The organism is Acrocarpospora catenulata (genome assembly GCF_018476525.1).
Taxonomy (GTDB): Bacteria; Actinomycetota; Actinomycetes; order Streptosporangiales; family Streptosporangiaceae; genus Acrocarpospora; species Acrocarpospora catenulata.
The window spans coordinates 1-54,274 of the sequence record NZ_JAHCST010000062.1; the positions used below are offsets into that span (position 1 = coordinate 1).

General features: G+C 70.8%; 49 protein-coding genes and 1 pseudogene. 33 read left to right on the forward strand and 17 right to left on the reverse strand.

What is annotated here, in order from left to right:
• Window positions 1-252 precede the first annotated feature (252 nt).
• Window positions 253-684: a pyridoxamine 5'-phosphate oxidase family protein gene (locus tag KIP79_RS37950; RefSeq protein WP_214109840.1), complete on the reverse strand. Its 432-nt coding sequence runs from the start codon at window positions 682-684 to the stop codon at window positions 253-255.
• A 157-nt stretch (window positions 685-841) separates the two neighbouring features.
• On the opposite strand from KIP79_RS37950, the gene KIP79_RS37955 reads away from it, so the two are divergent.
• Window positions 842-1,510 (forward strand): BON domain-containing protein, encoded by a 669-nt coding sequence (locus KIP79_RS37955; protein ID WP_214109841.1) that lies wholly within the window; start codon window positions 842-844, stop codon window positions 1,508-1,510.
• Window positions 1,511-1,618: 108 nt separating this feature from the next.
• Here KIP79_RS37955 and KIP79_RS37960 read toward each other — a convergent pair whose 3' ends face one another.
• Window positions 1,619-2,317: a CBS domain-containing protein gene (locus tag KIP79_RS37960; protein ID WP_214109842.1), complete on the reverse strand. Its 699-nt coding sequence runs from the start codon at window positions 2,315-2,317 to the stop codon at window positions 1,619-1,621.
• Window positions 2,318-2,391: 74 nt separating this feature from the next.
• On the reverse strand, window positions 2,392-4,749 hold the full coding sequence (locus tag KIP79_RS37965; protein WP_214109843.1) for a bifunctional acetate--CoA ligase family protein/GNAT family N-acetyltransferase: 2,358 nt from the start codon (window positions 4,747-4,749) through the stop codon (window positions 2,392-2,394).
• Window positions 4,750-4,903: 154 nt separating this feature from the next.
• Between KIP79_RS37965 and KIP79_RS37970 the strand changes: the two genes are divergently transcribed.
• Window positions 4,904-6,040: a helix-turn-helix transcriptional regulator gene (locus KIP79_RS37970; RefSeq protein ID WP_214109844.1), complete on the forward strand. Its 1,137-nt coding sequence runs from the start codon at window positions 4,904-4,906 to the stop codon at window positions 6,038-6,040.
• Here the strand turns inward: KIP79_RS37970 and KIP79_RS37975 are convergent.
• Window positions 6,015-8,714, reverse strand: a complete 2,700-nt coding sequence (locus tag KIP79_RS37975; RefSeq protein ID WP_214109845.1) for an AAA family ATPase — start codon at window positions 8,712-8,714, stop codon at window positions 6,015-6,017. The two genes, KIP79_RS37970 and KIP79_RS37975, sit on opposite strands and share 26 nt — an antisense overlap.
• 200 nt (window positions 8,715-8,914) lie before the next feature.
• Here KIP79_RS37975 and KIP79_RS37980 point away from each other — a divergent pair, with 200 nt between their 5' ends.
• Window positions 8,915-9,769, forward strand: coding sequence for a DMT family transporter (locus tag KIP79_RS37980; RefSeq protein WP_308170097.1), 855 nt, complete (start codon window positions 8,915-8,917; stop codon window positions 9,767-9,769).
• Here KIP79_RS37980 and KIP79_RS37985 read toward each other — a convergent pair.
• On the reverse strand, window positions 9,696-10,820 hold the full coding sequence (locus tag KIP79_RS37985) for an MGDG synthase family glycosyltransferase (RefSeq protein WP_308170091.1): 1,125 nt from the start codon (window positions 10,818-10,820) through the stop codon (window positions 9,696-9,698). The genes KIP79_RS37980 and KIP79_RS37985 overlap by 74 nt on opposite strands.
• A gap of 230 nt (window positions 10,821-11,050) precedes the next feature.
• Here KIP79_RS37985 and KIP79_RS37990 point away from each other — a divergent pair, with 230 nt between their 5' ends.
• The 8 genes from KIP79_RS37990 to hpnH all read left to right on the forward strand — a co-directional run bounded on the left by KIP79_RS37990 (window position 11,051) and on the right by hpnH (window position 19,637).
• Window positions 11,051-11,833 carry a polysaccharide deacetylase family protein gene (locus tag KIP79_RS37990; protein ID WP_250214503.1) on the forward strand — a complete coding sequence of 261 codons (783 nt, stop codon included), beginning with the start codon at window positions 11,051-11,053 and terminating at the stop codon, window positions 11,831-11,833.
• A 242-nt stretch (window positions 11,834-12,075) separates the two neighbouring features.
• The gene (gene hpnC / locus KIP79_RS37995; protein ID WP_214109847.1) at window positions 12,076-12,948 is read left to right on the forward strand and encodes a squalene synthase HpnC; all 873 of its coding nucleotides are present in this window, start codon (window positions 12,076-12,078) and stop codon (window positions 12,946-12,948) included.
• A complete protein-coding gene (gene hpnD / locus KIP79_RS38000) occupies window positions 12,945-13,802 on the forward strand; it encodes a presqualene diphosphate synthase HpnD (RefSeq protein WP_214109848.1) in 858 nt (285 codons plus the stop codon). Before hpnC ends, hpnD begins: the two co-directional genes overlap by 4 nt.
• Window positions 13,799-15,142 (forward strand): hydroxysqualene dehydroxylase HpnE, encoded by a 1,344-nt coding sequence (gene hpnE, locus KIP79_RS38005; protein WP_214109849.1) that lies wholly within the window; start codon window positions 13,799-13,801, stop codon window positions 15,140-15,142. Before hpnD ends, hpnE begins: the two co-directional genes overlap by 4 nt.
• A complete protein-coding gene (locus tag KIP79_RS38010; RefSeq protein WP_214109850.1) occupies window positions 15,139-16,137 on the forward strand; it encodes a polyprenyl synthetase family protein in 999 nt (332 codons plus the stop codon). Before hpnE ends, KIP79_RS38010 begins: the two co-directional genes overlap by 4 nt.
• 1 nt (window position 16,138) lies before the next feature.
• Window positions 16,139-18,022 carry a squalene--hopene cyclase gene (gene shc, locus KIP79_RS38015; RefSeq protein WP_214109851.1) on the forward strand — a complete coding sequence of 628 codons (1,884 nt, stop codon included), beginning with the start codon at window positions 16,139-16,141 and terminating at the stop codon, window positions 18,020-18,022.
• Complete coding sequence (locus KIP79_RS38020) at window positions 18,019-18,636, forward strand: phosphorylase family protein (RefSeq protein ID WP_214109852.1); 618 nt, start codon at window positions 18,019-18,021, stop codon at window positions 18,634-18,636. Before shc ends, KIP79_RS38020 begins: the two co-directional genes overlap by 4 nt.
• Entirely contained in the window at window positions 18,633-19,637 is a 1,005-nt protein-coding gene (gene hpnH / locus KIP79_RS38025) for an adenosyl-hopene transferase HpnH (RefSeq protein WP_214109853.1), read from the forward strand. Before KIP79_RS38020 ends, hpnH begins: the two co-directional genes overlap by 4 nt.
• Window positions 19,638-19,670: 33 nt before the next feature.
• Here hpnH and KIP79_RS38030 read toward each other — a convergent pair whose 3' ends face one another.
• From KIP79_RS38030 to KIP79_RS38040, 3 genes are all read right to left on the reverse strand, one after another.
• Window positions 19,671-20,408, reverse strand: a complete 738-nt coding sequence (locus KIP79_RS38030; protein WP_214109854.1) for an SDR family NAD(P)-dependent oxidoreductase — start codon at window positions 20,406-20,408, stop codon at window positions 19,671-19,673.
• Between the two features lie 122 nt (window positions 20,409-20,530).
• Window positions 20,531-21,436, reverse strand: coding sequence for a GlxA family transcriptional regulator (locus KIP79_RS38035; protein WP_214109855.1), 906 nt, complete (start codon window positions 21,434-21,436; stop codon window positions 20,531-20,533).
• The gene (locus KIP79_RS38040) at window positions 21,433-21,960 is read right to left on the reverse strand and encodes a cysteine hydrolase family protein (protein WP_214109856.1); all 528 of its coding nucleotides are present in this window, start codon (window positions 21,958-21,960) and stop codon (window positions 21,433-21,435) included. Before KIP79_RS38040 ends, KIP79_RS38035 begins: the two co-directional genes overlap by 4 nt.
• Window positions 21,961-22,131: 171 nt before the next feature.
• On the opposite strand from KIP79_RS38040, the gene KIP79_RS38045 reads away from it, so the two are divergent.
• From KIP79_RS38045 to KIP79_RS38075, 8 genes and pseudogenes are all read left to right on the forward strand, one after another.
• A complete protein-coding gene (locus KIP79_RS38045; protein ID WP_250214504.1) occupies window positions 22,132-24,015 on the forward strand; it encodes a multicopper oxidase family protein in 1,884 nt (627 codons plus the stop codon).
• 82 nt (window positions 24,016-24,097) lie between these two features.
• Window positions 24,098-24,640, forward strand: coding sequence for an RNA polymerase sigma factor (locus KIP79_RS38050; RefSeq protein ID WP_308170092.1), 543 nt, complete (start codon window positions 24,098-24,100; stop codon window positions 24,638-24,640).
• Window positions 24,637-25,518 carry a hypothetical protein gene (locus KIP79_RS38055; protein ID WP_214109858.1) on the forward strand — a complete coding sequence of 294 codons (882 nt, stop codon included), beginning with the start codon at window positions 24,637-24,639 and terminating at the stop codon, window positions 25,516-25,518. Before KIP79_RS38050 ends, KIP79_RS38055 begins: the two co-directional genes overlap by 4 nt.
• Before the next feature lie 24 nt (window positions 25,519-25,542).
• Entirely contained in the window at window positions 25,543-26,874 is a 1,332-nt protein-coding gene (locus KIP79_RS38060) for a hypothetical protein (RefSeq protein ID WP_214109859.1), read from the forward strand.
• A gap of 216 nt (window positions 26,875-27,090) precedes the next feature.
• Window positions 27,091-27,303 (forward strand): annotated as a pseudogene (locus KIP79_RS50405) (LacI family DNA-binding transcriptional regulator); the annotation flags it as partial.
• An 8-nt stretch (window positions 27,304-27,311) separates the two neighbouring features.
• Window positions 27,312-27,617, forward strand: coding sequence for a substrate-binding domain-containing protein (locus KIP79_RS49835; protein WP_308170093.1), 306 nt, complete (start codon window positions 27,312-27,314; stop codon window positions 27,615-27,617).
• 206 nt (window positions 27,618-27,823) lie between these two features.
• Window positions 27,824-28,336, forward strand: coding sequence for a glycosyl hydrolase 2 galactose-binding domain-containing protein (locus tag KIP79_RS38070; RefSeq protein WP_250214505.1), 513 nt, complete (start codon window positions 27,824-27,826; stop codon window positions 28,334-28,336).
• Between the two features lie 292 nt (window positions 28,337-28,628).
• Window positions 28,629-28,985, forward strand: coding sequence for a ricin-type beta-trefoil lectin domain protein (locus tag KIP79_RS38075; RefSeq protein WP_214109860.1), 357 nt, complete (start codon window positions 28,629-28,631; stop codon window positions 28,983-28,985).
• Between the two features lie 51 nt (window positions 28,986-29,036).
• Here the strand turns inward: KIP79_RS38075 and KIP79_RS38080 are convergent, their stop codons facing one another.
• Genes KIP79_RS38080 through KIP79_RS38090 form a run of 3 tightly spaced genes read right to left on the reverse strand, consistent with a single transcriptional unit; the run spans window position 29,037 to window position 32,200 of the window.
• Window positions 29,037-29,891, reverse strand: a complete 855-nt coding sequence (locus KIP79_RS38080; RefSeq protein ID WP_214109861.1) for a sugar ABC transporter permease — start codon at window positions 29,889-29,891, stop codon at window positions 29,037-29,039.
• Window positions 29,888-30,901, reverse strand: coding sequence for a carbohydrate ABC transporter permease (locus KIP79_RS38085; protein ID WP_308170094.1), 1,014 nt, complete (start codon window positions 30,899-30,901; stop codon window positions 29,888-29,890). The genes KIP79_RS38080 and KIP79_RS38085 overlap by 4 nt, the downstream gene beginning before the upstream one ends.
• Window positions 30,902-30,907: 6 nt before the next feature.
• Complete coding sequence (locus KIP79_RS38090) at window positions 30,908-32,200, reverse strand: extracellular solute-binding protein (protein ID WP_214109862.1); 1,293 nt, start codon at window positions 32,198-32,200, stop codon at window positions 30,908-30,910.
• Between the two features lie 564 nt (window positions 32,201-32,764).
• Here KIP79_RS38090 and KIP79_RS38095 point away from each other — a divergent pair.
• Complete coding sequence (locus KIP79_RS38095) at window positions 32,765-33,793, forward strand: LacI family DNA-binding transcriptional regulator (protein WP_214109863.1); 1,029 nt, start codon at window positions 32,765-32,767, stop codon at window positions 33,791-33,793.
• Window positions 33,794-33,797: 4 nt separating this feature from the next.
• Here KIP79_RS38095 and KIP79_RS38100 read toward each other — a convergent pair whose 3' ends face one another.
• The 3 genes from KIP79_RS38100 to exaC form a co-directional block, all read right to left on the reverse strand.
• Window positions 33,798-35,891: a propionyl-CoA synthetase gene (locus KIP79_RS38100; protein ID WP_443611871.1), complete on the reverse strand. Its 2,094-nt coding sequence runs from the start codon at window positions 35,889-35,891 to the stop codon at window positions 33,798-33,800.
• Window positions 35,875-36,267: a DUF779 domain-containing protein gene (locus tag KIP79_RS38105; protein WP_214109864.1), complete on the reverse strand. Its 393-nt coding sequence runs from the start codon at window positions 36,265-36,267 to the stop codon at window positions 35,875-35,877. Before KIP79_RS38105 ends, KIP79_RS38100 begins: the two co-directional genes overlap by 17 nt.
• Window positions 36,268-36,335: 68 nt before the next feature.
• On the reverse strand, window positions 36,336-37,859 hold the full coding sequence (gene exaC, locus KIP79_RS38110) for an acetaldehyde dehydrogenase ExaC (RefSeq protein ID WP_214109865.1): 1,524 nt from the start codon (window positions 37,857-37,859) through the stop codon (window positions 36,336-36,338).
• 209 nt (window positions 37,860-38,068) lie between these two features.
• Here exaC and KIP79_RS38115 point away from each other — a divergent pair, with 209 nt between their 5' ends.
• Window positions 38,069-39,634: a GAF domain-containing protein gene (locus KIP79_RS38115; RefSeq protein WP_214109866.1), complete on the forward strand. Its 1,566-nt coding sequence runs from the start codon at window positions 38,069-38,071 to the stop codon at window positions 39,632-39,634.
• Here the strand turns inward: KIP79_RS38115 and KIP79_RS38120 are convergent.
• Complete coding sequence (locus KIP79_RS38120) at window positions 39,591-40,493, reverse strand: MIP/aquaporin family protein (protein WP_308170095.1); 903 nt, start codon at window positions 40,491-40,493, stop codon at window positions 39,591-39,593. The genes KIP79_RS38115 and KIP79_RS38120 overlap by 44 nt on opposite strands.
• A 166-nt stretch (window positions 40,494-40,659) precedes the next feature.
• On the opposite strand from KIP79_RS38120, the gene KIP79_RS38125 reads away from it, so the two are divergent.
• The 7 genes from KIP79_RS38125 to KIP79_RS38155 all read left to right on the forward strand — a co-directional run bounded on the left by KIP79_RS38125 (window position 40,660) and on the right by KIP79_RS38155 (window position 47,132).
• A complete protein-coding gene (locus KIP79_RS38125; protein ID WP_214109867.1) occupies window positions 40,660-41,091 on the forward strand; it encodes a diol dehydratase small subunit in 432 nt (143 codons plus the stop codon).
• Between the two features lie 8 nt (window positions 41,092-41,099).
• Complete coding sequence (locus tag KIP79_RS38130; protein ID WP_214109868.1) at window positions 41,100-42,821, forward strand: propanediol/glycerol family dehydratase large subunit; 1,722 nt, start codon at window positions 41,100-41,102, stop codon at window positions 42,819-42,821.
• A gap of 24 nt (window positions 42,822-42,845) precedes the next feature.
• On the forward strand, window positions 42,846-43,427 hold the full coding sequence (locus KIP79_RS38135; protein WP_256447622.1) for a propanediol/glycerol family dehydratase medium subunit: 582 nt from the start codon (window positions 42,846-42,848) through the stop codon (window positions 43,425-43,427).
• A 17-nt stretch (window positions 43,428-43,444) separates the two neighbouring features.
• A complete protein-coding gene (locus tag KIP79_RS38140) occupies window positions 43,445-45,295 on the forward strand; it encodes a diol dehydratase reactivase subunit alpha (protein ID WP_214109870.1) in 1,851 nt (616 codons plus the stop codon).
• Window positions 45,282-45,665 carry a glycerol dehydratase reactivase beta/small subunit family protein gene (locus tag KIP79_RS38145; RefSeq protein WP_214109871.1) on the forward strand — a complete coding sequence of 128 codons (384 nt, stop codon included), beginning with the start codon at window positions 45,282-45,284 and terminating at the stop codon, window positions 45,663-45,665. The genes KIP79_RS38140 and KIP79_RS38145 overlap by 14 nt, the downstream gene beginning before the upstream one ends.
• A 13-nt stretch (window positions 45,666-45,678) precedes the next feature.
• Window positions 45,679-46,089: a GlcG/HbpS family heme-binding protein gene (locus KIP79_RS38150; RefSeq protein ID WP_214109872.1), complete on the forward strand. Its 411-nt coding sequence runs from the start codon at window positions 45,679-45,681 to the stop codon at window positions 46,087-46,089.
• A 137-nt stretch (window positions 46,090-46,226) separates the two neighbouring features.
• Entirely contained in the window at window positions 46,227-47,132 is a 906-nt protein-coding gene (locus KIP79_RS38155; protein ID WP_214109873.1) for a Sco1979 family transcriptional regulator, read from the forward strand.
• 3 nt (window positions 47,133-47,135) lie between these two features.
• On the opposite strand, the gene KIP79_RS38160 is transcribed toward KIP79_RS38155, so the two are convergent.
• Window positions 47,136-47,954, reverse strand: coding sequence for an SAM-dependent methyltransferase (locus tag KIP79_RS38160; protein WP_308170096.1), 819 nt, complete (start codon window positions 47,952-47,954; stop codon window positions 47,136-47,138).
• 167 nt (window positions 47,955-48,121) lie between these two features.
• Window positions 48,122-48,550: a cupin domain-containing protein gene (locus KIP79_RS38165; RefSeq protein ID WP_214109874.1), complete on the reverse strand. Its 429-nt coding sequence runs from the start codon at window positions 48,548-48,550 to the stop codon at window positions 48,122-48,124.
• Window positions 48,551-48,858: 308 nt separating this feature from the next.
• Here KIP79_RS38165 and KIP79_RS38170 point away from each other — a divergent pair, with 308 nt between their 5' ends.
• The 5 genes from KIP79_RS38170 to KIP79_RS38190 all read left to right on the forward strand — a co-directional run.
• Window positions 48,859-49,389, forward strand: coding sequence for an EF-hand domain-containing protein (locus KIP79_RS38170; protein ID WP_214109875.1), 531 nt, complete (start codon window positions 48,859-48,861; stop codon window positions 49,387-49,389).
• Between the two features lie 26 nt (window positions 49,390-49,415).
• Window positions 49,416-50,486, forward strand: a complete 1,071-nt coding sequence (locus KIP79_RS38175) for an isocitrate/isopropylmalate family dehydrogenase (protein ID WP_214109876.1) — start codon at window positions 49,416-49,418, stop codon at window positions 50,484-50,486.
• Window positions 50,483-51,208, forward strand: a complete 726-nt coding sequence (locus KIP79_RS38180) for a cysteine hydrolase family protein (RefSeq protein WP_214109877.1) — start codon at window positions 50,483-50,485, stop codon at window positions 51,206-51,208. The genes KIP79_RS38175 and KIP79_RS38180 overlap by 4 nt, the downstream gene beginning before the upstream one ends.
• Entirely contained in the window at window positions 51,094-52,077 is a 984-nt protein-coding gene (locus KIP79_RS38185) for a class I SAM-dependent methyltransferase (RefSeq protein WP_214109878.1), read from the forward strand. Before KIP79_RS38180 ends, KIP79_RS38185 begins: the two co-directional genes overlap by 115 nt.
• A gap of 481 nt (window positions 52,078-52,558) precedes the next feature.
• On the forward strand, window positions 52,559-54,274 hold a 1,716-nt coding region (locus KIP79_RS38190; RefSeq protein WP_214109879.1), incomplete at its 3' end, for an endo-1,4-beta-xylanase.

Below are 54,274 nucleotides of genomic sequence, written 5' to 3' on the forward strand. Positions count from 1 at the left end.
GGCGGGTGGGTGGGAGAACCGCGGCAACCAGAATCCCCCGGGTGCCGGCTCCACACATAGGAAGTTGGTTGCCGTGGAACTCCCACCCACCCATTTGACCCTCCGGGTCCGGGCCCGGCTCCGCCGGGAGGGACGGTTACCCCCTGCCGGGCATCCTCGGCCGGGCATCCTCGGCCGGGCATCCTCGGCCGGGCATCCCCGCACATGTGACAAGGGCGCCCCCGCCGACCGGGGACACCCTCGCGCGGGCCTTCACAGGGACTGGATGCGGCGTCCGGTGATCCGGTGGGGGGTGATGCGGACGTACTGGTCGCGGGGGCCGCCGGCCCAGGGCTCGACCTGGGGGTCGGTCAGCTGGGGGAGTTCGGCCTCGGTGATGTGGTGGATGGGCCCCTGCACCACCACGCTCCAGCCCTCGTGACGGGTGAGGTCGATCTCGTCCACCTCGAAGGCGATTTTGATTTCCAGGTTCTCGATGCCGGTGCGCAGGTCCTCGTCCATGGTGCCGCCCACGCGGGTGCGGAACACGATCGCGCCGTCGGAGACCCGGTAGTTCACCGGCAGGATGGTCGGCCCGTACGCGCCGGTGAAGGCCACCCGGCCGACACCGCCGGGCGAGATCAGGCGCAGGCACTCCTCCTCGCTGAGTTCGTGCAGCGGGGCGCCGGTCCCGTCCGTGGTCATCGCTTCGTCCTCTCTGCTGGACTCGGGTTCCTGAGTTGATTCTCCCTGATGCCCCATTTTGGACGGCAGCGTCCATGGGCCCTGGCCGCACGGGACCTTCGGCCCTGGGGAAAACGCCCCGCGACGCAGTGCCATGGAGGGGACGAAGGAGGAAACCATGCCCATGGAAGTCAGGGACGTCATGGGGCACGTCGCGATCGCCGTCGCCCAGGACGCGGGATTCAACGAGATCGTCGCCGCCATGCGCCGGTTCAAGGTCGGCGCCGTCACCGTCATCGACCTCGACCGCCGGCCGGTGGGCGTGGTCTCGGAGGACGATCTGCTGCTGAAGGCGACCGAGCCGCCCCGGCACACGCTGGGCGCGCTCACCCCGTCCCGGCGCGCGGCCCAGCGCAAGGCCGCCGGGGTCACCGCCCACCATCTGATGACCGCCCCGGCGATCGTCGTCACCCCCGGCACGCCGGTGCGCGAGGCGGCCCGCCTGATGCACCGCAACCGCGTCAAGCAGCTCCCGGTCATCGACCCGGTCAGCGGTCGCGTCTGCGGCACCCTGCACCAGTCCGACCTGCTGCGCGTCTTCGCCCGCCCGGCCGAGGAACTGTACGCCGACGTCACCGCGGCCATCCGCGAGCAGGCGGGGCTGGATCCGACCCGGCTGACCATCGACGTCGGCGACGGCGTGGTGACCGTCATGGGCCACGCGAACGCCGCCGAGGCCAGGCGGATCGAGGAGGCGGTACGCCAGGTCGACGGCGTCGTGGACGTGGCCTGGGAGATCGAGGCGCGGCCGGAGGCCAACGGCAGGATGGTCCCACCTACGTACTGAGGAAACCGGGTCGCCGTCCGCACCACGTCCCTGGAGGCCAGGCTTCCACCCACGAACCGAGGAAACCGGCCTGACGATCGTCGTCAGGCCGGTTCCGTATGTTCGGCCTCAGGCGCCGGCCCATCCGGCGCCGCCGTCGTCCTCCTGCCACCGGATCTCGCTGACCACGTCCACCACCCCGTTGACCCGGGCCGACATGCGGGCGATGAGCTCGGCTTCACTCCGCAGGGCCATGGCGCCGGTGAGGGTGACGACACCCTGGTCCGCGCGTACCTGGACCTGATCGGTGTTCATCCAGCGGGAGCGGAGCACCTCCATGCGGATGTCGTCGGCGATGTCGGCGTCGGGCCGGACGAAGACCCGGATCAGGTCGCGGCGGCTGATGATGCCCACCAGGTGGTCCCGCTCGTCGACGACGGGCAGCCGTTTGATCCCGTGCTTCTCCATGAGCCGGGCGGCGGTGACGGTCGACATCCGCGGCCGTACGGTGACGGCGGGGCTGGTCATCAGCTCGGCGGCGGTGTCCCCCCGGGCCTTGGCCCTGGGGTCCCCCTCCAGGTTCAGCCGGTGGCGCAGCCGCGTCCGCAGCGGCGGCTGGTAGCCCTCGCGGTAGTAGAGCTCACGGAACTCCTCCTTGCGGAGCAGGTCGGCCTCGGACACCACGCCGATCACCCGGCCCTCCCCGTCCACGACGGGTACGGCGCTGACGCCGCGTTCGATCAGGACCTCGGCGATCTCCTTGAACGGCGTCTCGGCGCGGACCATGGCCACCGACCTGGTCATGACGGCTGCTACCTGGGTACGCATGGCATCTCCTTCCCGCTGCTGACTGCTACGTCTTCATCACATGCCCGGCGGGCTCCCCGCTGTAGGGCCGTTGGTCATCGCAGTCGGCGGGTGTAGGGGGACGGCGGCGGGTCGGCGGGGGCCAGGCGGATGCGGGCGTGTACGGCGACGGCCGCGCGCGGGGTCACGACCACCGGGTTGAGGTCGAGTTCGGCCACCTCCGGGAGGGCGTCCAGGAGGTGGCCGACGCCCACCACCTGGCGGACCAGGGCGGCGACGTCGGCGCGGGGGCTGTCGCGGTAGCCGTACAGGAGGGGGGAGCAGCGCAGTTCGCCGATCATCTCGGTGGCGGCGGCCGGGGTGAGCGGCGGAACCCGGAAGGCGCGGTCGGCGATCAGATCGGCGGCCACGCCGCCCATGCCGACCATGACCAGCGGCCCGAAGGCCGGGTAGTTCACCCCGCCGACGATGATCTCGATCCCGTCGGCCGGGGCCGTCCCGGCGGTGGTCACCCCGAAGCAGCGCAGCAGCCGGTCGGTGGCATCCGGCTCCAGCCAACCGCCGTCCGGCCGGCGGGCGAGCTCGGCGGCGACCAGTTCGCGCGCGGTCTGCTCGTCGGCCGGCGGTTGCTCGGCCACGGGCTCGGCGGCGCGCCGCCACTCCGCGTAGGAGACCGCCCGGGCCAGCGCCTGTACGGCCTGCTCAGGGAAGGCGTAACTCGGCACGCGGTCCTCGATCATGCCGTCCTCGCCCATCACGCACGCCACCACGGTCTTGCCCGCCGTCCGGGTCGCCTCGGCGATCGCCTTCCTGGTGGCGTCCGCTCCCGAGCCGAACGGCGGGGTGTAGACCACCAGCACCGCGTCCACGTCCGGTTCGCGCAGCGCGGTCTCGACAGCGAGTCCGATCTGCTCGGCCGTGGCGTCGGCGGTCAGGTCGATCGGGTTGGCCGGTCCCGCCACGGGGGCCAGTTCAGGGACGACCAGGCCGCTACGTTCGCAGGCGTCGGCGGCCATCGCCTCGGGCCCGCCGGAGTTGCCGACGATGGCGACGCGGCGGCCGGCGGGCAGCGGCTGGGCGGCCAGCAGGCGGGCGGTGTCGATCAGATCCCGGATGGTGTCCACGCGGATCACGCCGGAGGCGCGGACCAGCGCGTCCACCGCGATGTCGGGAGTGGCGGCGGACGCGGTGCCCGACCGCGTCACCCGGCCGCCCGAGCCGGAACGGCCGCTCTTGACCAGCAGCACCGGCTTGCGGCGGCCCACCCGGGCGGCGATCCTGGCGAACTTGCGGGGGTTGCCGAACGACTCCAGGTAGAGCGCGATCACCTCGGTTGCCTCGTCGTCCTCCCAGTACTCCAGCAGGTCGTTGCCGCTCACGTCGGCCTTGTCGCCCACCGATACCAGTGAGGAGACGGCCAGCCGTGCCAGTAGTGCCGCGCCGACCGCGCCCGACTGGGACATCAGCGCGATGGTCCCCGGGGTGGGTGGGCCGGGCAGGAAGCCGGCGTTCAGCCGTACCGAGGTGTTCACGATGCCGAGGGAGTCCGGGCCGATCAGGCGCATGCCCGCCGACCGGCAGATCCTCAGCAGTTCGGGATCCTGCCCCGCCGACAGCACCACCAGCCCTTTGACCCCGGCCGCCGCGCAGTCCACGGCGACATCCGGCACCGCCTGCGCGGGCACCGCGACCACCGCCAGGTCGACCGGTCCCGGCACCGCCGCCAGGCCGGGGTAGGCCCGGACCCCCGCCACCTCCGTGGCGTGCGGGTTCACCGGGTACACCCGCCCGGCGAAGCCGCCGTCCAGCAGGTTGCGCAGCACCTTGTGCCCGATGTCCGATGGATCGCGGCCGGCGCCGACCACGGCCACCGAACCGGGAGCCAGGATCCGGGCCAGCGAGGCCCGCTCGGCCTCGTGCTCGCGGGCCTGGATGCCGGCCAGCAGCCGGGGTGTGGGCTCCAGCTGGATCTTCACCTCCACCGTCGAGCCGTCGTAGCGGAGGTCCACCGCCAGGCCGAGGTCGCGCAGCACGCGCAGCATCGCGGAGTTCACGGCCAGCACCTCGGCGACCAGTTCCCGTACGCCCTGCCGCGCGGCGTGGTCGGCGAGGTGCTCCAGCAGGATCGTGCCCAGGCCCTGCCCCTGGACGACGTCGTCGAGCAGGATCGCCATGTCGGCGACCGCGCCGTCCGAGATCGGGATGTACTCGCCGATCGCCGTCACCCGGCCGCCCATGATCGCGATCAGCGCGTGCCCCCGGTACGCGGGCTGGGTCAGCCGGTCCATGTACGTGTGCGCGCTGGCCCGGCCACCGGTGAAGAACCGCAGGTAGGCCGAGCGCTCCGAGGTGCGGTCGACGAGGTCGTGCAGCTGCGCGAGATCACCGGGCACCAGCGGCCGCACGTGGGCGATGCCGCCGGTACGCAGCAGGACGTCGCATCCCTCGGACATGCCGACCTCCAGCAGCTCATCACGGTTCTGCTGCCGACCCTCCCGCCACTCGGCCGGGTGCGGCAGAGCAGGAGGACCTGTCTGGGAAGGACTTTGGTCGTACCCCTCAATTGAGGGGGTTCGCCGGGAAGGCCGAAGAATTTACGATGCTCGCATGACCGGGACTGCTACCGCGCAACGCCTTGGGGCGGCGATCAAACACGCCGACGCGCACTGCGCCACCGCGGACGAGTTCCTGGCCGCGATCTATGAGCAGGTGCGGAAGGTCGTCCCGTTCGACGGCGGCCTGTGGTTCGGGGTCGATCCCTCGACGCTCCTCGCGGCCCCGCCAGGGCGGCTGGAACACCTTGAGGCGTCGTTGTGCCAGAGGTTCTGGGACATCGAGTTCCGCAGCAACGACGTGACGCCCTTCCGCGATCTGGCACGGCGGCCCGGACCGGTCGCGTCACTGCGGGTGGCCACCGAAGACAAGCCGATTCGCAGCCCGCGTTACCGGGACATCATGCGCCCGCTCGGCTACGAGGAGGAGGCGCGGATCGCCTTCCGCACCGGCACCACGACCTGGGCGGTCGCCGCCCTCTACCGGGATCGGGGACGCCCGGCCTTCGACCAGGACGAGCTGAGGCTCCTGGCGTCCATCTCCCAGACCGTCGGGGTCGCCATGCGCGCGCGAAGCGTGTCCCCTGGGTCCAGGGCCGCCGAGGCGCTCCTCGCGCCCGGCGTACTGCTCCTGGACGCCAACGGCATGCTCATGTCGGCCAACGTGCACGCCAAAGCCTGGCTCCGTCAGCTCTTCGGTCTGGACCTCGGCGAGCAGCCCTGGTCGTCGGGATCGGGAGGCCCCGCGTTGTTGCAGGCGTGGACGTTCCTGCACGCGCTGGCGTCCCAGGCGCGGGCGGTGATGCTGGGCTACGAGGACGGTCCCGCGCGGCTGCGCTGCCGGGACCGTGACGGCCGCTGGGTCATGCTCCACGCCTCCTGCATGGACGACGGGAACCCGGACAGCCCGATCGCCATCGTGATCGAGCCGGCGCAGAGCGGCGAGATCGCCCCGATCATGCTGGATGCCTACGGGCTGACCGCCCGGGAACGCGAGGTGCTGGGTGGCATCGCCCGCGGCCTCTCGACGCCGGAGATCGCCGCCGAGCTCTTCCTGTCCAGCCACACCGTGCGGGACTACATCAAGTCCGTCTTCGAGAAGGTCGGCGTGAGCAGCCGCGGCGAACTGACCGCCAAGCTCTTCGCCGAACACTACTTCGACGCGTTCAAATCCCGTCTCGTCCAGGCCTAGCCCGCCCGCTGACCGGCGCCTTCCCTCTGGGGCGGTCGGCGGTTCCCTCACCGCCGGTCGCCGGCTCGCCCCCGAAGATCGCCGTCAGCTCGGCCCGTCCGCCGACGCCGAGCTTGGCGTAGGCGCGGGCGAGCGTGTTGTTGACGGTGTTGATCGACAGGCCGAGGCGCTCGGCGATCTCCCGGCTGGGCAGCGAACCGGCCAGCCGGGCGATCTCGCGCTCGCGCGGGGTGAGCAGCGCGCTGAAGTCGTTGAGCTCCAGCAGGGGGGTACGGGCCTGCGGGCACATCTCGGCCAGCACGGCGGCCCGCTCACGTGCCGCGCGCACCTGCGAACTCCCCCCGTTCCGGGCCCTGGCCGCCAGCCGGGCGGCCTCGGCCGCCGCGAGCAGGTACCCGTGGTCGGCGAAGGCGTCCACACTCCGGTCCAGGGCGTCCGGCGCGCCGGTGGCCAGCGCCGCCGCCGCGTCGGCGAGGACGGGCGCGAAGCTCCGCGGGGCCGCGGCGGCGATCTCCGCCAGGCGGTCGCGTACCGCGCGCGCGGCCCCCAGGCGGGCGGCGTCGTACAGGCACCACGCCTCGATCGCGGGCTGCTCGGTGTCGCGGGCCAGCTTGGCCGCCTCGGCCGCCAGATCCGCCGCCGCCGACCGCATGCCCGTGGCGGCCAGGGCCCACGCCCGGTCCAGCTGGATCCAGGCGTCGAACATCCGGTTGTGGTCGCCCTCCTGCTCGTCGGCCCGGGCCAGTAGTTCCTCGGCCCCGGCCGCGTCGCCGGTCATGGCGACCGCCCCGGCCAGTTCGGCTAGGTACACCCTGGTCAGCCCGTAGGCGTCTTCCTCCTCCAGCAGGGCCACGGCCTCCCGTAGCGCCGCCTGCGCCGTGCCCAGGTCGCCGCGCGCCTTGGCCACGACCCCGCGGAACCCGGCCCAGACGGCCGTCATCATCGCGGAACCGGCGGCGACCGCGCTCCGGTGGCCGTGTTCGGCCACTTTCGCGGCCTCGCCCAGGCGTCCCGAGGCGTACAGGGCCAGGCAGTGGCCGTACTCGACCTGTGCCTGACCCCACGGGAAACGGCCGGCGTCGGCGACCCGCCGTCCGCGTTCGGCGACGGCCGCGGCCCGGTCGGGCAGGCCCAGCAGCCCGGCGGCCATGGCGCCGCTCATCGCGGCCCAGATCACGGCCTGCTCCTCGGCGTCGGGCCGGGCGAGCACGTCCTCGGCGGACCGCAGCGCCGCCCGGGTCCTGCCGCCGAACAGCATGATCCACGAGCGGGTCGCCTCGGTCAGGTGCCGGTCGGACTCGGCGGCGGCCGGTGCCAGGTCCAGCGCCTGTTCGGCCTCGCCGGTCCGGCCGAGACCCCAGTGCAGGACCAGCGCCCGGGTGACCGCCCGCATCGCCTCCGGCTCCCCGCCCGGCCCGGGCGCCGCGGGCAGCACCGCCACCGCCTCCCGGCCGCGGCCCTGGTAGGACAGGATCTGGGCGAGTACCCAGTCGGCGTCCGCCGCGGTGCCGGCGCGGCGTGCCGCGCGGGCCAGCCGTTCCGCCAGGTTCAGCTCGAACCGGCCGATGGCCTGCCTGGCCGCGTCGAGCACCTGCTCAGGGCGGCTGACCGTGCCCGACTGGAGCTGCCACACCCCGGCCAGCAGGGTGTCGTCGCGCCGCCGCATCGGCTCGGCGTGCAGCGCCTCGGCCAGCCGTCCCCAGATCGCCCGGGCCCGGGTCACCGGCAGTCCCGCCCGCAGCGCCTCCCCGTACAGGGGGTGGGCCAGGCGCAGCGTCACCCGGGCGCCGGACTGCTCGGCGACCGCCATCCCGCTGCGTTCCGCCGCCTCGATGGCCTCCTGGTCGGCCAGGCGCTGGAGCAGGGCCAGCGCGAGCGGCTCGCCGCAGGCGATCAGCTCAAGCACGCCACGGGCGGCCGGGTCCAGCGTGCGCAGCCGCGAGGTGACCAGGTCCGCCACCCGCGCCCTGGCCGGCACGCCGCCGCGCCAGCGCCACAGCCCGTCCCGGCGCGCCAGCGCGCCGGTCTCCACCGCGTCGGCCAGCAGCTCCCGCAGCAGCAGCGGGTTGCCGTCGGCGAGCCGGTGCAGCCGTCGCCTGCTGAGCGGGTCGAGCCGCCCGTCCAGGGTCAGACCGAGCAGGCGGTCCACCGCAGCCGGCGTCAGCGGGCCCACCTGGAGCCGGACCGCCGCCTCCTTCCACAGGGCCGCGACGGCGTCGTCGGCGGGCTCCCGGCAGCGTACGGTGACCAGCGGGATCACCAGCCGCTGGGCCGCGAGCTGGCGGAGCAGCGCGGCCGAGGACTCGTCCAGCAGGTGGGCGTCGTCCACCACGAACAGGGTCGGGCGCCCTGCGGTGCGCGCGGCCATCCGGTCCGTCACCCTGGCCAGCAGCACCACCCGGCTCTCCGCCGACCAGAGGCGGCCGGGCAGCAGGTGGGAGAGCGCGCCGAACGGGATCGAGGCGGCCGCGCGGGTCGCCGCCACCCACTCGGCCGCGCCACCGGCGGCCGTCCACCGGGCCAGCGCCTCCCTGGCCAGCCGGGTCTTCCCCACCCCGGGATCGCCGATCAGGGCGAGCCCGTCGGTTTCCCCGGCCGCGAGCACCGTCTCGATCGCGGCCAGCTCCGCCCCGCGTCCCGCCAGTGGCCACTGGTGCACGTGCGTAGTTCCCACAGCCCCTCCGATAGCCGGTATCCGCTATACGTCCGGAGCTCGCGATCGGATGCGCCCCGCGGCCCCGGATCGGGGGAATTCTTTACCGGCGTGCCCGGCAGCCGTGGCGGCCGATCGTCGTGATCCGCCCGGGCATCGGGAACGCTAACCAGAAGGTGCGGGTCCAGCCAGACGGCCGGGGGGAAGAGTCATTGGTTTCCGTGATCCTGGCGTTGTTCGCCGCGCTCTGCAACGCGGTCTCCTCGGTGCTGCAGCGCCGCGCGGCGAAGTCCGTGCCCGAGCAGAAGGCGTTGCGGCCCGCCCTCATGCTGGCGCTGATGCGCGACCGCACCTGGCTCGGCGGCATCGCCACGATGATCGCCGCGTTCGCCTTCCAGGCCGGGGCGCTCGGCACGGGTGCGCTGGCCATCGTGCAGCCCGTCCTGGTCACCGAGCTGCCGTTCACCATGGTCATCCTGTCCCGCGCGTACGGCGTGTCGCTGGGGCGGCGGTCCTGGCTCGCGGTGGGGACGATGACGCTGGGGCTCGCGGTCCTGCTGCTCAGCGCCGCGCCCACCCCGGGGGACCGGCTTCCCAGCGCGATGGAGTGGGCGCTGGCCACCATCGGCACCGGTGGCGCCATCGCCCTGCTCGTGTTCGTGGGGCGGCTGGTCGGCGGTCTGGCCCGGCCGGTGGCGTTCGGGGTGGCCGCCGGGGTGTGTTTCGCCTTCACCGCCACCTTCATCAAGCAGAGCATGTCCATCCTGACCGAGGATCCGGCCGCGCTGGCCACCTCCTGGCAGCCGTACGCCATGGTGGCGGCGGGCCTGCTCAGCGTGTTCCTGCTGGAGAACGCGCTGCAGAGCGGGCCCCTGGTGGCCGCGCAGCCCGCGCTGACCATCAGCGATCCGGTGGCCGGGATCATCTACGGCACGACGATGTTCGGTGAGGACATCCGTACGGGAGGGTGGATCCTGCTTGAGGCGGTGGGGCTGCTCCTGATCATTCGGGGGAGCTTTCAGCTCGCGCAGTCGCCTCCGGTGCGGGCCGCCGCGGCTGCCCGTACGGGCCTGTGACGAGCGCGGCCTCGGCGGGCGCCGCTGTGAACAGGGCGGCCGCGCGGGTGCGCAGGGCGTGTCGCGATTCCTCGTCCCGCAGCCGGTCCAGGGCGTCGAGCAGGGCCGCGCCGTCGCGCGCGTACACGGCCACGCCCGCGCGGGCCATCGCGAGGGCGCCGTCCCTGCCGTGGCCGGGGATGGGCCGGTAGAAGATCACGGGCAGGTCCATGGCGAACGCCTCCGCGCAGGTCAGCCCGGCGCCGTTGTCGACCAGCGCGTAGGCCGCCGCCATCAGGTCAGGCATGTCGTCGCGCCACCCGAGCACCATTCCGGCGCCCGTACCGGCCAGCGCACGGCGCAGCCGGGTGTCGCGCCCGCACAGCACGACCGGCGTGTAACGGCCGGACCGGGCCAGTACCCGGACGGTCTCCGCCAGCCGTCCCACGCCCCACGACCCGGAGGACACCAGCACCAGCCGGGCGCCGGGCTCCGCGCCGAGCCGGGCGGCCATCCCTGCCCGATCCTCGGTCCGGGCGCGGAAGCCGGGGGCCACTACGGGTGCGCAGGTGAACGCGGGGGCGGCGGTGATGCGCGCGGTGGGATTCATGGAAAGGAAGCGGTCGTTGCCCGGATGGAGCCAGAACCGGTGCACGGCGAACTCGGTGATCAGCACCGTGCTCGGGGCGTGCAACTGGCCGCGTCGCCGCAGCCGGCCCGCCACCTGGGCGGCCAGGTGGAAGGTGGACACGACCTCGCCGGGTGGGCGGCGGGCGATCACGCGGCTCAGCCTGGCCGCCATCAGGCTGGTCAGCGGTGAGGTGGGCGGTGTCCGTTTGGCCATGAAGAAGACCTGGTAGATGACCTCGTAGAGCCATGGGGCGCGTTTGATCATCCAGCGATAGCACCGGCGCAGCGCGAAGCCCAGCCGGAACGGGACCAGGTGGAGGACATCGATGATCTCGACGTCGGCGCCGTCCGCGGCCAGCCGCCGCGCGAGCTCTCCGGCGACCCCGTCATGACCGGAGCCCATGCTCGCACTCAGAATCAGCACCCGCCGGGCCGCGGTCACCGGTCGCTCCCGAGATGCCAGTTGTTTGCGGGATGCGGGTCGTTCGGGGGCTGCCGGTCGCTCCCGAGATGCCAGTTGTTTGCGGGATGCGGGTCGTTCGGGGGCTGCCGGTCGTTCCCGAGATGCCGGTTGTTTGCGGGACGCCAGTTGTTTGCGGGATGCGGGTTCTTTGGGGGCCGCCGGTCGAGTGGGGGATGCCGGTCGTTCCCCGGATGTCGGTCGTTCCCGAAATGGTCGTTCCCGAGATGAAGGCCGGCCGTGTCGCCCTTCCGGTGACGTTGACCGGGCTGGCGCTGATGCACGCCGCCCCCGCCGCCACCTGGCTGCCGATCGTCCGGCGCCGGTTGCCCGCGCTCAGCGGTGTGGGCGACCCCGGCCACGTGGCGCTGACCTTCGACGACGGCCCCGATCCGCGATCCACGCCGCGTTTCCTGGACGAGCTGCGGCGGCTCGGCTGCCAGGCCACCTTCTTCGTCCTCGGTGAGGCGCTGGCCCGCCATCCGGACCTGGGACGCGCCATCGTCGCGGAGGGCCACGAGCTGGGCGTGCACGGCTGGCGGCACATCAACGCGCTGATCCGGTGGCCGGGGCGGGTCACCGAGGAGATCGGCCTGGCCGCCGACCTGGTGTGGTCGGTGACCGGCGAACGCCCGCTCTGGTACCGGCCCCCGTACGGGGTGCTCACCTTGGAGTCCCTGGTCGCGGTGCGCCGCGAGGCGCTGCGGCCCGTGCTCTGGACGGCCTGGGGAAAGGACTGGACGGCGTCGGCGACCCCCGCCTCGGTGCTGGCCACCCTGACGTCCCGCCCGCTGGGCGGCGCGACCCTCCTGCTGCACGACTGCGACCGGGCCACGGACGGCGACCGCTGGCGTTCGGCGCTCGGCGCGCTGCCCCGGCTCGTGGACCGCTGCCACGCGATGGGGCTGCGGGTGGGACCGCTGCGTGACCACGGCGTCGCGGGTTCCCCAGACGAAGAGAAACGAGCCGGCCACGAGTCCTCCCTGGTGCGCTGATTTCACCCCTTTCCGCCCCAGGTAGCTCGCAAAACAGGCGGCCCGTCAATTCTTGACTTCCGGAACGACCGCTGAACGTTTCGCGTTCCTGCTGCTCAGGTGGTGGTTTCCGACCTTCCGTAAATTCTCGGTCGACGGAATGCAAGAGGAACAGCCGGGTTTGGAAACCGTTGTTTATATGGCCTTTTCACGGAAATCCAGAGTCCGTGTCGTCGTCGCAGCGGAATAGCCTCCGGGAAATTATGGCAAAGGCCGGGCGGGAGAATTTCCCCGTCGCTTTACGGCTGCTGCCGCGCGGCTACCGCGACCACCTGTCGGCGCTGTACGTGTTCGTGCGGTACCTGGACGACATCGGCGACGAAGCCGAGGGCGACCGGTTGCGCCTGCTGGACGCCGTCGAATCGGACCTGGACCGGCTCTACGCGGGGTCGGCCCCCCAGTTGGCGCCCACCCGGCTGCTCAGCCACACCGTGCAGGCGTGCGCGGTCCCGGCCGAGCCGTTCCACCGCCTGGTGGCGGCCAACCGGCGCGACCAGTCGGTCACCCGGTACGCCACCTTCGACGACCTGCTCGGCTACTGCGAACTGTCGGCCAACCCCGTCGGGCACATCGTGCTGCACATCTTCGGCGCGGCGGACCCCCAGCGGTTCCTGCTCGCGGACCGGGTGTGCTCCGCGTTGCAGGTCATCGAGCACTGCCAGGACGTCGGCGAGGACTACGCCCGCGGCCGGGTGTACCTGCCCGCCCAGGACCTGCGCCGGTACGGCTGCGCCGAGGAGGATCTCGCCGGCCGCACCACACCGGTGCGGCTGCGCCAGGTGGTGGCCCTGCAGGCGCGGCGGGCCGCCGGCCTGCTGGCGGACGGGCGGCCGCTCGCCGCCGTACTCGCCGGACCGGCCCGGGTGGCCGTCGCGGGCTACGTCGCGGGCGGCCAGGCCACTCTGTCCGCGCTCCACCGGGCCGCCTACGACGTCCTCGGGCAGACCGTCCGCCCGCGCCGCGTCCGGTGGCTGGCCGCGTGGCTGCGGCTGCTCACGGTCGGCGGGTCCGCCGACGGCCGGCGTCCCGTCACGACGACTAGGAAAATGACCAGGAAGAGGTTGTCGAACCGGTGACAACATCACACGCGTACCGGTGCTGCGAGCAGATCGTCCGCTCCCGGGCACGGAACTTCTCCTACGGGATCCGGCTGCTGCCCGCGCCCAAACGCCGCGCGCTCAGCGCCGTGTACGCCTTCGCCCGCCGTATCGACGACATCGGTGACACCGAGGGCCCGGCCGACGAGCGGCTGGCGCTGCTGGACCAGGCCCGCGCCGCGCTGCGCCGGTCGCCGCCGGACCAGGGCGACCCCGTCCTGGTCGCCCTGGTCGACGCGGCCCGCCACTTCCCCATCCCGCTCACCGCGTTCGACGAGGTCATCGACGGGTGCGCCGCGGACGTGCGCGGCGCCACCTACGAGAGCTTCGACGATTTGCTGAACTACTGCCGGTGCGTGGCCGGTTCGATCGGCCGTCTCTCGCTGGGCGTCTTCGGCGCCGACGACCTGACGGAGGCCGCGCCGCACGCCGACGCCCTGGGCGTGGCGCTCCAGCTCACCAACATCCTGCGAGACGTGCGCGAGGACCGGCTCGCCGGGCGCGTCTACCTGCCGGCGGAGGACCTGCGGCGGTTCGGCTGCACGCTGGAGGTGGACGCCTCCGGCGCCTTCACCGACCCGCCGGCCCGGCTGGCCGCGCTCATCCGGTTCGAGGCCGGGCGGGCCCGCGACTGGTACCGGCGGGGCATGTGCCTGATGCCGCTGCTCGACCGGCGGAGCACCGCGTGCGCGGCGGCCATGGCCGGCATCTACCGGTCCCTGCTGGAACGCATCGCCACCCAGCCCCTGCGCTCGCTGACCGCGACGTCGTCGGTGCCGTCCTGGCGCAAGGCGCTGGTCGCGGCGTCCGCGCTGGCCGGAGCCGGCCGGTGAGCGGGTCCCCGGGGCGGGTCGCGATCGTGGGCGGCGGCCTCGCCGGCATCGCCGCCGCCGTGGCCCTGGTACGGGCGGGCCGGCCGGTCACCCTGTACGAGTCGCGGCCCCGCCTGGGGGGCGCCACGCATTCCTTCGAACGTGACGGGCTGACCGTGGACAACGGCCAGCACGTGTTCCTGCGCTGCTGCACCGCGTACCGGGGCCTGCTCGACCGGCTCGGGGTGGCGGACCAGGTGCGCCTGCAGGACCGGTTCGACATCCGGGTCCTCACCCCGGACGGGCGGGCCGGTCGCCTGCGCCGCTCCGGCCTGCCCGGGCCGTTCCATCTGATGCCCGCCCTCGCGACCTACGCCCTGCTGCCCGCGGCCGACCGCGTCCGCGTGGTGCGCGCCTCGCTCGCGCTGGCCCGGCTCGATCCGGGCGACCGGGCGCTGGACCGGATCGACCTGGCGAGCTGGCTCACCGCGTACGGGCAGCGCGAGCCCGCCCTGCGGGCGCTCTGGGAGCTGTTCACAGTGGCGGCGCTGAACGCGGGGCTGGAAGAGACGTCCCTCGGGGCGGCGGTGCAGGTGTTCCAGACCGCCCTGCTCGGCCGGGCGGGCGCCGCCGACATCGGCGTGCCGACCGCGCCACTCGGCGAACTGCACGGCACCGCCGCCCAGGCCGCCATCCGGCGGGGCGGCGGCGAGGTCCGCCTGTCGGCGAAGGTCACGGCCGTCGAGCCGGGAGCCGACGGCCCGGCGGTGGTGGTGGACGGCGTCCGCGTCCCGGCCGCCGCCGTCATCGTGGCCACGCCCCACGACCGGGCCGCCCGGCTGGTGCCCGCCGAGGCCGCGCCCGGCCGGGACCGGTGGAGCGGTCTGTCCGCGAGCCCGATCGTCAACGTGCACGCCGTCTACGACCGCAGGGTCACCGGCCTGCCGTTCGCCGCCGCCGTGGGCTCGCCCGTGCAGTGGGTCTTCGACAAGACGCGGGTCGCGGGGCTCGACGGCGGCCAGTACCTCACGGTCTCGGTGTCTGCCGCGGACCGGTGGATCGACCTGCCCGCGGCGAAGATCCGCAGCGAGTTCGTGCCCGCGCTGGAACTGCTGTTCCCGGCGGCGCGGCAGGCGGCACTCACCGACTTCTTCGTCACCAGGGAACGGCGCGCCACCTTCCGGCAGGGGCCGGGCAGCGGCGCGCTCCGGCCCCCGGCGGCCACCCGGCTGCCCTGGCTCTACCTCGCCGGCGCGTGGACCGACACGGGCTGGCCCGACACGATGGAGGGCGCCGTGCGCAGTGGACTTCACGCGGCCCGGCTGGTCAGGCGGTACCTGCGGCAGGGGGCGGCGGCATGACCCCGTCGGTGCCGCCGCAGCTGGCGGCCGCCAGGGACCTGGTCGACCCCGTCCTGCGCGAGGCCGTCGCGCGGCTGGATCCGATCACGGCGCGGGTCGCCGCGTACCACCTCGGCTGGGCCGACGACCAGGGCCGGGCCGTCCAGGCGGGTGGCAAGGCGCTGCGACCGGCGCTGGCCGTGCTCTCGGCGCGGGCGGCCGGGGCCAGCGCGGAACAGGGTGCCACGGCCGCGGCGGCCGTGGAGCTGGTGCACGGGTTCTCGCTCCTGCACGACGACATCATGGACGGGGACCGCACGCGCAGGCACCGCCCGGCAGCCTGGACGGTGTTCGGCACCGCGCAGGCCATCCTGGCCGGGGACGCCCTGCTGGCGCTGGCCGGGGAACTGCTCGCCGGGCACGCGGAGGCGGCCTGCTTCCTCGCCGTCGCCACCCGGGGGCTCATCGCCGGGCAGGCGCAGGACCTGGAGTTCGAGCTGCGCGACGACGTCGCCCTGGAGGAGTGCCTGGCGATGGCGGCGCGCAAGACCGGCGACCTGATCGCCTGCGCCTGCTCGATCGGCGCGCGCTGGGCCGGCGCGCCGCCCGCCGTGAGCGCCGAGCTGACCGCGTTCGGGGCCGAGCTGGGCCTGGCCTTCCAGCTCGCCGACGATCTGCTCGGCATCTGGGGCAGTCCAGAGATGACCGGCAAACCGGTGCGATCCGACCTGCGGGCCCGGAAGAAGAGCCTGCCGGTCGTCGCCGCCCTGACCGGCCGTACGGCGGCGGGTGACCGGCTCGCCCGCCTGCTGGCCAGGCCGGGGCCGCTGTCGGAGGCCGATCTGCGGCTGGCCGCGCGGCTGGTCGAGGAAGGGGGCGGACGTTCCTGGGCCGAGAAGGAGGCGCAGCAGCGCCTCGTGGTCGCGGAACGCCACCTCGCCGCGTCCGGTATTCCCGCCGAGGTCGGCACGGAATTCCTGGACATCGCTCGATTTATCACGACCCGGGATCACTGACATGTCGTTCACCGCCGGCACCCTGCCGTCCGCCTCCAGCGCCGCGCTCGCCCTCGACCTGGCCTGCGACCACCTGATCGGCCTGCGCTCCGCCGAAGGGTGGTGGAAGGGCGAGCTGCAGACCAACGTGACGATGGACGCCGAGGACCTGCTGCTCCGGGAGTTCCTCGGCATCCGTACCGCAGACGAGACCGCCGAGGCGGCCCGCTGGATCCGCTCCCAGCAGCGGGAGGACGGGACCTGGGCCAACTTCCACGGCGGCCCAGGCGACCTGTCCACCACCGTCGAGGCGTACGTCGCGCTCCGGCTCGCGGGGGACTCCGTCGAGGCCCCGCACATGCGGGCCGCCGCGGAGTTCGTCCGCAAGTCGGGCGGCATCGAGGCGACCCGGGTCTTCACCCGGATCTGGCTGGCCATGTTCGGGCAGTGGCCGTGGGCGGACCTGCCCGCCCTTCCGCCGGAGCTGATGTTCCTGCCGTCCTGGTTCCCGCTCAACATCTACGACTGGGCCTGCTGGGCCCGCCAGACGATCGTCCCGCTCACCGTGGTGAGCGCGCACCGGCCCGTCCGCCCGCTCCCGTTCGACCTGGCCGAACTGCGCACCGGCCGCCGTCCGCGGCAGCGCGCCCGGCTGGGCTGGGAGTTCGCGTTCGCCCGCCTCGACCGCGTACTGCACCGCTACGAACGCCGCCCGCTGAAGGGCGCGCGTGCGGCGGCGCTCCGCCGCGCCGTGGCGTGGATCCTCGCCCGGCAGGAGCTCGACGGATCCTGGGGCGGCATCCAGCCCCCCTGGGTGTACTCGCTGATCGCGCTGAACCTGTCCGGATTCCGCGTCGACCATCCCGTCATGGCGCGCGGCCTGGACGGGCTCGACCGGTTCACCATCCGCGACGAGCAGGGCCGCAGGCTGGAAGCCTGCCAGTCGCCCGTGTGGGACACCGCGCTCGCGATCAACGCGCTCCTGGACGCGGGCCTGGCCCCCGGCCATCCGGCCGTCGCCGAGGGCTCCGACTGGCTGCTGACCCAGGAGATCAGGAACCCGGGCGACTGGACGGTACGGCGGCCCGGCCTGCCGCCCGGCGGCTGGGCGTTCGAGTTCGACAACGACGTCTACCCCGACACCGACGACACCGCGGAGGTGATCCTCGCGTTGCGCCGGAGCGACCGCCCCGCCGCCCGGCCCGCCATCGACCGCGCCGTCCGCTGGATGACCGGGATGGCCTCGCGGGACGGCGGTTTCGCGGCCTTCGACGCCGACAACACCCGCACGCTCTGCACCAAGCTGCCGTTCTGCGACTTCGGCGCGGTCATCGACCCGCCGTCCGCCGACGTCACCGCGCACGTCGTGGAGGCGCTGGCCCACGAGCGGGGGACCGGCGACCCGGCCCTGCGGCGGGGTGTCCTCTGGCTGCTCAGGGCCCAGGAGCCGGACGGGTCCTGGTTCGGCCGGTGGGGCGCCAACCACGTCTACGGCACCGGCGCCGTGGTGCCCGCCCTGGTCGCCGCCGGGATACGCCCACAGGCGCGCTGCCTGCGGCGGGCGGTCGCCTGGCTGGAGGCCCACCAGAACGAGGACGGCGGCTGGGGCGAGGACCTGCGCTCCTACGTCGACCGCGACTGGGTCGGCCGCGGGGAGTCCACGCCGTCGCAGACCGCGTGGGCGCTGCTGGCGCTGCTCGCCGCCGGGGAACGTTCGGCGGCGGTCGACAGCGGCGTACGGTGGCTGGTCGAGCGGCAGCGCCCGGACGGCACGTGGGACGAGCCGTACTTCACCGGGACCGGCTTCCCCGGCGATTTCTACATCAACTACCACCTCTACCGTCTGGTCTTCCCGATCAGCGCCCTCGGCCGTTACGTGCGCTCCCGTACCGAGGAAGCGCCGTGACCGGCCTGCTGATCTGCACGGCGCTGGGCATCGAGACCCGGGCCGTCCGGCGCGGACTGGGCTCCGCGGCGGGCGTCCGGGTGCTCCGCACCGGTATGGGACCGCGCCGGGCCGGACGCGCCGCCTCGGCGCTGCCCCCGCATGACGCGCTGGCCGTCACCGGCTTCGCGGGCGCGCTCGACCCGAGCCTCCGCCCGGGGGACGTGCTGGTGGCCGATGCCGTCTGGTTCGGGGGACGGGCGTTCCCCTGCCCGTCGGCGGCCTCGCTCGCCGGGGAGCTGTCCCGCGTGGGTCTGCCCGTACGCACGGGCGTGCTGCTGACCACCGGCCACGTGGTGACCGGGCCGGCCCGCCGCAGACTCGCGGAAACCGGCGCGCACGCGGTCGACATGGAGACCGGGCCCCTCGCCGCAGTGGCGTCCGGCCGGCCACTGGCGGCAGTGCGGGTCATCGTCGACACGCCCCAGGCACCGCTGTTCAGCCTGGCCACTCTGCACGGCGTCCGCCTGGCCCGCCGCGCGCTGACCAGGATCGCCCCCGTCCTGCTGCGCTGGGCCGCGGCCACCGGCGAAGAGAGCGTCCCTTTCACCCTTCTGAAGGAAGTGCGGTCATGACGATCCCGATCCGGCAGAGCCTCAGCATCGGTGGCTACATCCTCCGCCAGAAGCTTCAGCGGCGGTCCAAGTTCCCGCTGCTGGTCGAGTTGGAGCCGCTGTTCGCCTGCAACCTCTCCTGCGCCGGCTGCGGCAAGATCCAGCATCCCGCCGACGTCCTGAAGCAGCGCATGCCCGTGGCACAGGCCGTCGCCGCGGTCGAGGAGAGCGGCGCCCCGATGGTGTCGATCGCGGGCGGGGAGCCGCTCATCCACCCCCAGATCGCGGAGATCGTCAAGGAGCTCGTCGCCCGCCGCAAGTACGTCTACCTGTGCACCAACGCCCTGCTCATCCCCAAGAAGATCGACCAGTTCCGGCCGTCCCGGTACTTCGCCTGGACGGTGCACATCGACGGACTGCGGGAACGCCACGACAGGTCGGTGCAGAAGAAGGGCGTCTTCGACGAGGCGGTGGCCGCCATCCGCGAGTGCCGGCGGCGCGGCTTCCGGGTCACCACGAACACCACGTTCTTCAGCACCGACACCCCGCAGACGGTGATCGACGTGCTCAACTTCCTCAATGACGACCTGGCCGTGGACCAGATGATGATCTCCCCGGCGTACGCGTACGAGAAGGCGCCGGACCAGGACCACTTCCTCGGGGTGCGGCAGATCCGCGACCTGTTCCGCCAGGCCTTCGCCAACGGCAACCGGCGCCGGTGGCGCTTCAACCACTCACCGCTCTTCCTCGACTTCCTGGAGGGGAAGGTCGACTTCCCGTGTACGGCCTGGGCGATCCCGTCCTACTCCGTGTTCGGCTGGCAGCGGCCCTGCTACCTGATGTCGGACGGCTACGCCCAGACCTACCGGGAGCTGGTCGAGGAAACGGACTGGGACTCCTACGGCCGGGGCCGGGACGAGCGCTGCGCCAACTGCATGGCCCACTGCGGCTACGAGCCCACCGCCGTCTTCGCCACCCTCGGCTCCCTGAAGGAGTCCCTGCGCGCGGCCCGGAGCGGCTGACCTTTCAGGCGTTCCACCGAGCTTTTCAGGTGTTCACCCGAAGCGCCGTACCAGCCTGCGGAACGGCCCGGGTGCCGCCCCGCGCAGCCGCGCCGGCACCCGGAGCCAGCCCGGCACGTACGACTCGGCCCGCCCCTCGCGCACGGCCGTCACGATCGCCCGGGCCACCCGCTCGGGCGGGATCGGCCGCGGCCACCGGCGGCCGTACTCGGCCCCACGCCGCTCGAAGAACGGCGTGGCCACCACCCCGGGCAGCACAGTCGACACCCCGATCCGCGGCGACCCGCGCAACTCCTGGTGCAGCGCCTCGGCGAACACCAGCAACCCCGCCTTGGTCGCCGAGTACACCGCCTCGTTCCCCACCCCGACCGCCCCGGCGATCGACGCCACGAACACGATGTGCCCCGCCCCCGCCGCCACCATCCCCGGCAACAACGACCGGGTCAGCCGCATCGGCGCCGTCATGTTGACCGCCACCAACTCCGCCAGCCGCGCCTGCGGCATCCCCACGAAGGGCCCGGCCCACCCCACCCCCGCATTGTTGATCAGCACATCCACGGGCCCGGCCCGCGTCGCCAGAATGTCGGTATCCCCCGTCACATCGGCCACGATGACCCGCCCATCGGTCTCGGCGGCCACCGCCTCCAACCGCGCCCTGTCCCGCCCCGTCAACACCAGCCGCGCCCCGGCCTCCGCCATCGCCCGCGCGGTAGCGGCGCCGATCCCAGAAGAGGCCCCTGTGATCAGAACCCGGGCACCGGCAAGCCTCATGACACTCCTCGACGCGAATGGCGGCCATCAGGGCTTTCGTACCCCGGACCGGCGTCCTTCCGTCGATTCATCCGCCAGAGCTGGCCTGGCATTGCCTCAATTAATGATCTCCCTGGGTGATGTCAGGCGCCGGATCTGCCGCGCAGGCGGCGTAGCATGCGGGCGTCCTCGAAACCCACCTCGCGGGCCGCGGATTCGACCATCGTGCCGTGGCTGATCAGGTGCTGTGCGCGCTCCAGGCGGAGGGTCTGCTGGTAGCGCAGTGGGGTCAGGCCGGTCGCGCGGGTGAAGGCCCGGGTCAGGGTGCGTTCGCTGACTCGCACGTGGGCCGCCAGGTAGGCCAGGGGTAGGGCCTCGGTGAAGCGGCTGTCGATCAGGTCCTGTACGCGGTGGACCGTGTCGTCCACGTGGGAACGGTGCCGGAGCATCGCGCTGGCCTGGGGTTCGTGGCCGTTCCGCCGGGCGTAGACGACCATCTCGCGGGCGACCCTGGCGGCGGCCGCGGGGCCGTGCCGTACCGCGAAAAGGTGCAGGGCCAGGTCGATGCCGCTGGCGATGCCCGCGGAGGTCACCACGCGGTCGTCGACGGTGAACAGCACGTCGCGGATCACGGTCGCGCGCGGGTAGCGGGCGGCCAGCTCGTCCTGGAGGTCGTGGTGGGTGGTGCACCGGCGGCCGTCCAGCAATCCGGCCTGGCCGAGGGCGTCGGCTCCGGCGCAGACGCTGGCCACGGTGCCGCCGGCGGCGTGGTGGGCGCGCAGGCGCTCCAGATCTTCCGGGCGCAGGGGCTTGCGCAGGGGAGCGGCCCGCCAGCCCGGCACCACGACCAGGTCGTCCGCCGTGAGGCCGGGCCAGCTGGTCTCCGCCGTCAGCGGCAACCCCTGCGCGCTGGTCACCTGCTCCCGCGCGGCCACGTACCGCAGCTCGTACGGGTGCCCGAGCGAGGCACCCGTGCCGAAGACCTGGGCCGGCCCGGCCAGATCCAGCAGGTGCACCTCCGGCACCAGGACGAAGACGACGCGGGTCATGCCAGCTCGGCCACCGTGACAATCCGTGCGAACCTGTCGCGGAGCACCGCTTCGGTGCGTGCCGTGATCTCCTCGACGCTGAAGCCGCCCACCGGGTTGGTGGTGGTCGCGTCGATGACGAACAGCACCTGGTAGCCGAGATCGCTGGCGAGCCGGGTCGTGGTCTCCACGCACTGTTCGGTCCGGATCCCGCACACCGCCAGCTCGCGTACCCCTGCCTCGGTGAGCAGTTGCTGGAGGTTGGTGGTGGTGAAGGCGTTGTGCGAGGTCTTCTGGAGGGTCGGTTCGCCGGGCAGCGGCCGGGCCAGCTCGTCCATCAGGCGCACGTGGCCGTTGGCCGGGTCGAAGGCGCCACCGCTGCCGGGTTCGGCGTGCAAGACCCACACCACCAGGTCGCTGTCCTCCCTGGCGCGGCGCACCAGCCGGTTCACCGGGTCGGCGATCTTCGGATTGCCGATTTGCTCCCAGCCGGGCTGCGCCCGGAAGGACTCCTGGACATCGATCACGATCAGAGCTCGGTTCATGTTTCTCAGTGTGACCTGCGAAGGCACGTGCTGGTCAGGCCTGATCCAGCCGCGTGCCGGACCGATCTGGTCATCGAACCCGGGCCACCGATCGGCCTGAATTGCGTGATTATTCGGTATTTCGTGTCTGTTTGGGGCTATTGGGGGCGATGTTCCAGGGAGGAGGCGAGAATGATCACACGTCGCCAGTTCTTCATGGCCGGGAGCGTCCTGCTCGTCCGCCCCGGATCCAGCACGGGCGGCAGGCTGGACCCGGTGACGGTGGCCAAGTACGTCACGCCGCTGCCGGTGCCGCCGGTGATGCCGCCCGTCTCCCGAGCCGACGGCCTGGACCACTACGCGATCGGCGTACGCCGGTTCCGGCAGCAGATCCTGCCGCCCGGCAGTCCGCCGACCACCGTGTGGGGGTACGGCTCGGAGCGGCACCCCGGCGGTTTCCACAGCCCGGCGTACACCATCGAGGCCCGTGTCGGCCGTCCGGTACGGGTCACCTGGGTGAACGCGCTGATGGACGGACACGGCGACTTCCTGCCCCACCTGCTGCCGGTGGACCCCACGCTGCACTGGGCCAACCCGCCAGGAGGGGTGTCCGGCCGGGACACACGCCCGAAGTTCGCCGCCACACCCCCGCGCTACCAGGGCCCGGTGCCGATCGTCACCCACCTCCACGGCGGTCGCAACGCCGACTACGTCGACGGCTACCCCGAGGCGTGGTACCTCCCGGCCGCCCGGAACATCCCCCAGGGATACGCCACCGAGGGCTCCAAGTACACCGACTTCGCGGCGCGTTTCGCCGCGAAGGAGGGCTTCTTCTGGGAGCCGGGTTCCGCGGTGTTCCAGTACGCCAACAGCCAGCCGCCCACCACGATGTGGTACCACGACCACACACTGGGGATCACCAGGCTCAACGTCTACGCGGGCCTGTCCGGTTTCTACCTGCTGCGCGGCGGACCGGACGACCTTCCCGCGGGCGTGCTGCCAGGACCGGCCCCCGCACTCGGCGACCCTCCGGGCGTGACCTACCACGAGATCCCCATGGTCATCCAGGATCGGTCCTTCAACCCGGACGGCTCGCTGTTCTACCCGGAGAGCCGTCGCTTCTTCGACCAGTTCGCGGGGCCGTACATTCCGGGCAGTGACGTGCCCCCCATCTGGAACCCGGAGTTCTACGGCGAGACCATCGTGGTCAACGGCCGGACCTGGCCCGTGCTGACGGTCCAGCCGCGCCGGTTCCGCTTCCGCCTCCTCAACGGGTGTAACTCCCGGTTCCTGCTCCTCAAGATCGTGGGTAACCCGCTCGCGCAACGCCCGGCCACGCCCGCGGTGCCTTTCTGGCAGATCGGGGCGGACGGGGGCTTTCTGCCGAGGCCGGTACAGCTCCCGAGCCTGCTGCTGGCGCCCGCCGAGCGGGCGGACGTGATCGTCGACTTCACCGGCATCCCCGCCGGCACGGAACTGTTCCTGATCAACGAGGCGCCGGACGGCCCGTTCCAGGGAGCCGCGAAGGCGGCCCCGGCCAACCCGGAGACGACCGGGCAGGTCATGAAGTTCACGCTGCGGCCCCGCACGGGACGCGACACCACGGTTCCGCCCGGCCAGCTCACCCTGCCCCCGTTCGTCCCGCTGGGTGAGGCGTCGGCGACGCGCGAGGTCGCCCTGCTGGAGCACCTGATGCCTCCCGGGGGCGGCTCGACGGCGGCCCTGCTCGGCACCCTCCCGGGCCCGGTGGCCAGGATGTGGTCGGATCCCATCACCGAGAACCCCGCGGTGGGGGCTGTCGAGACCTGGCGGATCCACAACTTCACCGTGGACGCGCACCCCATCCACGTTCACGAGGTCCAGTTCCAGGTCGTCGGGCGGCAGCCGCTCCAGGGCGCCGCCAGGGCCCCGGAACGTGGGGAGTCCGGGTACAAGGACACGGTGATCACGTACCCGGGCGAGATCACCACGATCAAGGCGAGATTCGGCCAGCCGGGTCTCTACGTGTGGCACTGCCACATCCTCGAACACGAGGACAACGAGATGATGCGCCCCTACCGGGTCGGACCGGCCTGACCGCCGCGTCAGAAATTTCGGAAACACCCGCCCCAGTCCGGACATGTGTATCAATGACATGTCACTTCCGGAAGGGTGCGCTGTGGGTCCCACGCAGACGTTCGAGGAGCTCTACCTCGCGCACTATCCGGACTTACTGGCATACGTACGTCGCCGTACCGACTCCCCGGACGACGCGGCCGACGCGCTCGCGGAGACCTTCACCACCGCCTGGCGGCGCATCCACGAACTCCCGCCCGGCCCCGAGGCCCGCCTCTGGCTGTACGGCGTGGCCCGCCGCGTCCTGGCCAACCAGCGCCGCGGCGAAATACGGCGGTCGGTGCTGGCGGCCCGCCTCCGCGAGGAGCTGACGGTCTGGGACGAAGGTCCGCCCGACCACGACCACGACGCCGTACGGGCCGCCTTCCACCGGCTCAGCCCGGACGACCGGGAACTGCTCGCCCTGGTCAGCTGGGAGGGCCTGACCGCACCGGAGATCGCCGCCGTCATGGGCTGCTCCCGGGGCGCGGTCCGCATCCGGCTGCACCGGGCCAGGAAACGCCTGGCCAGAGAGCTCGACTCGGCGGGTCTCGATCTTTCCAGGTACGGCTCCCGCGCCGTCAAACTCGCGGAGGGCCAGTCATGAACCCCAGAATCGACCGCCTCGTCACCGGCCTGGCCCGCGACCCGGGCCCCGGCCTGACCCCGGGCGCGCGCGAACTCCTCAACGAGATCACCAGAATCCCGGCGCCCCGGCCCGTCGCCAAGGTACGCCGTCGCTGGCGGGGTGCCTGGGCCATGGTGCCCGCCATGTTCACCGTGATCCTGGCCTGGGCGCTCACCGCTCCCGCGCAGGCCGCCCTGGACATCCGGCGGGACGGCGCGTTCTTCACGGTGGTAGTCAACGACCCGCACGCCTCCCCGAGCGTCTACCGCGAGGAGCTCCGGGCCGCGGGGCTGGCCATCCGGATCGTGACGGCGCCCGCGTCCCCCGGACGGGTCGGCAGCGTCACCATGCTGCGCGAATCCATTCTGCGCACGATCGTGACCGGCGGCAGCACGCCGGCTCCCGGCTTCGGCGACGTGGCGGGGTCGGAGCTGCCCTGGGATTCCGGGTCGGCCGGCGCGATCCAGCCGCTGGGATCGTGCGAACCGGGGGAGGCCTGCTTGCTCGGCATCCGCGTCTCCGCCGAAAACCGGGCCGCGACCGTCATCCAGCTCGGCCGTCCCGCCGAACCCGGCGAGACGTACGTGGTCACCTCCCGCCTGGACGAAACCGGCGAACTCCTGCACTGCGTACCGTTCGTCAACCGCAGGGTCTCCGAGGTCAGATCCCTGATCGCCGAACGTGGCGTGCGCACCATCAAGTGGGTGGACCACCGGACCCGCAAGGAACTGCCCTCCCCGCCGGGCTTCTGGTACGTGCGCGAAGGCTGGCCGTACTCCGACGACACCGTGGTCCTCTACGTCGGGCCGTCCCCATCGTCGGCCACCGACGCCTGCGCGGGCCCCGCCAACATCTGATCACTCTCAAGGACTGATCCCCGCATGCTCACTGAGGTTCGCTTCGCGCTGCCCAAAAACATCCGGCCATCCCATCATCGGCTGTTTCTGACCGTCCTGCTGGCCGCCGCCGCGCTCCGCGTGGTCACGATGCTCGGCTACCCGCCCGCCCAGCTCTACTGGTACGACTCGTTCACCTACCTGGACACCGCCCACGACCTGCGCCCGTCGGCCACCTTCCACCCCGTCGGCTACCCGCTGTTCCTCTGGCTGCTGGCCCCCTTCCGCAGCGTCGCCGTGGTCGCCGCCGTCCAGCACCTGCTCGGCCTGGCCACCGCCGTGATCATCTACGCCGCGCTGCGCCGCCACCGCCTGCCCGCCTGGCTCGCCACCTTGGCCACCGTCCCCCTCCTGTTCGACGCCTCCTTCCTCCGCCTCGAACACGCCATCCTCTCCGACACCCTGTTCATCTTCCTGATCGTCGCCGCCCTCGCCCTCACCGACCGCGCCCCGGTCGCCGCCGGCCTGCTGCTCGCCCTCGCCGGGCTGACCCGCACCGTCGCCGTCCCCCTGATCGTGTTGGTCCTGCTGATCCTCCTGGTCCGCCGGCGCTGGCGCCCCGCCCTCGCCTTCACCCTCGCCGCCACCGTCCCCCTCCTCCTGTACGCCGCCTGGTACCACTCCCACCACGGCCGATTCGCGCTGAGCGGCGCCGACGGCGTGGCCCTGTGGGCCCGGACGATGACCTTCGCCGACTGCCGCGTGATCAAGCCCCCGCCCGACGAGGCGCGGCTCTGCCCCACCGAGGCCGTCCAGGACGCCGCCTCCGAGTACGTCTGGGATCCGGACGCCGCCATCAACCGCCTTCCCGGCGGCCGTTTCGCGTACAACTCCCTCGCCCGCGGCTTCGCCCTGCGCGCCATCATCGCCCAGCCCTTCGACTACCTCCGCGAGGTACTCAAGGACGCCGCCCTCACCTTCACCTGGACCCCCGTCCCGCACCCCGCCCGCGTCACCCCCGCCTTCGGCTTCGCCCACGGCATTCAGACCCTTCCGGACCAGCCCCTCATCAACAAAGCAAGCACGAGATATTCAGACATAAGAGGCATTCAGAGCGTCGATCCCTATGCGAGCTTTCTCATCGCCTACCAGTACCTCGCCTACCTGCGGGGCCCTCTGAAGGCGGCCATCCTGCTGCTGGGGGCGTACGCCGCGATCAGGAGCCCGAGAACGGCCGCCCTGCCCTTCGGCACCGCGTTGTACCTGCTCCTCGGCCCCATCGCCGTCCTCGACTTCGACCACCGCTACGTCCTGCCGATGATCCCGATCGCCTGCTGGGCCGCCGCCCTGGCATTCGCCAGAGACGAGCCATCGTGAAACCTAGCAAAACCGAGTAAGTTCGCGTTAGCGTGGAAGCTACGTCACCCGGTCATAACGAGCGTGAAACGCCAAATATCCTGACCTGCATCGGAACGCGCGTAGACGTAGTCACACCAATGACAGTGAGTGATACGACCCGGTCGCCATGTTATGGGCCGACTCTCCGTAGTCGCGCTCAACTGAACCGAGAAAGTCAGCATCGAGAGGTGCCGAGTGAAGCGACCAACGATCACCGACATCGCCAGAGCGGCGGGAGTGTCCAAGGGCGCCGTCTCCTAGGCGCTCAACGGCCAGGCCGGGGTGTCGGAAGGCACCCGGCAGCGGATCCTCACGATCGCCGACCACCTCGGGTACCGGGCCAGCATCGCCGCCCGCGCCCTGGCCGGAGCGCGGGCGAAGGTGATCAGGCTGGCCCTGCCGCGTCCGCCGTCCGGTTGCTCATCGCGCGACCGCGGCCCACCGCCATCGTCTACGACAGCGATGTGATGGCCCTGGCGGGGCTCGGCGTGGCGCGGGAACTGGGCCTGCGCGTGCCCGCCGACCTGTCCGTCCTGGCCTGGGGTGACTCCCCCCTCTGCGCTCTGGTCCGGCCTGCCATCACCTCATTGAGCCGGGACGCCGTCTCCGACGGGGGACACGCGGTCCGGTTGCTGCTCGACTGCGTCGAGGGCGAGGCGCCGGCGCACGTCGAGGTGCGGGCGCCCGAACTGATCATCCGGGCCAGTACGGGTTCGGCCTGATCCCATTGACACCGCTGTGAGGTAAGACGTAATTTCGTGATGCTTACCCGGTTAAGCCAAATTCTCCGGGAGCCTTGGCGTGCTTGGGCGAGAGCGCGCCATAGGGCTGGATCGGCCGAGCTAACGTGTCTCGGTTCGCATCACGATCACTTGCAATACCGGTTCAGTCCTGGGATCACTCGACCCCACCCCCTTGAGGAGAATCCGTGATCGCCACCCAATTCCCGGACACCGGCTGGACGCTCACGGCGGTGCCGGACGACGTCGCCATCGCCGACGTTCCGGCGACCGTGCCCGGGTGCGTCCACACCGATCTCCTGGCCGCCGGGCTGATCGCGGATCCGTACCTGGACGACAACGAGACCCGGCTCGGCTGGATCGGCCGCACCGTGTGGGCGTACGAGAGGAGTTTCCGGTGGTCTCCTGACCAGAACACCGAAACCGACCTCGTCTGCCACGGTCTCGACACCGTCGCCACGGTGATCCTCAACGGGGGGCGGGTCGCGTCCACCGCGAACCAGCACCGCTCCTACCGGTTCCCGGTGCGGCACCTCCTGCGGGAGGGCGACAACCGGCTGACCGTGATCTTCGACTCCGCGTACGACATGCTGTTGACCCTGCTTCCCGGGGAGGTCGCCCACATCTCGGTCACGACCGATCAGGACCTGGATGTGGCGGCCCTGGTCCGCGCGCCCGTGCTGCGTGTGGTGAACGGATAAACAGCTCCTCGTGCGGGCGCTTTGGGACGGAGCGCCCGCACGAGGCCATTCCCGCATTGATTTTCCTATTTGCTTGAATCGCTCCAATTGTGTAAAGCAATAAAGAGTTAACGGCCGAAAAACTATTGAAACTTAACTGGTTCAGTCCTTGACTCAGGAATTGCTGGCATCCCAGGTCCGGATTCCCAACTCGTCAGGGAGACGTACAACATGAGCGGTCACCCCCCACCATGCCGCGGCCCCCCCGCCACCATCCTGGCCATCGTCCTCGCGCTCGTTCTCGCGGTCGGCGGTGTCAGCCTGTTACGGCCCCAGCGCCGCCTACACCTCGGTCCTGAACGCCCTCAACGTCGGATCCCCCAACCCCACCCCGACGCCCACGCCGACTCCCACCTCCGGTAGCGGCGGGCAGATCAAGGGCGTGGCCTCCGGCCGATGCGTGGACGTGCCGAACTCCAGCACCACCGACGGCACCCGGGTGCGGCTGTATGACTGCAACGGCAACACCAACCAGCGGTGGACCTACACCGCCGCCCAGGAGCTGCGCGTGTACGGCAACAAGTGCCTGGACGCCGGCGGTTCCGGCAACGGCACCCAGCTCCAGCTGTACTCCTGCTCGGGCGGCAACAACCAGAAGTGGACGCTCTAGAACACTGAGTCCGGTGCGGCGGGGTTTCCGCCGCACCGGCCCTCATCGGGGTCACATCTTCGCCGCGCCGCTGGTCAGTCCGGTCACCAGATGGCGTTGGGCGAGCAGGAAGACGACGGCGGCCGGGACCGCGATCAGCACCGCCGAGGCGGTGAGCAGGCCCCAGTCCGACCAGTGCTGGCCCACGAACTGCTGCAGGCCCACGCCGAGCGTGCGTTTCTCCTCCTGCGACATGAACACGGTGGCGTACGCGACCTCACCCCACGCCGTCATGAAGCAGTAGAAGGCGGTCACCGCCAGGCTGGGCCGGGCCAGCGGCAGCACCAAGCGCCAGAACGTGCCGAACGGGGTGAGGCCGTCCACCAGCCCCGCCTGGTCGATCTCCCGGGGAATGGTGTCGAAGTAGCTCTTCATCATCCAGGCGCAGAACGGCACGGCCACCGTCAGGTACGCGATCACCAGACCGGGGATCTGGTTGAGCAGCCCCAGACCGGCCATCAGGTTGTACAGCGGCACGATCAGGATCGCGACGGGGAACATCTGGGTCACCAGCAGCAGCCACATGACCCCCCGGTGGCCGGGGAAGCGGAAGCGGCTGATGGCGTAACCGGTGGTGGCGGCGACGAACACGCCGAGGGCGGTGGTCAGTGCCGCCGCGAGCACCGAGTTGAGCAGCCAGGTGGGAAACTCGGTCTCGGTGAGCACCCGCGCGTAGTTGCCGAGCGAAGGCTCGTTGAATATCTGCAGTTCGGTGGAGAGCCACCCGTCTCTCGGCTTGAGCGAGGTCAGCACCAGCCAAACGACAGGGAAGATCGAGATCGCGGTGGCCACCAGCAGGCCGCCGTGGAGCAGGGCGGACGCCACGCGACCGCGCTCGTGCCTGCCGCCGGAAGTCACTGTGCTCACCAGACTTCCCCCTGCCTGCGCAGTGCGCGCCGGTAGACCGTGGCCAGGACGACGAGCAGGGCCAGGATGATCGCCCCCCAGGCAGCGGAGCCCGAGTAGTCACGCACGCCGGTGAACGCCTCCCGGAAGGCGTACGTCACCAGGATCTCCGTGGAGTTGCCCGGCCCGCCCCCGGTGATCAGGAAGATCATCGGGAACATGTTGAATGTCCAGATCGTGCCGAGCAGCACGACCGTGCTCGACACCGAGCGCAGCCCGGGGACCGTGACGTGGCGGAACCGCTGCCAGGCCGTCGCGCCGTCCATCTCGGCCGCCTCGTACAGGTCGGCCGGGATCGACTGCAGGCCGCCCAGCAGGGCCACCATCATGAACGGCACTCCGGCCCACACGTTCACCGCGATGACCGCCAGTTTCGCCGTGGTGGGATCGTCCAGCCAGCCCACCGAGCCGAACCCGGCCGCCTCCAGCATGGCGTTGAGCACGCCGTAGTCGGTGTTGAACAGGTACCGCCAGATGAAGGCGGCCACGAAGGCCGGGATCGCCCAGGGCAGGATCAGCAGCACCCGGTACGCCGAGCGGAACCGCAGCTTGCGGTGGAGCATCATGGCCAGCCCCAGGCCGATGCCGTAGTGCAGGCTGACGCAGGCCACCGTCCAGAGCACCGTCCAGCTCAGCCGCTCCCAGAACAGGCTGCTGGTCAGGATGTCGGCGTAGTTCGCCAGACCGACGAACTCATAGGTGGCCGGGATGACGTTGACGCCGATGGTGCGGCCCACGTTGGCCTCGGTGGCGTCCGTCAGGGACAGGTAGAGTCCGCGCAGCAGGGGCCAGCCGATCAGCACGCCGACGACGACCAGCACGGGCGCGGTCATCGCCCAGGCGTACCAGTGGCGTCCCCAGGCCCGCCGCAGCGGCCCCGGCTGGCGGAGGGACCTCCGCCCAGCACGGTGGCCGCGGTTGCCCGCGGCCCCGTCCCTGGTCGTGCCGGCCGCACGTCCAGTAGAGATCACCACTGGTCAGCTCCAGTCCTTCATGATCCCGTGGTACTTCTCGTCGACCTGCTTGAGCATGTCCTGCGGGGTGGTGCCGCTGAGCAGGGCCTGGTAGCCCTCCAGCAGCGGCTGGAACAGCTGGCCGCCCTCGGGGATCCACGGCCGTCCCACGGCGGTGTCCAGGATCGGCTTGAAGACCGCCACATCCGGGTTGGCCGTGACCTTCGGGCTCTCGAAGCTGGAGCTACGGGTGGGCAGCAGGCCCAGCTCGCCGGAGACGGTGGCCAGGGACTCGGCCGAGCTCATGAAGCGCAGGAACTCGTAGGAGGCGTCGAGGTTCTTGGACCCGGCGTAGATCGCGAGGTTCCAGCCGCCGGTCGGCGCCCCCGCCTTGACCGTGCCGGCGGGCACCGGCGCGATCCCCAGGTTGGTCTTGTCCTTGAACTCGGCGCCCTGGTAGATCTCCGACAGCGCCCACGGGCCGTTGTAGATCATCGCGGCCTTGCCGTCCTTCAGGGCGGTCATGGCGTTGGCGTAGCTGTCCTGGATCGCCGGCTTGGCCGCCGCCCCGGAGGCGACCAGGTCGGCGACGTCGGACATGGCCTTGGCGTTCTGCGGGGTGTCCACGACGATCTTCTTGTTCGTCACGTCGAGCAGGTCGCCGCCCTCGCCGTAGATGAACGGCAGCAGGAAGTAGGAGTCCACGTTCAACGCCAGGCCGTTCACCCCGGTCTTGGCCTTCACGTCGAGGGCGACCTGCTTGAGCTCCTCGACCGACTTGGGCGCCTCCTCGTACCCGGCCTCCTTCAGCAGGCGCTTGTTGTAGAGCAGGGCGAGGGTGTCGGTCACCTGCGGTACGGCGTAGGTCTTGCCCTCATACTTCGTGCTGCTCAGCGGGCCAGGTAAGTAGTCGGACTCGTTGTCGACGGCGCGGGTGCCGTCCAGCGGCTGCAGGTAGCCGAGCGAGGCGAACTGCGAGGTCCAGGCCACCTCAGAGCGGATCACGTCGGGCGCGCCCGTGCCCGCCTGGGCGGCCGTCTGGAACTGGCCCTGCGCCTGGTCGGACGGGACGTTGACGTACTTGACCTTGATCTTCGGGTACTTGGCCTCGAACTCGGCGATCAGCTTCTGGAAGGTCGGGCCCTCGCTGTCGGGGCGGGTGGTGTCCCACCAGGTGATCTCGCCGCTGAGCTGGGCCGGGTCGGCCGGTGCTGAGCCGGCGGGCGCCACCGATGTGCCGTTGTCACCGCTGCCGCAGGCCGAGGCGGTCAGCGTGAGGGCCGTGACAAATGTCAGGGCGGAGATGGCTCGCCGCATGTCTTTCTCCTCACTTTCAGACACGGACACGCCGGCGAACACCGCCCGCTGCGTCCTTGAAGTGAGCAGGACGTTACGCGGCTGCAAGATGGATTGAAAGAGCTTTCAAAGCTTTACATCTCTTTCGTTACATTTGAGCTGAGAGTGGTTCTAGTGCTACCTATAGTGAGTGTTGATCTTGTAAATGGGACACAGGGGGACGATGCTATGCACAGATGTAGGCCTCAAAGGGGCATCGGGAGCCTGGATTGCTGCAACTCATTGCAGAAACAGGCGCCGAGAGGTAACTTCCAGGCAACGCCCTAGGCATCTACGGCAGGGGGAAACTCTTGCAAGGCTTGCAGAACCGCCAGGGTATCCGGGCGTTGGCACAGGTAGGTCGTACAGGGTGGCACCCAGGGTATGCGGGGAACCGCCGTGTCCCAACCGCATCCTTGCAAGATGCTGCAAGAGCCGGACGCTTCGCTAATCTGAAGAACCAGACGCCGTAGATGCTCCGACCGCAAGCGGCGTAACGTCCCATAGCGGGACCGGTTGCGCGGAAAGGAAGGGTGAACGGCCGACATGGTAATGCGCCTCGCCGACATAGCCGCCCACGCGGGCGTGAGTGAGGCGACCGTGAGCCGCGTGCTCAACGGGAAACCGGGCGTCGCGCCCGCGACCCGTCAGGCCGTGCTCACCGCGCTCGACGTGCTGGGATACGAGCGCCCACCCAAACTCCGGCAACAGCAGACCGGGCTGATCGGCCTGATCGTGCCCGAGCTCACCAACCCGATCTTCCCGGCCATGGCCCAGGTCATCGAGAACGCGCTCGCCCTGTCCGGCTACACGGCCGTGCTCTGCACCCAGACCCCCGGCGGCATCACCGAGGACGACTACACCGACCTGCTGCTCGAACGAGGCGTCGCCGGCATCATCTTCATCAGCGGCCTGCACGCCGACTCCCGCTCCAACCGTTCCCGGTACGTCCGCCTGCGGGAGCTGGGCCTGCCCATGGTGCTGATCAACGGCTTCCGGCCCGACATCGACGCCCACTACATCTCCAACGACGACGACGCCGCCCTCGACATGGCCGTCAAGCACCTGGCCTCCCTCGGGCACCGCCGCATCGGCCTGGCCCTCGGACAGGAGCGCTTCGTGCCCTCCATCCGCAAGACCAAGGGCTTCCTGCGCGGCATGGCCGAGTACGTGGGCGTGCGCGACGCCTCCGACCTGGTCGTCAACACCCTCTACACGGTCGAGGGCGGGCAGTCCGCCGGGCAGCAGCTCCTGGAGCGCGGCTGCACGGCCATCTGCTGCGGCAGCGACATCATGGCGATCGGGGTCATCCGCGGCGCCCGCCAGCTCGGCCTGCGGGTGCCGGAAGACGTGTCGGTCGTCGGCTTCGACGACTCCCCGATGACCGCCTACCTCGACCCGCCGCTGACCACGCTCCGCCAGCCGGTCCGCGAGATGGGCCTCACCGCCGTGGCCAACCTCCTCGACGAGATCCGCGGCCTCACCGCGCCCTGCAGCGAGCTCCTCTACCGGCCGGAACTCGTGGTCCGCAACTCCACCGCCCCGGTTCCCGCCAAACTCTCGGCGGCCGGCTGACCACTCACTCCGGCCGTAGGTGCGGCCGGAGCGACTCCAGCACCGCCGGGTCCTCGATCGTCGAGGGCACGGGCTCGTCGTGGCCGTCGGCGATCGCGCGCATCGACTTGCGCAGGATCTTCCCCGACCGGGTCTTCGGCAGGCCGTCCACGACCGTGACCTCCTTGAAGGCGGCCACCGGGCCGATGTCGCGGCGCACCGCCGCCACGAGCTCCGCTTGGAGGGTCTCCCGCGCGATCTCCACACCGGCCTTCAGCACCACGAAGCCGCGCGGCACCTGTCCCTTCAGCGCGTCGTGCACGCCGATCACCGCGCATTCGGCCACCGCCGGGTGCGCGCCCAGCACGGCTTCCATCGAACCGGTGGACAGGCGGTGCCCGGCCACGTTGATCACATCGTCGGTGCGGCCCATGACGAACAGGTAGCCGTCGGCGTCGATGTAGCCGCCGTCGCCGGTCAGGTAGTAGCCGTCGTACCGGGACAGATACGACGAGAGGTACCTTTCGTCGTCGCCCCACAGCGTCGGCAGGGTGCCGGGCGGCAGGGGCAGCCTGATGCAGATCGCGCCTTCGGCGCCGGGCGGCACCTCCTGCCCCGACTGGTCCAGGATCCGCACGTCGTAGCCGGGGACCGGCACGGTGGGGGAGCCGGGCTTGATCGGCATCGGCTCCAGCCCGCGGAGGTTCGCCGCGATGGCCCAGCCGGTCTCGGTCTGCCACCAGTGGTCCACCACCGGCACACCCAGCTGCGCCGAGGCCCACCGGTAGGTCTCCGGGTCGAGCCGCTCGCCGGCCAGGAACAGGGTGCGGAACGCCGACAGGTCGTACTTCGCCGTCTCCCGGCCCTCCGGGTCCACCTTCTTGATCGCCCGTATCGCCGTCGGGGCGGTGAACAGGGCCTTGGCGCCGTACTGGGAGATCACCCGCCAGAACGCGCCGGCGTCCGGCGTGCCCACCGGCTTGCCCTCGTAGAGCACCGTGGTCGCGCCGGCCAGCAGCGGCCCGTACACGATGTAGGAGTGGCCGACGACCCATCCGACGTCCGACGCGGTCCACCACACGTCGCCGGGACCGATGTCGTAGACATTGGCCATCGACCAGGTCAGCGCGACCGCGTGGCCGCCGTTGTCGCGCACCACGCCCTTCGGCTTACCCGTGGTGCCGGAGGTGTAGAGGATGTACAGCGGGTCGGTCGCCGCCACGTCGACGCAGTCGGCCGGCTCGGCCGCCGCCATCAGTTCGTCCCAGTCGAGGTCGCGCTCGCCCATCCGGGCCCGGGCGCGGTCGCGCTGGAGCACGACGACCTTCTCCGGGGCGTGCGGCGTGGCCGCGATCGCCTCGTCCACGATCGGCTTGTACTCCACGACCCGGCTCGGCTCGATCCCGCAGGAGGCGCACACCAGCACCTTCGGCGCGGCGTCGTCGATCCGGGCGGCCAACTCCTTCGGGGCGAACCCGCCGAACACCACCGAGTGCACCGCGCCCAGGCGCGCGCAGGCGAGCATCGCGATCACCGCCTCGGGCACCATCGGCATGTAGATCACCACACGGTCGCCCCGGCCCACGCCGAGCCCGCGCAGCGCCCCGGCGAACCGCGCCACCTGGTCGCGCAACTCGGCGTAGCTGTAGCGCGCGGTCGCGCCGGTCACCGGCGAGTCGTAGAGCAGGGCGGTACGGTCCCCGTGGCCCGCCTCCACGTGCCGGTCCAGCGCGTTGTAGCAGGTGTTCAGCTCCCCGTCGGGGAACCAGCGGTAGAACGGCGCGCGGTCGGCGTCCAGCGCGCGCTGGGGGCGGCGCGACCAGGTCACCGCGTCGGCCGCCGCGAGCCAGAAGGCGTCGGGGTCTTTCATGCTCGCCGAGTAGGCGTCCTGGTAGTCACCCATCATCGATCCCGTCAGTCGTTCGTGGCCGACGCAGCGCTGTGTCGGCAGCCGTGGGTAGCGGGGCAGCCGCGCGTCCCAGGACGCCCGCCCGCACCGCAGGTACGCCGTGCCTCGCCGGGTCTCGTTGACCAGGCTATGCCGACAGTCGCCGCAGAGTCCGGGCGCGGCGCCGAGCTTCCGCCACACCTCCTCGGAGGGGTCAGCGTGGCCGGACATACTCCCCCAGTTCGACGAGCTCCTGCTCGGTGAGCAGCCGCGAGCGGATCAGGAACCGCACACCCTCCGGCGCCTCCAGGGAGAAGCCGCTCCCGCGGCCCGGCACCACGTCGATGGTGAGGTGGGTGTGCCTCCAGTACTCGAACTGCGCGGCGGACATCCAGACCGCGATCGGCTCGCCGACGCCGTCCACCCGGAGATCCCCGAGGTGCACGTCCGCGTTCCCGGTGCGGAACTCCCCGGCCGGGTAGCACATGGGGGCGCTGCCGTCGCAGCATCCTCCCGACTGGTGGAACATCAGCGGGCCGTGCCGGCCGGCCAGGCGGCGCAGCAGGTCGGCCGCGTCGGCGGTGACGTCCACCCGGTTGACTGCCATGGGCGAGGCTCCCTGCTTCGGCTGACGGTCCGGTGCGCGAGAGGCCTCTCGCGCACCGGGCTGCTCGGTCAGAAGAATCCCTGGGCGTTCTGCGAGTATGACACCAGAAGGTTCTTCGTCTGCTGGTAGTGGTCGAGCATCATCTTGTGGTTCTCGCGGCCGATGCCCGACTGCTTGTACCCGCCGAACGCGGCGTGTGCCGGGTAGGCGTGGTAGCAGTTCGTCCACACCCGGCCCGCCTGGATGTCGCGGCCCGCCCGGAAGGCGGTGTTGCCGTTGCGGGACCACACGCCGGCGCCCAGGCCGTACAGGGTGTCGTTGGCGACTTTAATGGCATCGTCGTAGTCGTCGAACCTGGTCACCGCGACCACCGGCCCGAAGATCTCCTCCTGGAAGACGCGCATCTTGTTGTCGCCCTCGAACACGGTCGGCTGGACGTAGTAGCCGCCGGACAGCTCGCCGCCGAGGTCGACCCGCTCCCCGCCGGTGAGGACCTTCGCGCCTTCCTGCTTCCCGATGTCGATGTAGGAGAGGATCTTCTCCAGCTGGTCGTTGGACGCCTGGGCGCCGATCATGGTGTCGGTGTCCAGCGGGTTGCCCTGCTTGATCTTCTTCACCCGCTCCACGGCGTCGCTCAGGAACGAGGAGTAGATGGACGACTGGATCAGCGCGCGGGACGGGCAGGTGCACACCTCGCCCTGGTTCAGCGCGAACATCGCGAAGCCCTCCAGCGCCTTGTCGTAGAAGGCGTCCCGGGCGTCCGCGACGTCGGCGAAGAAGACGTTCGGGCTCTTGCCGCCCAGTTCGAGGGTGACCGGGATGATGTTCTCGCTGGCGTACTGCATGATCAGCCGCCCGGTGGTGGTCTCCCCGGTGAACGCCACCTTCCTGATCCCGCTGTGCTGCGCGAGCGGCTTGCCCGCCTCCACGCCGAACCCGTTCACCACGTTGACCACGCCCGGCGGGATCAGGTCGGCGATCAGCTCCAGCAGCACGTGGATGGACGCCGGGGTCTGTTCGGCCGGCTTGAGGACCACGGTGTTGCCCGCCGCCAGCGCCGGGGCCAGCTTCCAGGTGGCCATCAGGATCGGGAAGTTCCACGGAATGATCTGCCCGACCACGCCGAGCGGCTCGTGGAAGTGGTAGGCGACGGTGTCGGCGTCCAGCTGCGAGATGCCGCCCTCCTGCGCCCTGATCGCGCCGGCGAAGTAGCGGAAGTGGTCGATGGCCAGCGGGATGTCGGCGGCCAGGGTCTCCCGTACCGGCTTGCCGTTCTCCCAGGACTCGGCGACCGCGATGGCCTCCAGGTTCTGCTCGATCCTGTCGGCGATCTTGTTCAGCACCTCGGCGCGTTCCGCCGGCGAGGTACGGCCCCAGGCGGCCGCGGCGCCCTCGGCGGCCCGTACGGCCCGATCGACGTCCGCCGCGGTTCCCCGCGCGACCTCGGTAAACGGCGCGCCCGTGACCGGTGTCGGGTTCGCAAAATATTCACCGCCGGTCGGCGGTACGTATTCCCCACCGATGAAGTGGTCATAACGTGGCCGGAACGCCACCACGCTGCCCGAATCTCCTGGCGCCGCATATGTCGCCATGTGTTCGCCCTCCTAGGTCCTGGACTGACGAGATGCGGCAAAAAATAGAAATCCGGACGTTGCAGCGTCGTTGCAGCGGTGTGAACGGGGGATGTGCTGCCCTTGTCCGCCCAGAAACGGCGAGGCATGCTGCTGTGAGCAAGACCACTTGCGGGGGCGGTCGCTCGGGTGGGCGCACTGCCCTCCTCGACGTCGCCGCGGAGTGGACCATGGACGCTGAGAATGCGAGACCCGCGACCACCATGGATCTGTCAGCCGATCCCACCACGCAGTTCCGCGTGCTCCAGCGGGTCCACGAGGCCGTGTTCAGCGGCGACCGGCCGCGGGTCACCCCGCGCTCGATGATCTTGGACTCCTGGCGGCGCTCCCTCGCGGCCCGGGTCGATCCGGAGGACTTCCGCCCGCCGGTGGTGTACAAGCCGGAGGACGTGCCGGACGTGCGCTCCGCGCATCCGCTCCGCGACGTGCTGCCCCTGCTGCGCGAACTGCTGGTCAGCATCGCCGACGAGTCGTCGTACGTCATGATCGTCACGGACGCGGACGGCACCATCCTGTGGCGGGAGGGGCCCGCCAACCTGTGCCGGCTCGCCGACCCGGTCGGACTGTGCGAGGGCACCGGCTGGGCGGAGGGAGCCATCGGGACCAACGCGATGGGCACCGCCCTCGCGGTCGGCGCCCCGGTGCAGATCTACTCCGCCGAGCACCTGGTCCGCACCTATCACACCTGGACCTGCGCCGCCGCCCCCGTCCGCGACCCCGACAGCGGGCGCGTGCTGGGTGCGATCGACATCAGCGGGCTGCTGCACGAGCTGCACCCCGCCATCGTCACCCTGCTCTCCGCCAGCGCGCGGCTCGCGGAGAACCAGCTGCGCCGCCAGATGGAGGCGCGGGACGAGCGGTTGCGGGACAAGCACCTGTCCCACCTGATCGGCCTGCGCGGCGAGCCGGCCGCGCTGCTCACCAGCACCGGGCGGGTGATCGCCGCCGAGCCGTACGGCGGGCCGTGGCCCGCGCGGCTCACCATCCGGCCCGGCAGCGACCGGGTGCTGCTCGCGGACGGCCGCGAGGCGCTGGTTGAGCCGCTCTCCGAGGGCTACCTGGTCCGGCTGCCGAAGGCGACCCCGGCGTCGCAGGCGACGCGGCGTCCCGTGCTGTCGCTGTCGTTCCTGGGCGAGCGGCCGGTCGCGGTGCTGGACGGCAGGGAACTGCCGATCACCCTGCGGCGCGCCGAACTGCTGGCGCTGCTCGCGCTGCGCCCCGCCGGGCTGACCGCCGAGCAGCTCGCCCTGCAGCTCTACGGCGACGACGGCAACCCGACCACGGTGCGCGCCGAGATCCACCGGCTCCGGGCCCAGCTCGGTGAGGCGGCCATGACCGCCAAGCCGTACCGGCTGCGGGCCGAGGTCGAGGCGGACTTCCTGACCGTGCGGGACGCGCTGCGCTCGGGCGACATCCGCGCCGCGGTGGCGGCGGCGCACGCCCCGCTGCTCGCCAGGTCGGAGGCGCCGGCGATCAGGGCCGAACGCGACCAGCAGGTCACGGCGCTGCGCTCGGCGGTCCTGGACACCCGCGACCACGAGGCGCTGTGGACGTTCGGGCAGAGCGAGTCCGGCAGCGAGGACATCGAGGTGTTCGAGCGCCTCGTCGGGGAGTTGCCCGCCCGCGATCCGCGCCAGGCCGTCGCCGCGGCCAGACTCGCCTGGCTGCTCACCGAGGACGACACGGAGCCGATCAGCCGTCGCGCCGGGTCCGTGCGTGTAGGACGTCGCCGATGAAGAAGTCGTACAGCAGGGCGCCGAGCACGCCGCCGACCAGCGGGCCGACGATGGGGATCCACAGGTAGTTGGAGAATTGGAGGCCCTCGCTCGTCACCGTCCCCGGCACGGCCACCTCGCCCCACCCGGCGAGGAAGGCGAACAACCGAGGGCCGAGGTCACGCGCGGGGTTGATCGCGTAGCCGGCGTTCGCGCCGAAGGACATGCCGATCGCGGCCACCGCGAACCCGATCAGCAGCGGGCCGAGCTTGGCCGATATCGCCTGGCTGCGGCTGTCGACCAGGGCGAGCACCACCACCAGCAGGAGCCCGGTCCCCACGACCTGGTCCAGGAACGGGCCGGTCCAGCCGTCGAAGTAGCCCGCAGGGAACGTCGCGAAAATGGAGAAGGAAGCCACCGCCTGGCCGGAGCTCCGGGGGGTCTGCGCCGCGGCCTCGTACGCGTCGATCGCGGGACGGTAGACCGCGAACACCAGGGCGGCTCCGGCGAACGCGCCGGCGATCTGCGCCGCGCAGAACCCCGGCACCTTCCGCCAGGGGAAGCGGCGGCGCACCGCCATCGCCACCGTGACGGCCGGGTTGAGGTGGGCGCCGCTGACCCCGCCCGCCAGGTAAACGGCGAACGCCACGGCGAGCGCCCAGCCCCAGGTGATCAGCAGCCAGTCGCCCGCCCCCTGGAAGAAGACGGTGGGCGCGCTGGTGCGTCCGGACCCGGGGAGACCCGCCACGGCCATCGCCACGCTGCCCGTGCCCAGCGCGATGAGCACGAACGTGCCGAAGAACTCGGCGAGCAGGTCGCCGTAGCCACCGGCCAGGCGGGCCAGGCCGCGCCGACCGCGCAGGGGAGTGATGTCGAGCACAGGATCCTCCTAGCGTCTTCGCGGCGTCCGGGGAGGAACGCCGCGCGGCGTCACTGTGCGCGGCGCAAGGTTGCAACGGCGTTTCCGGTGATCGTGCAACGCAACTGCAACGAAACCTTGCTTACGTTCCTCCCGTTGTCGGCTGAAAAGGCAGGTGCGAGCTGATATGTCTTCCGTTGAACTCGATCCGCGGCGCGACTACCCGCTGGCGTCCAACCGGCCGGAGCTGCTCAGGACTCCGACGGGCAAGCGTCTCGACGACATCACCATGGCGGCCGTGCTGGCCGGCGAGATCACCGCCGAGGACCTGCGGATCACGCCGGAGACGCTGCGGCTCCAGGCACAGATCGCGGACTCCGTCGGCAGGCCGCAGCTGGGGCAGAACTTCCGCAGGGCCGCCGAACTGACCGCACTGCCGGACGAGAAGGTCCTGGCCATCTACAACGCGCTGCGGCCGCGCGCCGCCACCAAGCAGGAGCTGATCGACATCGCGGACGACCTGGAGCGCGGCTACGCCGCCACGCTCTGCGCCCGCCTGGTGCGGGAGGCCGCGGACGTGTACGAGCGCCGCGGCGTCCTCGCCGACTCAGGAAGGTGAGACCGGAAATGAGCACGATGAGCGCGGCCAACTCCCCGGCCCAATCGGCCCCCCGGCAGTCGGAGCGCACCCGCGTCCTGGAGAACCGGCCGGTCAACCTCGACGGCTTCGTGGAGGAGTGGCCCGAGGTCGGCATGGTCGCGATGGACAGTCCGTACGATCCGCGGCCGAGCGTGCGGGTGGAGAACGGCGTCATCGTGGAGATGGACGGCAAACAGCGGGCGGACTTCGACTTCCTCGACCAGTTCATCGCCGACCACGCCATCGACGTCGAGGCCACCGAGCGGGCGATGGCCCTCTCGCCGGTCGAGATCGCGCACCTGCTGGTGGACCCGAAGGTGTCGCGCGGCGAGGTCCTGGCCGTGTCGTGCGGGCTGACCCCGGCCGCGCTGCTTGAGGTCGTCAAGACCATGAACGTGGTCGAGATGATGATGGCCCTGCAGAAGATGCGGGCCCGGCGCACCCCCGCCAACCAGGCCCACTCGACCAGCGCGCGGGACAACCCGATCCAGGTGGCCGCCGACGCCGCCGAGGCCGCCCTGCGCGGGTTCCGCGAACTGGAGACCACCCTCGGCGTCGTACGGTACGCCCCACTCGTGGCCATCGCGCTGCAGGTCGGCGCACAGGCCGGCAAGCCGGGCGCGCTCACCCAGTGCGCGCTGGAGGAGGCCACCGAGCTGGAGCTGGGCATGCGCGGGATCACCGCGTACGCCGAGACCATCTCCGTCTACGGCACCGAGCCGGTCTTCTGCGACGGCGACGACACCCCGTGGTCCAAGACGTTCCTCGCCTCCGCCTACGCCTCCCGCGGCATCAAGATGCGGTTCACCTCGGGCACCGGGTCCGAGGTGCAGATGGGGTACGCCGAGGGCAAGTCCATGCTCTACCTGGAGATTCGCTGCATCCTGGTCACCAAGGGCGCCGGCGTACAGGGCCTGCAGAACGGTTCGATCAGCTGCATCGGCGTGCCCGGCGCGGTGCCCGCGGGCATCCGCGCGGTGCTGGCGGAGAACCTCATCGCCAGCACCGTCGACCTGGAGTGCGCCTCCGGCAACGACCAGTCGTTCTCCCACTCCGACATGCGCCGCACCGCCCGGCTGCTCCCGCAGCTGCTGCCCGGCACCGACTTCGTCTGCTCCGGCTACTCCGCCGTGCCCAACTACGACAACATGTTCGCCGGCTCCAACCTCGACTCCGAGGACTACGACGACTGGAACGTCATCCAGCGGGATCTCCAGGTCGACGGCGGGCTCCGGCACGTCCCCGAGGCCGAGCTCCTCGCCGTACGGAACCGGGCCGCGCGGGCGCTGCGGGGCGTGTTCGCCTACCTCGACCTGCCGCCGATCACCGAGAAGGAGATCGAGGCGGTGACCTACGCGCACGGCAGCAACGACCTGCCGCTCCGCGACGTGCTGGAGGACCTCAAGGCGGCGCAGTCGGTCATGGACCGCGGCGTCACCGGCCTGGACATCGTCAAGGGCCTGGAGGCCGGCGGCTTCCCGGACATCGCGGAGGCGCTGCTGGGCGTGCTCAAGCAGCGGATCTCCGGCGACCTCCTGCACACCTCGGCGATCCTGACCCCCGAGCTCACCACGCTGTCGGCGATCAACGACGCCAACGACTACGCGGGCCCGGGCAGCGGATACCGGCCGAGCGGCGAGCGGTGGGAGGAGATGAAGCGGTTGCGGCACGTCGTCAGCGCCCGCAACCCGGAGCAGGAACTCGGCTGAGCCGTTTCGAGGAGAGCAATGACCATGGCTGACACCACGACGCGAGTGCTGACGCTGCTGGAGAAGGGCCCGGCCGAGCAGGGCCGCCGGACCGACGAGGTGGTCATCGGCGTCTCGCCCGCCTTCGGCGACTTCTTCTCCCGGACGATCGTCGACCTCCCGCACGCCGAGGTGCTGCGCGAACTGCTGGCCGGCGTCGAGGAACAGGGGGTGCACGCCCGCGTCGTCCGCGTGCGCGGCAGCTCCGACCTCGCGGTCATCGCGCACACCGCGGCGAAGCTGTCCGGCTCGGGGATCGCGATCGGCGTCCTGTCCCGCGGCACCACCATGATCCATCAGAAGGACCTGGTCCGGCTCTCCAACCTGGAGCTGTTCCCGCAGGCGCCGCTGATGGACCTGGAGACCTTCCGCAAGGTCGGCCGCAACGCCGCGCGCTACGCCAAGGGCGAGTCGCCGCAGCCGGTGCCCTCGCGCAACGACTACATGGCTCGCCCCCGCTGGCAGGCCAAGGCGGCGTTGCTGCACATCAAGGAGACCGAGTTCGTCCGCGCCGGCGCCGCGCCGGTCGAGCTTGAGGTGCTGATCCGGATGGCGGACGCCGGCTGAGCCAGGGGAGGAAGGTCATGACCCTGGTGGTGGGGGTCGACATCGGCAACTCGACCACCGAGGCCTGCGCGGCCGAGATCGGCGAGGACGGCCTGATCACCTATCTGGCCGGGGCGCTGGCCAGGACGACAGGCGTGAAGGGGACCACCGAGAACGTCGCGGGCGTGGTCGAGGTGGTCCGCGACGCCCTGGCGGCCGCCGGTCGCGCCCCGGCCGACCTGGACACGATCCTGATCAACGAGGCGACCCCGGTGATCAGCGGGCTGGCGATGGAGACCATCACCGAGACGATCATCACAGAGTCCACGATGATCGGCCACAACCCGGACACACCGGGCGGGGCCGGGCTCGGCGTCGGGACCACCGTCAGCCTCGGCGAGCTACCTGGCCGCGCTCCCGGGAGCCCGGTGATCTGCGTGGTCGGGGCGGGCGTCGACTACGAGCGGGCCGCCGGGGACATCAACGCCGCCACCGCCCGCGGGGTCCCGGTCACCGGTGCGATCGTGCACGGCGACGACGCCAACCTGATCGCCAACCGGCTGCGCCGGCCGATCCCGGTCGTCGACGAGGTGACGCTCGTGGAGAAGGTGCCGCTGGGCATGCCGGCCGCCGTGGAGGTCGCCGAGCCGGGCCGTACGATCCGTACCCTGTCCAACTCCTACGGGATCGCCACCGTGTTCCAGCTCGATCCGGAGCAGACCCGCATGATCGCGCCGGTGGCCCGCGCGCTGGTCGGCAACCGTTCGGCCGTCGTGGTCCGGACCCCCACCGGGGACATCACCGACCGCAGGATCCCCGCCGGCAGCCTGACCCTGATCGGCGAGACGGCCAGGCGGGTGGTCAAGGTGGACGCGGGGGCCGAAGAGATCATGGCGACGCTGCGCGGAGTGCGCCCCCTGGCCGACGCGGCGGGCGAGCCCGGCACCCACGTCGGCGGGATGTTCGCCCGGGTCCGCGACACCATGTCCGAGCTGACGGCGATGCCCGTCGGTGAGGTGCGGATCAAGGACGTACTCGCCGTCGACACCTTCGTGCCGCAGCGCGTCACCGGGGGCCTTGCCGGGGAGTTCGCGCTGGAGAACGCGGTCGCGCTGGCCGCGATGGTCCGTACCAGCCGAGGGCCGATGGAGCGGCTCGCCGCACGGCTGCGGGCCGAGCTCGGCGTACGGGTGCTGATCGGCGGCGTGGAGGCCGACATGGCGGTGCTCGGCGCGCTGACCACGCCGGGCGTGGGCAGGCCGGTCGCGATCCTCGACCTCGGCGGCGGCTCCACCGACGCGGCGGTGACCACGGCGCGGGGCCAGGTCGAGTCGGTGCACCTGGCCGGCGCGGGCGACCTGGTCACCAGCCTGATCGACTCCGAACTCGGGCTGGAGAACCCCGGGCTCGCCGAAGAGATCAAGAAGTTCCCGCTGGCGAAGGCGGAGAGCTTCTTCCACATCCGGATGGAGGACGGCACGGCCCGCTTCTTCGACGAGCCGCTGCCCCCCGACGCCTTCGCCCGCGTCCTGGTGCTCACCGACACCGGGATGCACCCCATCCCCACCCGGCACACCATGGAGAAGATCCGCCAGGTGCGCAGGGCCGCCAAGGAGCGGGTCTTCGTGGTCAACGCGCTGCGCGCCCTTGAACAGGTGGCGCCGCGGGGGAACGTCAGGCAGATCGGCTTCGTGGTGGTGCTCGGCGGGTCCGCGCTGGACTTCGAGATCCCGGACATGATCGCGCAGGCCGTCGCCGAGTTCGGCATCGTCAGCGGCACCGGCAACATCCGCGGCACCGAGGGCCCGCGCAACGCGGTCGCCACCGGTCTGGTCGCCCATTACACAGCGGCTCGTACGGCGGAGGAGCCGGCGCATGCTCTCGGGTGACCTCCACGACCGGCGCGCCGACCGGGAGAAACGCACCCGGCCCACGGTGGTGGTGCGCTACCGCCCGGTTCCGGCGAACCGGCGCTGCCTGCGCGAGCTCGGCGCGGGCCTGGAAGAGGAGGGCGTACCGTTCCGTGCCGAGCCCGTGGGGGAGGACTCGACGGCACGCGAACTGGCGTACGGGGCGGCTCTGGCCTCCGATCTCGACGTCGGCGTGGGCGTGGACGCGGCGGGGAACACGTGCGTGCACCACGCCAAGCTGCCGCCGGAGGTGCCCGCCCTGGCCGGTCCGCCGTCCGCCGCCCGCGGCATGGGACACAACGCGGCCCGTCTCGTCGTCGGAATTCCGTTCAAGACCATTGATCAATGAAGGAGACGCCACCGTGGCCACCCGACTCAACCTCGCCGACGCCCGTACGGTCCTGGACGCCGCTCTGGCGAAAGCAGACCAGATCGGACAGCCCATGAACGTCGCCGTCGTCGACGACGGCGGTCATCTCGTCGCGTTCGCCCGCCAGGATGGGGCGATTCTCGGCAGCATCGACATCGCCGTCAAGAAGGCCCGCACCGCCGTACTGCTGAAGATGACCACCGAGGAACTGGGCAAGGCCGCCGCCCCCGGCGGGCCCCTCTACGGCATCGAGGTGACCAACGGCGGCCTGGTCATCTTCGGCGGCGGTGTCCCCCTGACCGACTCCCACGGCGACGTCGTCGGCGCCATCGGCGTAAGCGCGGGCACCGTGGATCAGGACCAGACCGTCGCCCATGCCGGGGCCGACGCTCTTTCCGCCTAAATCAACGGCGTAATTACCAACCCGTTCTGTAGGAGAAATAGATATGCAGATGGTGTGAATCGCCGTGTCTGGAGTGAACTGACGTGGCAGGATCGCCAATGTCAGACTTGGGCGATCCTGCCGACCTGGAGGCGCGCATGCCGACTGTTCAAGGCGCGAGCGGCCAGGATGGAAACGCGGCTGAGAATATCCAGCACAGCGGTCCCACCGCGCTGCGCATGCTGGTGGGCGGGAGCCTGCGCCAGTTCCGTGAATCACGAGGGATCACCCGTGAGGCCGCGGGATCCGCTATTCGGGGCTCCCATTCCAAGATCAGCCGAATGGAATTGGGACAGATCAGTTTCAAACTCCGTGACATAGAAGATCTACTCACCTTGTACGGCGTGATCGAGGAAGCGGAACGGTCGCCGCTGCTCGCGTTGGCCAGGCGGGCCAACCAGCCGGGCTGGTGGCACGAGTACCGTGACGTGGTTCCCGACTGGTTCCAGGACTATCTCGGGCTGGAGCAGGACGCGGAGCTGATCCGCACGTACGAGATCCAGCTCATCCCCGGCCTGTTGCAGACCGAGGACTACGCTCGCGCGGTCATCGCGCAGGGCCACCAGGGTGCGCCACGCGAGCAGATCGAACGCCGTGTCGCGCTGCGGATGCGCCGTCAGCAGGTCCTGGTGCGGTCCAGGCGGCTCAAACTCTGGGCGCTGCTCGACGAGGCCGCGCTGCGCCGTACGGTCGGGGGCACGGCGACGATGTACGACCAGCTCAGGCATCTGGGCGAGATGAGCCGGCTGCCGAATGTCACCGTCCAGGTGAGCCCGTTCAGCACGGGCGGCGCGGTCGGCGGGGTAGGGCCCTTCACCGTCCTCCGATTCGCCGAAACCGCGCTGCCCGATGTGGTGTATCTGGAACAACTCACCACCGCGTACTACCTCAACAAAGAAGCGGACGTCTGCGCCTACAAGCATCTGCTCAACGAGGCGTGCGCCGACGCTCCGCCCCCGGACAGGACCGCCGAGATCCTCCAGCAGAGCATCGACGCGCTGTAGCCGCTACGGTTTGCGTGCGACGCCGCACAACGCGTCGACGGCGGACGGAACCTCGAAAGGGCTGGGGTCGGGTCGCCACAACGGGAGGGACACCACACCGGGTTCCACGAGCTCCAGGCCGTCGAAGAACGCGGTGATCTGCTCAGGGCTGCGTAAGTTGTACGGCACTCCGCCGCTCTCGTTGTAGTTGTCCTGCGCCTCGTCCAGTGCCGCGCCGGTAACGAGGTTCACCCCGTCCCACATGGCCAGATAGCTGCCCGAAGGCAGCGCGTCCATCAGCCTCTTCACGATCGCGTGTGGATTCTCCTGGTCCGACGCGTAGCCCAGGATGCCCATCAACATCAGTGCGACGGGCTCGTTGAAGTCCAGCGTCGCGGCGGCCCTGGCCAGGATGGTGTCGGGATCGCGCAGGTCGGCGTCGATGTAGTCGGTGGCGCCTTCGGGAGTGCTGACGAGCAGGGCACGGGCGTGCATCAGCACGAGGGGGTCGTTGTCGACGTAGACGACCCTGCTGGACGGGGCTGTGCGCTGGGCGAGTTCGTGGGTGTTGTCCACGGTGGGCAGGCCGGTGCCGACGTCGAGGAACTGGCGGACTCCCGCCTCGCCGGCAAGATAACGGACAATGCGGGCAAGTAGGTGGCGGGAGAGCCGGGCGATGTCGACGATATCGGGGAAGGTCTCGCTGAACTGGTCGCCGGCCACTTGGTCAACGGGGTAGTAGTCCTTGCCGCCGAGCCAGTAGTTCCACATCCGGGCTCCGTGCGGCACGCTGGTGTCGATCTTTAACGCGGGTGTGTCCGGGAGAGGTGGCTCGTTGGTCACGGAATCTCCTCCTATGTCACATCTCTGGTTGTTCTAACTTAGTGTCTCCACTCGTCGCATTTGCCTTCCGCTCTTCCATGGAATTCGGGCGGTTTCCTTGTGCGAGGATCGATGTATGAGCCTTATGTCCTGAATGTGCTCCTTTTGATTGTTGCTGAGGGGCCGGTCTACTGGAGGGTCTCGACGTTGACGACGATGGCCTCCTGGGTGGTGCGGGCGATGACGACCACGGCCTCCTCGTCCGGGTCGGGGTTCTCCTCGCGGTGCGGGACCCACGGGGGAACGTAGATGTAGTCGCCGGGGGAGGTCACCAGGCGGGTTTCGACGGGTTCGGGGCCGGTGGTGTCGAGGAAGACGAAGTGGGGGTGGCCGCTGACGACGTAGATCCCGGTTTCCGAGGCGCCGTGGTGGTGGTTGCCCGAACTGGTGGCGGGGGCGACGTGGGTCTGGCCCATCCACAGGCGGTCGGAGCCGACGGTGGCGCCGGAGATGGCCTCGCGGCGGACCATGCCGCCGGTCTGGGCGGTGTCTCCGGTGAGCGCGCCGGGAGTGACCTGGTGGAGCCGCCGGTGGAATCCGTCCTGGGTGTGCGTCATGAGGTGATCTCCCTTCCGAAGTCACCGAAGAGTACCCCTACGGCGACAGAGTTGATCGCCTGACTCCGTAGATACCCAGAAGATTTGGTCTATTTCGCAGCACCCTTGGCCGGCCGCCGGCCGGAAGTGTGGCGTGAATCGCAGGAGTATTTCACGCTGTTCTGCCATCTATTCATATCTGTTCTGTTGGCGCTGATGGTCGCAAATGGGCGCGCGGCGCGTGAGTCATGGTCTGGCATAGTGGCGTGCAGTCGGAATCCTTGATTTCCGCCCTCACTGAGAGTGGCGGCCAAAGAAAGGTGATCGGGATGCAGAAAACGGCCATCAACCGCGTAAAGCTCGTCTTCACCCTGCTCGACGCCGACGGCACCGGATATCTCGAAGCCGAGGACTTCGACCTGATGGCGACCCGAGTGGTCGCGGCCTCCCCCGATTCCGGCGAAGCGGCCAAGGCCGCCATGATCTCCGCATTCCGCCGCTACTGGACAACCCTGGCAGCCGAACTGGACACCAACCGCGACAACCGCATCAGCTTCGAGGAGTACTCGGCCTGCGTGCTCTCCCCGGAGCGTTTCGACGAGGCACTCACCGACTTCGCCGAGGCACTGGGCGCGCTGGGCGACCCGGACGGCGACGGGCTCATCAAGCGGCACGACTTCATGGCGCTCATGATGGCCATCGGTTTCCAACCCGCCAACATCGACGCGCTCTTCGACGCGTTCGGGCCGTCGGACGACGACCAGATCGCGGTCCCGGTCTGGGTCGCGGGCATCAAGGACTACTACAGCCCGGAGAAAACCGGAATCCCCGGCGACCACCTGATCGGGACCACGGCCTGACACGTCACTCCGCAGAAGGAGCACAGGTGGAAGCAGCCATCGGACTTGCCGTCGGCAGGGGAACGGGTCCCGAACTCGCGACCGTCTTCGAGCGGGTGCTGGCCAGAATCGCCGACGAGTATTCGGCCGAGATCGGCATCACGCGATCGGAGCGGGTCTACCACTCCTACTCGTCGCTGAAGGCCGAGGCCGGCATCGAGCGGATCCGCGAACTCACCCAGGAGGACGCCGACCACTACGCGCACTTCTGCCGCACCCGGTCCGCTCTCGGCATCCCGGCCATCTTCCGTACCGCCATCAACGCCCAGTCGCTCTACCTGGTACGGCAGCGCCTCCAGGCGGTGAAGGCCGACGCCATCACCACCCCGGACGCGTCACTGCTGCTGGTCCGGGATGAGGCCCAGGGTTTCTACACCGGGGAGAACACCCACGCTCCGGGCGCGCTCATCCGCACCATGACGTTCAGCAGGGAACTCACCGAGAAGGTGATCGCCTTTGCCGTACGGCGCGCCCGGCAGGAGTGGCCGGACGGCGGGCCCGACGAGATCGTCATGGCGTACAAGTTCCACCTGCTCGACGGGGCCCTCGACGAGTGGGTGGCCGAGAGCGCCGCCCGGCACGGCGCCGAGATCCGCCTGTTCCAGCCGGACACGGTGAACCGCAACCTGATCGAGCGAGGCCCGCGCCCCCGCACGCTGATCATCGCGGGCAACGAATGGGCCGACATCATGCACGTGGTCCTGCTGGACCGCTTCGGCTCCGAGCGGCAGGAGAACCGCTGCACCGAGAACGTCTACCTCCACCGCGACGTGGCAGGGCTGGTCGAATACCAGACGGTGCACGGCTCCGCCGACGACCTCGCGGGCACGGACGCGGTCAACCCGGTGGCGACGGTGCGGGCCGCGGCAATGATCGCGGAGAGGCACGCGGGCTGCGCCGGGGCGGTCCGGATGGTGGAGCGTGGCCTCGAATCACTGCTCCGCCGGGGCATCGGCACCCCGGACGTCGGCGGGCGGCACTCGACCACCGCCGTGGTGGACGCGCTGCTCGACGCGCTGGAGCCCGACTGGCAGCCGGCCCTGACGGCGGAGGTGTGACCGGCGCGGAGGCCGCGGCGCTGGTCGTCGTGGACCTGCAGAACGACTTCTGCGCCGGGCCGACCGCCCTCGCCCGGTACTCCGGCGACCCCGCGACGCTGGAGGCCGTCACGACGAACACCGCACGCGCCGTCGACCAGGCCCGGGCCCTCGGTACGGAGGTGGTCTTCGTCCGCTTCGTCGGTGACCCCGAATACCAAGGGCCGAGCTGGCGGCGCCGGGACCACGAGCAGGGCAAACGGCCCAAATGCCGGGAAGGCTCGTGGGGCGCGGAGTTCCACAAGGTGTCACCCCTGCCGGAGGAGTACGTCTTCACCAAACGGGCGTGCTTCGACGCGTTCCTCAGCGCCGGCTTCGAGCAGCACCTCGCCCACGGCGGCGTCGGACGGCTCGTGCTGGCGGGCCTGTACGCCGACGTCTGCGTGGACTCCACCGCCAGGACCGCGTTCCAGAAGGGCTTCCACATCACGGTGCTGGCCGACTGCACCACCGGCCTGCACCTGCGGAGCGCCGACATCCTCCGCTTCATGGCCGTCGTCTACGGCGCCTGCATCACCACCCACGACCGCCCGGACACCTGGGCACCGCCCGCGGGAGAGGAGAGCGCATGCCAGGTCCCGGACACACCGGCATCGACAGCATCGACAGCATCGACAGCATCGACAGGGGAGAGCGTCCGCCAGGAGCGCCACGCACCGGCATCGAACGCGGCGTCGGCCTGACCGCGCTCATGGTCGCCGCCGCGCGGGCCATCGAGACACATCGCCCCGACGCCCTGGCCGGCGACCCCTATGCCGAGCACTTCGTGCGCGCCGCCGACACGTCCGCGGCCTGGCCGGTCCACCCCGCCCAGGTCCCGGACGGGGACGCGAACCCGCTGTGGGGCAGGCTGGGGCGGTACTTCGGCCTGCGTACCCGGGTCCTCGACGACTTCCTCATCCGCTCGGCCCACGCGGGCGTCCGGCAGGTCGTCCTACTCGGCGCGGGCCTCGACACCCGGGCCTTCCGGCTGGACTGGCCGCCGGATCAGATCATCTACGAGGTCGACCGCGACAGCGTCCTGGCCTTCAAACACGACGTACTCGACGGCCTCGCCGCCGTCCCGCCGACCGCGCGCCACCCGATCGCGGCCGATCTACGCGACGACTGGGCCCGGTCGCTGCTGGGCACGGGCTTCGACCCGACCACACCGACCGCCTGGCTGGCCGAGGGCCTGCTCCTCTACCTTCCCTCGGCCGCCGAGCGACTCCTCATCGACACCGTGGACCGCCTGAGCGCCCACGGCAGCACCATGGCCTTCGAGGTCAAGCTGGGCACCGAGGCGCCCGAGGTCCGCGCCAGCCCCGTCTACACCGCGACCAGACAACAGATCGGCGTCGACCTACTCGCCCTGTTCGACGGCGAGCCACGCCCCGACTCGCCCGCCGCCCTACGAGAACGAGCCTGGTCCACCGAGACCTACACCCCCTACGATTTCACCCGCCACCACGGCCGCGGCCCCCTCCCCGAGCCCAACGACGCCCTGGCAACCAACTGCTGGACCTTCGCCAAGAAGCTCCACCCCCAAGGGACGACTCCCGGCGAGACGTGATCGGGCTACTCGCCCATCGAGATGCAGCCCCGGCCGCCTTCCTGATCGGCCGGCGGAGCGGCGATGTCCGCCGGGGGACCCCTCCAACTCGTCGCCCGCGTCCGGGGTGCCCGAGAACGGGGTCACCGGCGGTGACGGGCGTACCTGATCGGTGGAAGCCTTGTGGTGAAAGATTCACCGACTATCCCTTCCGGGATGCGGGAAGCCGAAAGTTTCAGATCGATTTATCTGCTGAAATAGGGACTGCAAGGTCAGCTTAGTTGGTGTAATGCCGAAACAATTTCGGTCGGTATTGACACATTTCGGGAGGGTTTCCAGACTGTGTCCTCGAGGCGGCCTTCCTGCCCGGTCGGTGGGCGCGGCAGGGCTCGCCACCTCCGACGCCTTGGTGGTCTGCGTCCCGGCTGATGGGGTGCGGCGTCGATTGCGCGGGGTGTGTCTCCGCGTTCGTTTCCCGTGACTCAGTTATGGAGGCTCAGGCATGCGCACCAACGCCATCCCCCCGCCTGGAACCCAACGACCCTTCAGCGGCCTGCGCCGGGCCTTGGTCGCCGGCGCCGTCAGCGTAGCCACGGTGCTGATGGTGCCGGTTTCCGCCGATGCCGCTGAGACCACGCTCGGCGCGGCGGCCCAGCTGAGCGGGCGGTACTTCGGTGCGGCCATCTCCGCGGGCAAGCTCAATGACTCGGCGTACACCACGATCGCCAACCGCGAGTTCGACATGGTGACGGCCGAGAACGAGATGAAGATCGACGCCACCGAGCCGAACCGGGGGCAGTTCAACTTCACCAACGGCGACCGCGTCTACAACTGGGCCGTACAGAACGGCAAGCGGGTACGCGGGCACACGCTGGCCTGGCACTCCCAGCAGCCGGGCTGGATGCAGTCGCTGTCGGGCAGCACGCTCCGTCAGGCGATGATCGACCACATCAACGGCGTGATGGCCCACTACAAGGGCAAGATCTACGCCTGGGACGTGGTGAACGAGGCCTTCGACGACGGCAACGGCGGGCGGCGGGACTCCAACCTCCAGCGGACCGGCAACGACTGGATCGAGGTGGCCTTCCGCACCGCGCGGGCCGCCGACCCGGCCGCCAAGCTCTGCTACAACGACTACAACATCGACAACTGGACCTGGGCCAAGACCCAGGGCGTCTACAACATGGTCCGCGACTTCAAGTCGCGCGGCGTGCCGATCGACTGTGTCGGCCTGCAGTCGCACTTCAACAGCGGCAGCCCGTACAACAGCAACTACCGCACGACCATCTCCAGCTTCGCCGCCCTCGGCGTCGACGTACAGATCACCGAGCTGGACATCCAGGGCGCCTCTGCCACGACCTACGCCAACGTGGTCAACGACTGTCTGGCCGTGGCGCGCTGCAACGGCATCACCGTGTGGGGCGTCCGCGACAGCGACTCCTGGCGCTCGGGCGACACCCCGCTGCTGTTCGACGGCTCCGGCAACAAGAAGGCCGCCTACACCTCGGTCCTGAACGCCCTCAACGCCGCGAGCCCGAACCCGACCGACACCACCCCGCCCACCACCCCGGGCACCCCGACGGCGTCCAACATCACCTCTTCGGGCGCGACGCTGACCTGGACCGCCTCCACGGACAGCGGCGGCAGCGGTCTAGCGGGCTACAACATCTACCGGCGGGTGGGCACGACCGATACCCAGATCGCCCAGTCGACCACCAACTCGGTCACGCTGACCGGCTTGACGGCCAGCACGCAGTACCAGGTGCTCGTCCGGGCACGTGACGGCGCGGGCAACCTGTCGGGTAACTCGGCGGTGGCCACCTTCACCACCACCGGTGGCGGCACCACCGACACCACGCCGCCGACCACACCGGGCACCCCGACCGCGTCCAACATCACCTCCTCCGGTGCGACGCTGACCTGGACCGCCTCCACCGACACCGGTGGCAGCGGCCTGGCCGGCTACAACGTCTACCGGCGGGTGGGCACCACCGACACCCTGCTCGGCTCGCCCACCACCAACTCGATCACGCTGACCGGCCTGACGGCCGGCACCCAGTACCAGGTGTTCGTCCAGGCCCGGGACGGCGCGGGGAACCTGTCGTCCAACTCGGCGCTGGCGACCTTCACCACCACGGGCGGCGGCACCGGCGGCGGCTGCTCGGCGACGGCCACCACCCAGACCCAGTGGAGTGAGGGCTACGTGATCGAGCCGGTC

Bases quoted from the DNA above. Each gene is read 5' to 3' on its own strand.
- KIP79_RS38030 (WP_214109854.1), bottom strand. From the start codon at position 20,408: ATGAGGCTTGCCGGTGCCCGGGTTCTGATCACAGGGGCCTCTTCTGGG.
- KIP79_RS38140 (WP_214109870.1), top strand. From the start codon at position 43,445: ATGACCCTGGTGGTGGGGGTCGACATCGGCAACTCGACCACCGAGGCC.
- KIP79_RS37955 (WP_214109841.1), top strand. From the start codon at position 842: ATGCCCATGGAAGTCAGGGACGTCATGGGGCACGTCGCGATCGCCGTC.
- hpnH (WP_214109853.1), top strand. From the start codon at position 18,633: ATGACGATCCCGATCCGGCAGAGCCTCAGCATCGGTGGCTACATCCTC.
- KIP79_RS37960 (WP_214109842.1), bottom strand. From the start codon at position 2,317: ATGCGTACCCAGGTAGCAGCCGTCATGACCAGGTCGGTGGCCATGGTC.
- KIP79_RS38060 (WP_214109859.1), top strand. From the start codon at position 25,543: ATGCTCACTGAGGTTCGCTTCGCGCTGCCCAAAAACATCCGGCCATCC.
- KIP79_RS38010 (WP_214109850.1), top strand. From the start codon at position 15,139: ATGACCCCGTCGGTGCCGCCGCAGCTGGCGGCCGCCAGGGACCTGGTC.
- KIP79_RS38115 (WP_214109866.1), top strand. From the start codon at position 38,069: ATGGACGCTGAGAATGCGAGACCCGCGACCACCATGGATCTGTCAGCC.
- KIP79_RS38170 (WP_214109875.1), top strand. From the start codon at position 48,859: ATGCAGAAAACGGCCATCAACCGCGTAAAGCTCGTCTTCACCCTGCTC.
- exaC (WP_214109865.1), bottom strand. From the start codon at position 37,859: ATGGCGACATATGCGGCGCCAGGAGATTCGGGCAGCGTGGTGGCGTTC.
- KIP79_RS38040 (WP_214109856.1), bottom strand. From the start codon at position 21,960: ATGAACCGAGCTCTGATCGTGATCGATGTCCAGGAGTCCTTCCGGGCG.
- KIP79_RS37965 (WP_214109843.1), bottom strand. From the start codon at position 4,749: ATGTCCGAGGGATGCGACGTCCTGCTGCGTACCGGCGGCATCGCCCAC.
- KIP79_RS37950 (WP_214109840.1), bottom strand. From the start codon at position 684: ATGACCACGGACGGGACCGGCGCCCCGCTGCACGAACTCAGCGAGGAG.
- KIP79_RS38135 (WP_256447622.1), top strand. From the start codon at position 42,846: ATGGCTGACACCACGACGCGAGTGCTGACGCTGCTGGAGAAGGGCCCG.
- KIP79_RS38155 (WP_214109873.1), top strand. From the start codon at position 46,227: ATGCCGACTGTTCAAGGCGCGAGCGGCCAGGATGGAAACGCGGCTGAG.
- KIP79_RS38035 (WP_214109855.1), bottom strand. From the start codon at position 21,436: ATGACCCGCGTCGTCTTCGTCCTGGTGCCGGAGGTGCACCTGCTGGAT.
- KIP79_RS37970 (WP_214109844.1), top strand. From the start codon at position 4,904: ATGACCGGGACTGCTACCGCGCAACGCCTTGGGGCGGCGATCAAACAC.
- KIP79_RS38100 (WP_443611871.1), bottom strand. From the start codon at position 35,891: ATGTCCGGCCACGCTGACCCCTCCGAGGAGGTGTGGCGGAAGCTCGGC.
- hpnC (WP_214109847.1), top strand. From the start codon at position 12,076: ATGGCAAAGGCCGGGCGGGAGAATTTCCCCGTCGCTTTACGGCTGCTG.
- KIP79_RS38045 (WP_250214504.1), top strand. From the start codon at position 22,132: ATGATCACACGTCGCCAGTTCTTCATGGCCGGGAGCGTCCTGCTCGTC.
- KIP79_RS38105 (WP_214109864.1), bottom strand. From the start codon at position 36,267: ATGGCAGTCAACCGGGTGGACGTCACCGCCGACGCGGCCGACCTGCTG.
- KIP79_RS37990 (WP_250214503.1), top strand. From the start codon at position 11,051: ATGGTCGTTCCCGAGATGAAGGCCGGCCGTGTCGCCCTTCCGGTGACG.
- KIP79_RS38185 (WP_214109878.1), top strand. From the start codon at position 51,094: ATGCCAGGTCCCGGACACACCGGCATCGACAGCATCGACAGCATCGAC.
- KIP79_RS38055 (WP_214109858.1), top strand. From the start codon at position 24,637: ATGAACCCCAGAATCGACCGCCTCGTCACCGGCCTGGCCCGCGACCCG.
- shc (WP_214109851.1), top strand. From the start codon at position 16,139: ATGTCGTTCACCGCCGGCACCCTGCCGTCCGCCTCCAGCGCCGCGCTC.
- KIP79_RS38095 (WP_214109863.1), top strand. From the start codon at position 32,765: ATGGTAATGCGCCTCGCCGACATAGCCGCCCACGCGGGCGTGAGTGAG.
- KIP79_RS38165 (WP_214109874.1), bottom strand. From the start codon at position 48,550: ATGACGCACACCCAGGACGGATTCCACCGGCGGCTCCACCAGGTCACT.
- KIP79_RS38130 (WP_214109868.1), top strand. From the start codon at position 41,100: ATGAGCACGATGAGCGCGGCCAACTCCCCGGCCCAATCGGCCCCCCGG.
- KIP79_RS38090 (WP_214109862.1), bottom strand. From the start codon at position 32,200: ATGCGGCGAGCCATCTCCGCCCTGACATTTGTCACGGCCCTCACGCTG.
- KIP79_RS38125 (WP_214109867.1), top strand. From the start codon at position 40,660: ATGTCTTCCGTTGAACTCGATCCGCGGCGCGACTACCCGCTGGCGTCC.
- KIP79_RS38145 (WP_214109871.1), top strand. From the start codon at position 45,282: ATGCTCTCGGGTGACCTCCACGACCGGCGCGCCGACCGGGAGAAACGC.